General features: G+C 38.7%; 58 protein-coding genes and 1 tRNA gene (2 of these 59 only partly in view). 39 read left to right on the top strand and 20 right to left on the bottom strand.

Going from position 1 to position 57671, the window contains the following annotated elements; translation table 11 throughout:
• Nucleotides 1–407, bottom strand: the start of a protein-coding gene (locus FA047_RS13555; RefSeq protein WP_136836592.1) for an ABC-F family ATP-binding cassette domain-containing protein. 1225 nt of this gene lie to the left of the window's left edge; 407 of the gene's 1632 nt are visible here — the first part of the coding sequence; the start codon lies at nt 405–407; the stop codon falls past the left edge of the window.
• A 104-nt stretch (nt 408–511) separates the two neighbouring features.
• Here FA047_RS13555 and FA047_RS13550 point away from each other — a divergent pair, with 104 nt between their 5' ends.
• From FA047_RS13550 to FA047_RS13535, 4 genes are all read left to right on the top strand, one after another.
• The gene (locus tag FA047_RS13550) at nt 512–805 is read left to right on the top strand and encodes a hypothetical protein (RefSeq protein ID WP_136836591.1); all 294 of its coding nucleotides are present in this window, start codon (nt 512–514) and stop codon (nt 803–805) included.
• A 19-nt stretch (nt 806–824) separates the two neighbouring features.
• Nucleotides 825–1385 (top strand): hypothetical protein, encoded by a 561-nt coding sequence (locus tag FA047_RS13545; RefSeq protein ID WP_136836590.1) that lies wholly within the window; start codon nt 825–827, stop codon nt 1383–1385.
• A 97-nt stretch (nt 1386–1482) separates the two neighbouring features.
• Nucleotides 1483–2058 carry a nitroreductase family protein gene (locus FA047_RS13540; RefSeq protein ID WP_136836589.1) on the top strand — a complete coding sequence of 192 codons (576 nt, stop codon included), beginning with the start codon at nt 1483–1485 and terminating at the stop codon, nt 2056–2058.
• Between the two features lie 3 nt (nt 2059–2061).
• Nucleotides 2062–2517 (top strand): 3-oxoacyl-ACP synthase, encoded by a 456-nt coding sequence (locus FA047_RS13535; protein WP_136836588.1) that lies wholly within the window; start codon nt 2062–2064, stop codon nt 2515–2517.
• Nucleotides 2518–2530: 13 nt separating this feature from the next.
• On the opposite strand, the gene FA047_RS13530 is transcribed toward FA047_RS13535, so the two are convergent.
• Complete coding sequence (locus FA047_RS13530; protein WP_136836587.1) at nt 2531–3412, bottom strand: polysaccharide deacetylase family protein; 882 nt, start codon at nt 3410–3412, stop codon at nt 2531–2533.
• Nucleotides 3413–3541: 129 nt separating this feature from the next.
• On the opposite strand from FA047_RS13530, the gene FA047_RS13525 reads away from it, so the two are divergent.
• Nucleotides 3542–6046 carry a S9 family peptidase gene (locus tag FA047_RS13525; protein ID WP_136836586.1) on the top strand — a complete coding sequence of 835 codons (2505 nt, stop codon included), beginning with the start codon at nt 3542–3544 and terminating at the stop codon, nt 6044–6046.
• 105 nt (nt 6047–6151) lie between these two features.
• The gene (locus FA047_RS13520; protein WP_136836585.1) at nt 6152–7618 is read left to right on the top strand and encodes a glycoside hydrolase family 130 protein; all 1467 of its coding nucleotides are present in this window, start codon (nt 6152–6154) and stop codon (nt 7616–7618) included.
• Nucleotides 7619–7645: 27 nt separating this feature from the next.
• Here the strand turns inward: FA047_RS13520 and FA047_RS13515 are convergent, their stop codons facing one another.
• Together FA047_RS13515 and FA047_RS13510 are read right to left on the bottom strand one after the other, a co-directional pair.
• A complete protein-coding gene (locus tag FA047_RS13515) occupies nt 7646–8656 on the bottom strand; it encodes a glycosyltransferase family 4 protein (protein WP_136836584.1) in 1011 nt (336 codons plus the stop codon).
• 12 nt (nt 8657–8668) lie between these two features.
• Nucleotides 8669–10951: a glycosyltransferase family 4 protein gene (locus FA047_RS13510; protein ID WP_136836583.1), complete on the bottom strand. Its 2283-nt coding sequence runs from the start codon at nt 10949–10951 to the stop codon at nt 8669–8671.
• 196 nt (nt 10952–11147) lie between these two features.
• Here FA047_RS13510 and FA047_RS13505 point away from each other — a divergent pair, with 196 nt between their 5' ends.
• A complete protein-coding gene (locus tag FA047_RS13505) occupies nt 11148–12353 on the top strand; it encodes an MFS transporter (protein ID WP_136836582.1) in 1206 nt (401 codons plus the stop codon).
• 78 nt (nt 12354–12431) lie between these two features.
• Here the strand turns inward: FA047_RS13505 and clpB are convergent, their stop codons facing one another.
• Nucleotides 12432–15035, bottom strand: a complete 2604-nt coding sequence (gene clpB, locus FA047_RS13500; protein ID WP_136836581.1) for an ATP-dependent chaperone ClpB — start codon at nt 15033–15035, stop codon at nt 12432–12434.
• Nucleotides 15036–15515: 480 nt separating this feature from the next.
• On the opposite strand from clpB, the gene FA047_RS13495 reads away from it, so the two are divergent.
• From FA047_RS13495 to FA047_RS13485, 3 genes are all read left to right on the top strand, one after another.
• On the top strand, nt 15516–17141 hold the full coding sequence (locus tag FA047_RS13495; protein WP_136836580.1) for an ATP-binding protein: 1626 nt from the start codon (nt 15516–15518) through the stop codon (nt 17139–17141).
• 75 nt (nt 17142–17216) lie between these two features.
• A complete protein-coding gene (locus FA047_RS13490; protein WP_136836579.1) occupies nt 17217–18434 on the top strand; it encodes an MFS transporter in 1218 nt (405 codons plus the stop codon).
• Nucleotides 18435–19033: 599 nt separating this feature from the next.
• Nucleotides 19034–20701: a DUF3472 domain-containing protein gene (locus FA047_RS13485; RefSeq protein WP_136836578.1), complete on the top strand. Its 1668-nt coding sequence runs from the start codon at nt 19034–19036 to the stop codon at nt 20699–20701.
• A gap of 57 nt (nt 20702–20758) precedes the next feature.
• On the opposite strand, the gene FA047_RS13480 is transcribed toward FA047_RS13485, so the two are convergent.
• Together FA047_RS13480 and pyrE are read right to left on the bottom strand one after the other, a co-directional pair.
• Nucleotides 20759–21157: an SRPBCC family protein gene (locus FA047_RS13480; RefSeq protein WP_136836577.1), complete on the bottom strand. Its 399-nt coding sequence runs from the start codon at nt 21155–21157 to the stop codon at nt 20759–20761.
• A 7-nt stretch (nt 21158–21164) separates the two neighbouring features.
• A complete protein-coding gene (gene pyrE / locus FA047_RS13475; protein ID WP_136836576.1) occupies nt 21165–21824 on the bottom strand; it encodes an orotate phosphoribosyltransferase in 660 nt (219 codons plus the stop codon).
• A 274-nt stretch (nt 21825–22098) separates the two neighbouring features.
• Between pyrE and FA047_RS13470 the strand changes: the two genes are divergently transcribed.
• Complete coding sequence (locus FA047_RS13470) at nt 22099–22707, top strand: NUDIX hydrolase (protein ID WP_136836575.1); 609 nt, start codon at nt 22099–22101, stop codon at nt 22705–22707.
• Between the two features lie 21 nt (nt 22708–22728).
• Here the strand turns inward: FA047_RS13470 and coaD are convergent, their stop codons facing one another.
• The 3 genes from coaD to FA047_RS13455 are packed head-to-tail and all read right to left on the bottom strand — an operon-like array spanning nt 22729 to nt 24556.
• Nucleotides 22729–23196, bottom strand: a complete 468-nt coding sequence (gene coaD / locus FA047_RS13465; protein WP_136836574.1) for a pantetheine-phosphate adenylyltransferase — start codon at nt 23194–23196, stop codon at nt 22729–22731.
• Nucleotides 23197–23198: 2 nt separating this feature from the next.
• A complete protein-coding gene (locus FA047_RS13460; RefSeq protein ID WP_136836573.1) occupies nt 23199–23744 on the bottom strand; it encodes an RsmD family RNA methyltransferase in 546 nt (181 codons plus the stop codon).
• Entirely contained in the window at nt 23735–24556 is an 822-nt protein-coding gene (locus FA047_RS13455; RefSeq protein ID WP_136836572.1) for a DUF3822 family protein, read from the bottom strand. Before FA047_RS13455 ends, FA047_RS13460 begins: the two co-directional genes overlap by 10 nt.
• 52 nt (nt 24557–24608) lie before the next feature.
• On the opposite strand from FA047_RS13455, the gene FA047_RS13450 reads away from it, so the two are divergent.
• On the top strand, nt 24609–26054 hold the full coding sequence (locus tag FA047_RS13450; RefSeq protein ID WP_136836571.1) for an ATP-dependent DNA helicase: 1446 nt from the start codon (nt 24609–24611) through the stop codon (nt 26052–26054).
• 20 nt (nt 26055–26074) lie between these two features.
• Nucleotides 26075–26764 (top strand): MCP four helix bundle domain-containing protein, encoded by a 690-nt coding sequence (locus FA047_RS13445; protein ID WP_136836570.1) that lies wholly within the window; start codon nt 26075–26077, stop codon nt 26762–26764.
• On the opposite strand, the gene FA047_RS13440 is transcribed toward FA047_RS13445, so the two are convergent.
• Entirely contained in the window at nt 26761–27681 is a 921-nt protein-coding gene (locus tag FA047_RS13440; protein WP_169304405.1) for a sensor histidine kinase, read from the bottom strand. The two genes, FA047_RS13445 and FA047_RS13440, sit on opposite strands and share 4 nt — an antisense overlap.
• 481 nt (nt 27682–28162) lie before the next feature.
• Here FA047_RS13440 and FA047_RS13435 point away from each other — a divergent pair, with 481 nt between their 5' ends.
• The 10 genes from FA047_RS13435 (at nt 28163) to FA047_RS13390 (ending at nt 38707) form a co-directional block, all read left to right on the top strand.
• Complete coding sequence (locus tag FA047_RS13435) at nt 28163–28573, top strand: GtrA family protein (RefSeq protein WP_136836568.1); 411 nt, start codon at nt 28163–28165, stop codon at nt 28571–28573.
• A gap of 29 nt (nt 28574–28602) precedes the next feature.
• Entirely contained in the window at nt 28603–30309 is a 1707-nt protein-coding gene (locus tag FA047_RS13430) for an ArnT family glycosyltransferase (RefSeq protein ID WP_136836567.1), read from the top strand.
• A 110-nt stretch (nt 30310–30419) separates the two neighbouring features.
• Nucleotides 30420–31445 carry an AAA family ATPase gene (locus FA047_RS13425; RefSeq protein ID WP_225872732.1) on the top strand — a complete coding sequence of 342 codons (1026 nt, stop codon included), beginning with the start codon at nt 30420–30422 and terminating at the stop codon, nt 31443–31445.
• Between the two features lie 57 nt (nt 31446–31502).
• Nucleotides 31503–32378 (top strand): DUF58 domain-containing protein, encoded by an 876-nt coding sequence (locus FA047_RS13420; protein ID WP_136836566.1) that lies wholly within the window; start codon nt 31503–31505, stop codon nt 32376–32378.
• A gap of 2 nt (nt 32379–32380) precedes the next feature.
• On the top strand, nt 32381–33361 hold the full coding sequence (locus tag FA047_RS13415; protein WP_136836565.1) for a hypothetical protein: 981 nt from the start codon (nt 32381–32383) through the stop codon (nt 33359–33361).
• Entirely contained in the window at nt 33348–34352 is a 1005-nt protein-coding gene (locus FA047_RS13410) for a vWA domain-containing protein (RefSeq protein WP_225872731.1), read from the top strand. Before FA047_RS13415 ends, FA047_RS13410 begins: the two co-directional genes overlap by 14 nt.
• 4 nt (nt 34353–34356) lie before the next feature.
• Nucleotides 34357–35397 (top strand): vWA domain-containing protein, encoded by a 1041-nt coding sequence (locus FA047_RS13405; RefSeq protein ID WP_136836564.1) that lies wholly within the window; start codon nt 34357–34359, stop codon nt 35395–35397.
• Nucleotides 35394–36110, top strand: coding sequence for a tetratricopeptide repeat protein (locus FA047_RS13400; protein WP_136836563.1), 717 nt, complete (start codon nt 35394–35396; stop codon nt 36108–36110). The genes FA047_RS13405 and FA047_RS13400 overlap by 4 nt, the downstream gene beginning before the upstream one ends.
• Nucleotides 36111–36138: 28 nt before the next feature.
• Nucleotides 36139–37950 carry a BatD family protein gene (locus FA047_RS13395; protein WP_136836562.1) on the top strand — a complete coding sequence of 604 codons (1812 nt, stop codon included), beginning with the start codon at nt 36139–36141 and terminating at the stop codon, nt 37948–37950.
• Nucleotides 37928–38707 carry a tetratricopeptide repeat protein gene (locus FA047_RS13390; protein WP_225872730.1) on the top strand — a complete coding sequence of 260 codons (780 nt, stop codon included), beginning with the start codon at nt 37928–37930 and terminating at the stop codon, nt 38705–38707. The genes FA047_RS13395 and FA047_RS13390 overlap by 23 nt, the downstream gene beginning before the upstream one ends.
• Nucleotides 38708–38715: 8 nt before the next feature.
• Here the strand turns inward: FA047_RS13390 and FA047_RS13385 are convergent, their stop codons facing one another.
• Together FA047_RS13385 and FA047_RS13380 are read right to left on the bottom strand one after the other, a co-directional pair.
• Nucleotides 38716–39156 carry a c-type cytochrome gene (locus FA047_RS13385; RefSeq protein WP_225872729.1) on the bottom strand — a complete coding sequence of 147 codons (441 nt, stop codon included), beginning with the start codon at nt 39154–39156 and terminating at the stop codon, nt 38716–38718.
• A 103-nt stretch (nt 39157–39259) separates the two neighbouring features.
• Entirely contained in the window at nt 39260–39892 is a 633-nt protein-coding gene (locus FA047_RS13380; protein WP_136836560.1) for a DsbA family oxidoreductase, read from the bottom strand.
• Nucleotides 39893–40009: 117 nt separating this feature from the next.
• On the opposite strand from FA047_RS13380, the gene FA047_RS13375 reads away from it, so the two are divergent.
• Nucleotides 40010–40720 carry a YqjF family protein gene (locus FA047_RS13375; protein WP_136836559.1) on the top strand — a complete coding sequence of 237 codons (711 nt, stop codon included), beginning with the start codon at nt 40010–40012 and terminating at the stop codon, nt 40718–40720.
• A 16-nt stretch (nt 40721–40736) separates the two neighbouring features.
• Here FA047_RS13375 and FA047_RS13370 read toward each other — a convergent pair whose 3' ends face one another.
• Entirely contained in the window at nt 40737–41942 is a 1206-nt protein-coding gene (locus FA047_RS13370) for an MFS transporter (protein WP_136836558.1), read from the bottom strand.
• A 169-nt stretch (nt 41943–42111) separates the two neighbouring features.
• On the opposite strand from FA047_RS13370, the gene FA047_RS13365 reads away from it, so the two are divergent.
• Nucleotides 42112–42588 (top strand): RNA polymerase sigma factor, encoded by a 477-nt coding sequence (locus FA047_RS13365; RefSeq protein ID WP_136836557.1) that lies wholly within the window; start codon nt 42112–42114, stop codon nt 42586–42588.
• Between the two features lie 4 nt (nt 42589–42592).
• Nucleotides 42593–43144 carry a hypothetical protein gene (locus FA047_RS13360; RefSeq protein ID WP_136836556.1) on the top strand — a complete coding sequence of 184 codons (552 nt, stop codon included), beginning with the start codon at nt 42593–42595 and terminating at the stop codon, nt 43142–43144.
• A gap of 241 nt (nt 43145–43385) precedes the next feature.
• Here FA047_RS13360 and FA047_RS13355 read toward each other — a convergent pair whose 3' ends face one another.
• On the bottom strand, nt 43386–43583 hold the full coding sequence (locus tag FA047_RS13355; RefSeq protein WP_136836555.1) for a hypothetical protein: 198 nt from the start codon (nt 43581–43583) through the stop codon (nt 43386–43388).
• 141 nt (nt 43584–43724) lie between these two features.
• Here FA047_RS13355 and FA047_RS13350 point away from each other — a divergent pair, with 141 nt between their 5' ends.
• The 7 genes from FA047_RS13350 to FA047_RS13325 all read left to right on the top strand — a co-directional run bounded on the left by FA047_RS13350 (nt 43725) and on the right by FA047_RS13325 (nt 48040).
• The gene (locus FA047_RS13350) at nt 43725–44132 is read left to right on the top strand and encodes a hypothetical protein (protein ID WP_136836554.1); all 408 of its coding nucleotides are present in this window, start codon (nt 43725–43727) and stop codon (nt 44130–44132) included.
• 132 nt (nt 44133–44264) lie between these two features.
• Complete coding sequence (locus FA047_RS13345) at nt 44265–44540, top strand: hypothetical protein (protein WP_136836553.1); 276 nt, start codon at nt 44265–44267, stop codon at nt 44538–44540.
• A 139-nt stretch (nt 44541–44679) separates the two neighbouring features.
• Nucleotides 44680–45714, top strand: coding sequence for an Atu2307/SP_0267 family LLM class monooxygenase (locus tag FA047_RS13340; protein ID WP_136836552.1), 1035 nt, complete (start codon nt 44680–44682; stop codon nt 45712–45714).
• Between the two features lie 50 nt (nt 45715–45764).
• Nucleotides 45765–46448: a DUF92 domain-containing protein gene (locus tag FA047_RS13335; RefSeq protein ID WP_225872728.1), complete on the top strand. Its 684-nt coding sequence runs from the start codon at nt 45765–45767 to the stop codon at nt 46446–46448.
• A gap of 238 nt (nt 46449–46686) precedes the next feature.
• Nucleotides 46687–46851 (top strand): hypothetical protein, encoded by a 165-nt coding sequence (locus FA047_RS20530; protein ID WP_169304404.1) that lies wholly within the window; start codon nt 46687–46689, stop codon nt 46849–46851.
• 106 nt (nt 46852–46957) lie between these two features.
• Complete coding sequence (locus tag FA047_RS13330; protein WP_136836550.1) at nt 46958–47320, top strand: response regulator transcription factor; 363 nt, start codon at nt 46958–46960, stop codon at nt 47318–47320.
• A gap of 30 nt (nt 47321–47350) precedes the next feature.
• Nucleotides 47351–48040: a Dph6-related ATP pyrophosphatase gene (locus FA047_RS13325; RefSeq protein WP_136836549.1), complete on the top strand. Its 690-nt coding sequence runs from the start codon at nt 47351–47353 to the stop codon at nt 48038–48040.
• On the opposite strand, the gene FA047_RS20880 is transcribed toward FA047_RS13325, so the two are convergent.
• The 3 genes from FA047_RS20880 to FA047_RS21010 form a co-directional block, all read right to left on the bottom strand.
• Nucleotides 48037–48369: a hypothetical protein gene (locus tag FA047_RS20880; protein ID WP_225872727.1), complete on the bottom strand. Its 333-nt coding sequence runs from the start codon at nt 48367–48369 to the stop codon at nt 48037–48039. The two genes, FA047_RS13325 and FA047_RS20880, sit on opposite strands and share 4 nt — an antisense overlap.
• The gene (locus tag FA047_RS21015; RefSeq protein WP_262709994.1) at nt 48366–48854 is read right to left on the bottom strand and encodes an ATP-binding cassette domain-containing protein; all 489 of its coding nucleotides are present in this window, start codon (nt 48852–48854) and stop codon (nt 48366–48368) included. Before FA047_RS21015 ends, FA047_RS20880 begins: the two co-directional genes overlap by 4 nt.
• Before the next feature lie 62 nt (nt 48855–48916).
• On the bottom strand, nt 48917–49195 hold the full coding sequence (locus tag FA047_RS21010; protein WP_262709989.1) for an ATP-binding cassette domain-containing protein: 279 nt from the start codon (nt 49193–49195) through the stop codon (nt 48917–48919).
• 367 nt (nt 49196–49562) lie between these two features.
• Between FA047_RS21010 and FA047_RS13315 the strand changes: the two genes are divergently transcribed.
• The gene (locus FA047_RS13315) at nt 49563–50894 is read left to right on the top strand and encodes a S8 family peptidase (RefSeq protein WP_136836548.1); all 1332 of its coding nucleotides are present in this window, start codon (nt 49563–49565) and stop codon (nt 50892–50894) included.
• A gap of 158 nt (nt 50895–51052) precedes the next feature.
• On the opposite strand, the gene FA047_RS13310 is transcribed toward FA047_RS13315, so the two are convergent.
• Nucleotides 51053–52360, bottom strand: coding sequence for a Gfo/Idh/MocA family protein (locus tag FA047_RS13310; RefSeq protein ID WP_136836547.1), 1308 nt, complete (start codon nt 52358–52360; stop codon nt 51053–51055).
• Between the two features lie 145 nt (nt 52361–52505).
• On the opposite strand from FA047_RS13310, the gene FA047_RS13305 reads away from it, so the two are divergent.
• Genes FA047_RS13305 through gloA2 form a run of 3 tightly spaced genes read left to right on the top strand, consistent with a single transcriptional unit; the run spans nt 52506 to nt 54338 of the window.
• Entirely contained in the window at nt 52506–52937 is a 432-nt protein-coding gene (locus FA047_RS13305; protein ID WP_136836546.1) for a DUF2147 domain-containing protein, read from the top strand.
• Between the two features lie 29 nt (nt 52938–52966).
• A complete protein-coding gene (locus FA047_RS13300; RefSeq protein ID WP_225872726.1) occupies nt 52967–53965 on the top strand; it encodes a WD40/YVTN/BNR-like repeat-containing protein in 999 nt (332 codons plus the stop codon).
• On the top strand, nt 53955–54338 hold the full coding sequence (gloA2, locus tag FA047_RS13295; RefSeq protein ID WP_136836544.1) for an SMU1112c/YaeR family gloxylase I-like metalloprotein: 384 nt from the start codon (nt 53955–53957) through the stop codon (nt 54336–54338). Before FA047_RS13300 ends, gloA2 begins: the two co-directional genes overlap by 11 nt.
• Nucleotides 54339–54556: 218 nt before the next feature.
• On the opposite strand, the gene FA047_RS13290 is transcribed toward gloA2, so the two are convergent.
• Nucleotides 54557–54630, bottom strand: a tRNA-Cys gene (locus tag FA047_RS13290).
• A 299-nt stretch (nt 54631–54929) separates the two neighbouring features.
• On the opposite strand from FA047_RS13290, the gene FA047_RS13285 reads away from it, so the two are divergent.
• Together FA047_RS13285 and FA047_RS13280 are read left to right on the top strand one after the other, a co-directional pair.
• Nucleotides 54930–55490: a pyridoxamine 5'-phosphate oxidase family protein gene (locus tag FA047_RS13285; protein WP_136836543.1), complete on the top strand. Its 561-nt coding sequence runs from the start codon at nt 54930–54932 to the stop codon at nt 55488–55490.
• Nucleotides 55491–55594: 104 nt separating this feature from the next.
• On the top strand, nt 55595–57671 hold the 5' portion of the coding sequence (locus FA047_RS13280) for a glutaminase family protein (RefSeq protein ID WP_136836542.1). 377 nt of this gene lie beyond the right edge of the window; the window shows 2077 of its 2454 coding nt (coding positions 1–2077); it begins with the start codon at nt 55595–55597; its stop codon lies off the right edge, out of view.

Raw genomic sequence — 57671 nt, 5'->3', positions numbered from 1 at the left:
GCTGCATTACTCTCCATATTCCAGCCATCCATCTCGGCAAACCTGTTTTCCAGTTCACCTGCACGCTCGCCGTCTTTATCTGTAAAGTCTTCTTTCAGATAAATGGCATCTTTCTCTTTCATGATGTCATACAATTCCTTGTGCCCCATCATTACAGTTTCAATCACAGTGAATTCATCAAATTCATAGTGGTTTTGTTTTAAAACTGCCATACGCTCACCAGGAGTAAATGCTACCGATCCGGTAGTTTGGTTTACTTCGCCTGAAAGAATTTTTAGAAAGGTAGACTTACCCGCTCCGTTAGCACCAATTACACCGTAGCAATTGCCCTGAGTAAATTTTAAATTAACATCCTCGAATAAGGTACGCTTTCCGTAGCGGAGTGATAGATTAGAAACTGAAATCATATTGCTGAAAAATAAGCCGCAAAGGTAGTTATAATTTACAAAAATGGTCTGATTGCCTTTTAATTTAAATCCTTTATCTTTGATAACACCAAAATTTCAATCATATGTTGATCACTATAGGCATACCCAATAAAATATTCCTTTTCGCAGGGATCATTTCAGCAGTCTATTTTGGCATTTTGTTTAGCAATGTACTTCAACATGTTGATTTTGTGCTTATCGGTGTCCTGATTGAGTTGTGTACCATTCCGATGATTCTGATTCAGTTCTGCATGATTGGCTACATACTGTACCTCACATTCATTAAAAAGCTTAAGCCTTCCATAGAGGTAGTTATCGGATTTGTTATCGCATTGGCCATTGCAAGCTATGTCGTTTATTCTTTCATGGTTAGATAGTTTTTTGAATATACCTGCCTTGGAAAAGCAAGAATTAATCAACAGACTGGATGCACCAATGAAGTTTCAGATGGTAGCGAACTCAACCGCTATTGTTGAAAGCAATGACCTGAATATACCGGATTTGCTTGAAATCACATTTCATAAGAAAAAGGAAGTAGCGTTCAGAGCTGCCTGGATGCTGGAATACGTCATGACCAATAAGCCGTCAGCATTCATCAACTATATACCAGACCTGCTTGAATTATTGCCAAGGCAGAAGAACCACTCTGCTATGCGGCATTTCACTAAAATAGTAGCTTTACTCACCGATAAAAATGCAAATGCAGACTATAAGGAAGTCGTGAAAAACATAGATTTTGAGCCTGTAATTGAAGTGCTTTTTACCTGGTTGGTAGATCCTGAAATGCTTGTGGCGGCCAAAGTTCATTGTATGCAGTCGCTGGCCAATTTGTCGCCCCGCTACGACTGGATTAAAGAGGAGTTGTTAGAAACCATTGATTATCTCGTAGATATTGAAAGCATTGCGTTTTTTGCAAGAGCTAAAATGGTAAAGAAGCAATTGAAACGAAAGGGTTAAACTTTTTAGGATGGCGGGCAAACTATTACATCCGGCAAACATTTTGATACGTGCTAAATTCTATTTTTGTTGCCATCACTAGAAGTATAAATACAGTATGGATCAGGAAATAGAAATTTTAACCCGAATTATTAAGCGCAGGCGCAGCATTTTTCCGGCCAGTTATACGCAGGAGGAAATTCCGGTCGATGTTATAAAACAGATTTTAGAGAGTGCAAACTATGCACCTACTCATAAACTTACGCAGCCCTGGCGCTTCATTGTTTTTCGCAACGACGGAAAAACGAAACTGGGAGAGGAACTGGCAAGACTATACAAACAAACTACTCCTGAACATCAGTTTTTGCAAAAGAAATACGATAGCATTCTCGAGAAAGTAAACCAATCGAGTTGCGTCATTACGCTAAATCTTGAATTACATTCAGATAAAGTGCCCGAATGGGAAGAGCTTGCCGCTTTAGCCTGTGCTGTTCAGAATATGGCATTAACTGCTGAGACATTAAACGTGGGGGCTTACTGGAGCTCTCCTGGCATGATTGCAAATCTCAATGATTATCTTAACTTAGGGGAACAGGAAAAATGTTTTGGACTGTTTTATATGGGATACCATAACGAAGAGTCTAGAGTAGCTGTTCGCGGACCCATTGAAGATAAACTAAAATGGATAGACTAATTTATGCAGCACATTAAAGAAACCTTATATAAACTTTGCCTTGAATTTATTGAGCAAAGAATTCAAACTGCTGAAACGGCTTTGGAGCAAGCCAGAGAAGCGAGTAATGACGATACCAAGAGCAGCGCTGGTGATAAGTATGAAACCAGCAGAGAAATGATGCAGCAGGATATCGATAGAAATAAAAGATTGTTATTGGATGCCCAGGAAAATCTGAGGGTGCTAATGGCGGTAGAAATTAATACTGCAAATGCCGACAGGGTTAAGCATGGAAGTCTCGTTGATACCAACCAGGGGATGTTTTACATCAGTGTCAGCGCCGGTCAGCTAAATGTAGACGGTAAAGTGATATTTGCCATCTCACCTGCCTCTCCGATAGGTAAATTATTACTGGAAAAGAAAAAAGGTGAATCTTTTACCTTCAATGATAAAAAATTCACCGTAAATGCTTTTCAATAGTGAAGAACAGTTTTTAAAAACTGTTCTTCATGCTGTTGTGTAACGTTTTAGGACTCCAGTAGCCGCTCGCAATGATTCGGCGGATGGTAAATAAAGGATCATTCTGATCACGTTTATCGGCAAGAGAGAAGGCCATTCTAAATCCTCTTTTCTTCAATTGAGGGATGCCCTGAGCATTCCACAAGCCAAAAGGATAAGCAAATTCAGTCATTTTCTTACCTGTGATCTCTTCTAGTTTCTTTGTAGGTTTATCCAATTGCTCTTCCCAGTCTTTTCCTTCGTATTTTTTAAAGTTCTTGTGGTCATAAGTATGACTTCCAATCACATTTCCTGCATCAGATAACTGTTTGATTTGATCGCTGGTCATATAGTCAACAAACTTGCCTTTTTTTCCAATAGTAACCGTCATGATAAAATAAACTGCCTTAAACCCATACTTTTTTAGGGTAGGGGCTGCTACTGTGAACTGGTCCATGTCCGTATCATCAAAAGTGAACATGATGGGTTTGCTTGGCAGCGCTGCACCGGTATTTAAATAAGCATATAGCTGATCCGGAAGGATGGAATGATAACCACTATCTGCCAGCATTTTGATTTGATCTTTAAAATTTTGTACTTCAACAATGTAATCCTTGCCTACTTTCCCGTCGGTAGGTTTCCAGTTGCGTACCTGATGGTAACATAAGATTGGAACCTGCTTTCTTGCCAGGATGGTTTTGGCATCGGCTACCTTTATCTTACTGACATCAACTTTTTCCGCAGCTGTTTCTGCGGGGGTCGTTTGTTCAGTACTGTCTCTTTGAATGGAAGTATCGGTATTTGTTTGGGATTTAGACTGACATCCGGCTGCAAAAATAGCAACCGCAGTTAATAAGGGTAAAAAATGTTGTTTCATGTGCAAGTATTTGATACAAAACTATAAAAACACCTGATATATTGTTGCATTAGCTAACATATTTATTACAAATAAAACCAGCTCTCTTTGTTATTAATCAATAATTTAGTCGGCTTAATTAAAACACAAATGAATAGACTTTACATTTTATTTTTATTAATGCTCTTTGCATGTTTTAATGCAACTGCTCAAACTAAAACATTAACCATTACAGAAGCTATTGCACCTGCTCCAAAGGCAAACTATCAGCTGGCTTCTCGATTTTCGCCAAACAAATTGAGGAAGATCATTTATTCAACTGCCGTAGATCCTCATTGGCTAAAGTTGAGTAACCGCTTTTGGTACGTATATGAAACGCCAAACGGTAAAGAATGGTATATGGTAAACCCGGTTTCAAAGAGTAAAAGTAAAATATTTGATAACGCTAAATTGGCGGCAGATATCACTACTATTGTTCGTGATCCATTTGATGCACAGCATCTTCCATTGGAAAACCTGAAATTTTCTGCGGACGAGAAGAACATCACTTTTGAGGTGAGAAGTACTATTGATGAAGTGAAAAAAGATAGAAAAGATAAGAAGGCTGCGGATTCAATGCAGAAGAAAATCTTTTTCTTTAATTATGTAATCGCTACACAGAAGCTTACGGAGGTGCCAAATTATAGTAAACCAAAGGCCAAACCATCCTGGGGATCTGTAGCTCCTGATTCATCTGCTATTGTTTTCTCTAGAAATTATAACCTGTACTGGATGGATAAGGAAAACTATAAAAAAGCAGTTAAAAATGAAGACGATAGTACAATTGTGGAGCACCAGCTCACCAAAGACGGTGTAAAATTCTATGCGTATGGAGGTGGTGGCGATGACGATGGCGAAGAGGAGAATGAAAAGAATAAAAAGAAAAGACGTGGTGCCTGGGTCATGTGGTCTCCGGATTCTAAACATTTTGTATTAAACAGAACAGATTCACGCAAAGTAAAAGATCTTTGGGTAATTAACAGCGTGGCTTCGGGAAGACCAACATTGGAAACTTATAAATATCAGATGCCAGGGGAAAAAGAATCTCCGATTACCGAAATACTGCTGTTTAATTTTGCGTCAAAAACCTTTAAAAAGTTGAATATCTCTGCTTTTAAAGACCAGACTGTATCAGTTTGGGGAGCTCCCATGCTGAATAAAGACCGCGACAATGAATTCAGGCCTTCAATCTGGCTTGGTAACAATAATAAAATCTATTTTCAGCGCACCAGTCGTGATTTGAAACGTGTAGATGTTTGTACAGTAGAGATCAATACAAGTGCAGTAGCTCCTCTGATCGATGAGCGGTTCAACACATATGTTGAAATAAGCCGCCCCGGCATTGTAAATGACGGTAACGAAATCATTCACTGGTCTGAACGCGATGGATGGGCCCATTTTTACCTGTTCGATGGTAAGGGGAAATTGAAGAATCAGATTACCAAGGGTGAATTCCATTGTGAAAGCATTGTGAATATCGATCAAAAGAACCGTGTACTTTATTTTACTGCGAACGGAAGAGAAGCTAAAGAAGATCCTTACTACCTACATTTATACCGCATTAATTTTGATGGTTCGGGGATGAAGTTGTTGAATCCTGGTGATTTCGATCATGCTGTGAGCATGGATGATGACAATAAGTTTTTTGTAAATAACTTTTCGAGAGTGAATACGGTTCCAAAATCCCAGCTTATGGATAACAATGGTAGGGTAGTGATGAACCTGGAAACAGCAGATCTTTCTCTATTAATGACTACAGGATATAAGTTTCCTGAGCCCTTTAAAGTAAAAGCTGATGATGGAATTACGGATATCTATGGCGTAATGTATAAGCCATTTGATTTTGATCCCAATAAGAAATATCCAATTATAGAGTATGTATATCCTGGTCCTCAAACAGAGGCTGTAAATAAATCATTCAGCAGGAGCATGGACAGAACGGAAAGGCTGGCACAGTTTGGTTATATAGTTATTACTGTAGGTAACCGTGGAGGTAACCCTGCACGTTCTAAATGGTACCATACTTTCGGATATGGAAATTTACGTGACTATGGATTGGCAGATAAAAAAGCTGCAGTAGAGCAATTGGCAGATAGGTATTCATTCATTGATGCCAAAAGAGTAGGTATAACCGGTCACTCGGGAGGTGGATTTATGTCGACGGCAGCAATGTTGGTTTACCCTGATTTCTTCAAAGCAGCAGTTTCTAATGCTGGAAATCATGATAACAGCATTTACAACAGATGGTGGAGTGAAAAACATCATGGGATCAAAGAGGTGGTGACTGCAAAAGGGGATACCACTTTCACATACAGCATTGATAAAAATCCTGATTTGGCCAAGAATCTTAAAGGTCACCTGATGCTGATGCACGGCGATGTGGACAATAATGTGCATCCTGCAAATACGATAAGGGTTGCCAATGCTTTAATGAAAGCGGGTAAAAGATTTGAGCTGGTCATGGTTCCTGGGCAGCGTCATGCTTTCGGAGATCTAACAGAATACACCTTCTGGAAACTGGCTGACCACTTTAATAAATACCTGATCGGAGATTTCTCACAATCTGAAGAGGTGAGCATCCTGGAGATGGATAGAGAAGTCGAGCGAAAAAGATAATGAAAATAGAAAAGGCCCTGGTATCATCCAGGGCTTTTTTTGTAAATAGCCTAAAAAAAATTATATTCATAAAACCTTTATACCCCTCTAAAACGTTATTAGCATATGAGATTATCAATAGAACGAAAACCGGTTAAAGTTTATCCAGACCCAAAAAGAGTAATAGCGAGATTTTTTTTCAATGGAGAGGAGCGGGCAGTAGAGGTCGTAAAGCATGTAATGAACCTTTCAGATGAAGATGTATTTGGTCTGATTTCTCCCTTATTGCAGGAATACTCAAAGAGACACAGGAATATAACTAAGATATTGATCCGTCACAGCAAGAAGATCAGGAACTGTGTAGAGCGTGCAGGATTTGATTTCGATGACATCGATAAATATCGGAAGTTACTGCTAGGGTCTTATTTTACACATGAGTATTCTATTGAATCCGCTGCGTTTTTCAATCCTTCGGTAGTAGAAGATCCGGATCAATCAGACTTAGTAGAGGGCGAAAGAAGATTGATTCTCAGCTTCAGAGCTGTAGGTGAAGGACACATTTCCTCTGTAGTCTTCAGACGGGCACTAATTGATCGTCATAATGACATTACGGTTATCCCTGCTGGTAATTATATAGATGAGGCAGAAGTAATTAAAAATGCTGTATATAATAAGAAGTTGTTCCTTAAAAAAGCCGCAGACTCAAAAATAGATATAGAGGTATTGGATGAGGTGGGCACCAAGCTTCAGGATAAGTTTGACTATGCTACACTTCGGAAAGTTATTCTCGACGGTAAAAACCTTCAGGAAAACGACCTTAGCAAGCTTGAATATGATAAGATATTGTGGTTATCTGATACTTACCATGAGATCAGTTTTTCAAGAGACACAGACATTTCAGACCGTGTTATCTTTCCGATTTCAGAATTTGAACGTAAAGGAATAGAGGATGCAAGGTTTGTACGCTTTGTAAAGGACGATGGTTCTGTAATTTATTATGCAACTTATACCGCTTTCGATGGAGCGATGATTATGCCTAAGCTACTTCAAACGACGGATTTTTATGATTTTAAGATTAGTCCGCTTCATGGAATAGGAGCACAGAATAAAAACCTGGCATTATTTCCCCGAAAGATTGGCGGCAAATATGTGATGATGTCCAGGATCGACGGGTTTAATAATTACCTGATGTATTCTGATAAACTGACCGTGTGGGACAATCCGGTGATGCTGCAAGAACCAAAGTTCCCATGGGAATTTATACAAATTGGTAATTGTGGTTCGCCCATCGAGACGGCAGAAGGCTGGCTGATGATTACGCATGGCGTCGGTCCGATGCGCCGATATTGCCTTGGTGCAAGTCTCTTTGATCTTGATGACCCTTCTATTGAAATAGGTAGGTTAAGTGAACCTCTGGTTATTCCAAATACAGACGAAAGAGAGGGTTATGTGCCCAATGTACTTTACTCTTGCGGAGCTATCGTGCACAATGATTTACTGGTGATTCCTTATGGCTTGTCTGATTATTGCTCATCCTTTGCAACAGTAAACCTAGAGTTGTTATTGAATAAACTCAAAGGAGATAAAGCCTGACGCGGTTTATTCAGGATAATTTTCGATCTACTTATTTAAAATCTGATGGTAGAGGGCTAAATAGTCTTCTGCCATTTTTTTTGCTGAAAATTTAGCAATAGCATGTTCCCTACATTTCTTCCTGTTGATTCCGGGAAGCAGCATTTTTATAGCCTGAACTGCCTGTTCAATATCTTTTACCAGAAAACCCGTTTTCTTGTCAATGATCAGTTCAGGCATTGAACCTTTGTTGAAGGCGATTACAGGGGTTCCGCAAGTCATTGCCTCCGCTACACTGAGACCAAACGGTTCTTCAAAATTAATAGGGTGTAATAAAGCCGCTGCTTTTCCTAACAATTCATTGCGTTCTTCAGGGCCGGCCGCACCTAAAAATTCTACAGATTTTCCCAAAAAAGGCTCCACTCTTTCGAGGTAATAACGTTCGTCCTGGATGATACCGGCAATTAACAACCTTTTTCCGGTTTTTAACGCAATTTCAATCGCTTCGGCTGTGCCCTTATCGGGGTGAATCCTGCCAAAAAATAGTAAATAATCTTCCGGCTGCGCAACGAAGTCAAACTCTGCTGTAACTATTCCATTATATACCGTGGCAAGGTAATCCAGTTCGGAATGGCGATCTGAATTACTGATTGAAACATAATGGGTATTTCTGTTGTATTTTTTGTAAACAGGAACGATCTTTTCAGATGAAAACCCATGTATAGTTGTGATCATGGGTTTATCAACCAATTTAGAATAAGTAAGGGGGAGGAAATCAAAATGATTGTGGATCAGGTCGAACTCAGCCGCTTTTTCCATCAAGTTACTGATATGAAGGCATTCTGCCACTTTTGCGTCAACCGACTTGTCTTCTTCATATCCCTGCGCTATAACCGCATCCAGAGATCCGGCGGTCACCGAATCTCCGGTAGCAAATAAAGTCACTTCTATTCCTGCTTTTACCAGTTCCTCCGTTAAATTAGAGGCCATTTGTTCCCAGGGCCCATAATGTCGGGGAGGGGTTCTCCAGGCTATTGGTGCCAATACCGCGATTTTCATAGTAAACTGGCTTTAAAATTCCTGTTTCTGTGCTGCTGTCAAGTCGCTGCTTTGTATGAATTGATATTCTGATTCCAGGGCTTTTAAAACGATAAGATGGGAAATCCAATAGGCCAGTGTACTTTCAGCTCCCTGATTACGGTTGATGCCAAATTCCTGCAAACCATCACCACATCCCTTGGTTTCATAATCAAATAAGGGTAATCTCAAGCTGTTCTCACCTAAAAACCACTGGTAACTAAGGTACATTTGTTTGATGTAAACCAGGTCATGTGTGATTTCGTAGGCTTTAAAATACATCAGCACCATGGCCATGGTTTCAATGGCCTGCTGGTCATATATCGCCATTTCCCCACTATCTCTGTACAGCCACCCATCATTACCAACAGGGTTAAGGTACCCTTTGATTAGTGTTTTTTGAGTGAGGTACTCCATGCTTTCCAAAGCAATGTCCATAGACTCCTGATCTTTGGTGATTTCATAATGGCACAATAAAGCAAGTGGCAATATGGCATTGTCATAAGTCATCTTTTCTTCAAACCAATGCCAGTGACCTTCTTTGTTAGCTTTATAAGCATCTTTTAAAGGGGTTGCCAATTGATCAAACTGATTTCTTATATGTTCATCATAAGGATGTGCTTTCATGAAATTCGACAGCCCAATCATGGTGTTGGCAATTCCGCGTAAATGTTTCAGTTGTGCAAAGTGAGGAACCGACTTCAAGAACAGGTCTTTCGCAAATTCTCTGTAAGAATTATTGGGCGCATTCTTGATCAGATAACCCAATGACCATATCGTTCTGCCAAAAGAATCCTCTGAACCAACCTCGTCCAGATACTCACGTTTAAAACTCAGGAAATTTCTAAAATTTCCATCCTCCAGTTGCATATATTGAATGTAGCTCAGGTAAATCGGCAATAGTTCTAAAGCAACTTTGCTTTTATTTTGTTGATACGCCAGAATGGTCAGTATTAGTGCTCTGGAGTTGTCATCCAGGCAGTAACCCTCTTTCAGGTTGGGAATCCCATATTTAGCATGTTGTACGATGCCTGTATCGTCAGTAAGCCGCTGAATGTGTGCCAGACTAAAAGTAGGCATCATGTCTGGATCGATAATAGGTTTGCCACCTTGCTCATTTTCAGATAAGAACTTCGCAATGGCTTCGTCAAGTACATCCACGAATACCTCACCGGTAGTCGGCCACCGCAAATGCAGTCCGTATTCAAATGCATTCGATTTAAGTTGCTGGAGTTTATTTTTATCAGCAAATAATTCATTGACAATATTTGCGAGGCTTTCCGAATCTTTAAAATCAAATAACCGGCCTCTATTATCAGCCAGAAGTTCCTGTGCGTGCCAGTATGGAGTAGAGATGACTGCTGCACCAGCTCCGATGGCATATGATAAAGTCCCGCTGGTGATCTGTGCTTCGTTTAAGTATGGCGTGATGTACATATCGCACGCCGTCAGATAGTCATGAAGTTCCTCTTCGGATACAAACTTGTTGACAAACGTAATATTGTCTTCTACATTTAGTTTTCGCGCCAGCCTTTTCAGACTATCTCTATATTCCTCTCCGGAATTCCTGATTACCCCGGGGTGTGTCGTGCCTAAAATGACATACATCACATCAGGGTTTTGAGCAACGATCTTCGGTAGCGCTTCTATCACTGTCTCCAGTCCTTTATTACGGCTGATTAGACCAAACGTAAATAATACTTTTTTCCCTTTAAAAGCGAGTGATTGCCTAACCGGATTGTCTGTTTTGGGTTCCAGATCGGGAACTCCATGTTCAATCAATTGTATCTTTTCGAAGGGAATACCGTAGATACTGGTTAGAAAACCTACCGCACGGTGGCTCATCACTACAATTCTCGATGAATGCTTGGCAACTTCCCTAAGTACAGTAAGCTGCATGTAGTTGGGATCTTTTAATATCGTGTGAAAGATGGTGATTAACGGCTTTTGAAGACGAGCTATAAAAGGAAGGATATAAACCCCGTTTTCACCGCCAAAAATGCCATATTCGTGCTCCAGTATACAGGCATCTGCCAGACTGGTATTGATGTAGTCTGCCGCACGGATATAATCTTTTTGGTTTTCCTGTCTGATGATATATTTAACTTCTCTAGGATATTCATATTCATCCAAAGATTCGGTATCATTCATTGCTACCACAAAACTATCTTCAGATACAGCATTTTTATTATAACCAATCGCTTTTAATAGATTTTGATTAAACGTCGCAATACCACACTCACGTGGCGGGTAAGAAGAAATATAAGCAATTTTCATTTGATCTGTAAATTATAATAATTGAAACTATACAGAATAACAACCATAAGCCCATAATGTTCTCCTGGAATTGGTTTTATTCAGGTAATTTTGTCTTTTGTTAAACAAAATCCGGTATTTGAAACAGGTTTGTTTGAAATATCTTCAGAATGGATTAACTGAATACCTACCTTTGCGGTTTAATAACAATTGTCCAATGGATTCTACCTCTGCTACGCGAAACACAGTCGAAAAAACTGTATTTCCTATACTTTTCGCAATCAGTTTTTCTCATCTTTTAAACGATACTATCCAGTCGCTAATCCCGGCAATTTACCCGGTGGTCAAAGACTCCTATCACCTTACCTTTACACAGATCGGTCTAATCACGCTTACCTTTCAGATGGCTGCCTCTCTTTTTCAGCCTTTTGTGGGTTTATATACCGATAAAAATCCCCAACCTTATTCACTCGCTGTAGGTATGGGTTTTACATTACTCGGACTGGTCACTTTGTCACAATCCACGGGATTTTACATGATGCTGATCTCGGTTGCTCTCGTCGGTACGGGATCATCCATTTTTCATCCTGAAGCTTCAAGGATGGCACACGCTGCTTCTGGCGGCCGGCGAGGCCTTGCACAGTCTATTTTTCAACTTGGTGGAAATTTTGGGAGTTCACTAGGACCTCTATTGGCAGCCTGGATCATTGTACCTTATGGGCAAGGCAGCGTAATCTGGTTTTCGGTCATTGCCCTCATTGCAATTTTAATATTGAGCAGGGTGGGCAATTGGTACAAAGGCTATATGGTTACTAAAGCGCAGCAAAAAGGTAAAACACAAAGCGTTGTCAATACTTTCTCGAGAAAGAAAGTTGTATTTGCCGTGATCATCCTGCTGATCCTGATTTTCTCCAAGTATTTTTACATGGCCAGCCTTACGAGTTACTTTACGTTCTATGTAATTCATAAGTTCAATGTTTCTGTACAGGCTTCACAGATTTATCTGTTTGTCTTTCTGGTATCAGTTGCCGCAGGAACTCTGGTAGGTGGACCTGTGGGAGACAGGTTTGGGCGTAAATATGTCATTTGGTTCTCTATTTTAGGGACTGCACCTTTTGCGCTGTTATTGCCCTATGCGAATCTATTCTGGACGGGTGTATTGATTGTACCAATAGGGATGATTTTAGCTTCTGCATTTTCGGCGATCCTGGTGTATGCCCAGGAATTGATACCGGGAAAAGTAGGTTTAGTGGCGGGACTATTCTTTGGTTTTGCTTTTGGGATGGGAGGCATTGGCTCAGCTCTACTGGGCAAACTGGCCGATAGCACCAGTATCGAATATGTGTTTCATATCTGTTCATTCCTGCCTTTGATCGGGATGTTAACTGCGTTTCTACCGAACATAGAAACGAGAAAGAAATAACCTTTTAGGCATTAAATCCGTCATCTCGAGCATAGCGAGAGATGACGGTACTTATTAATCGTGTACGAACGGTGCTAATTATGCTTCTTCATTCGCATTCAAAAACACAAACTTATGATCAAACATGTCCAGCTTAATCTTGCTGTCCTTATTCACTTTTCCAGAAAGAATCTCTTTTGAAAGCTCATTCAGAATTCGCTTTTGTATCACACGCTTTAACGGTCTTGCTCCAAATTGCGGGTCATAACCCAATTCTGCCAGCCAATCCAATGCTTCTTCAGAAGCTTCAATTTCTATTCCCATATCTGCAAGTGTTTCCTGCACATGTCTGAATTGCAAGGTTACAATATCTCTAAGCTCATTACGGTTCAATGGCGTAAACATGATCAGCTCATCAATCCTGTTTAAAAATTCTGGTCTGATCGTCTGTTTCAGCAGTTCAAACAATTCATTTTTTGTCTTCGCAATCACTTCATCGCGATTTTCATCACTAAGTGCTTTAAAGTTATCCTGTATCAAGTGCGATCCGATATTCGAAGTCATAATGATGATCGTGTTTTTAAAGTTCACCACACGGCCTTTATTATCAGTCAACCTTCCATCGTCCAAAACTTGTAATAGAATGTTAAATACATCCGGATGTGCTTTCTCAATCTCGTCCAATAAGATCACAGAATAGGGCTTTCTACGTACCGCCTCCGTTAATTGTCCGCCTTCATCATAGCCCACATATCCCGGAGGAGCCCCGATCAGACGCGAAACAGCATGTCGTTCCTGGTACTCACTCATATCTATGCGAGTCATTGCGTTCTCATCATTAAAAAGAAACTCCGCTAGTGCTTTGGCTAATTCTGTTTTACCAACTCCGGTAGTCCCCAGGAAAATAAAAGATCCGATAGGTTTACGTTTGTCCTGCAAACCTGCTCTGGAACGGCGAATGGCATCAGAGATAGCTTCGATGGCTTCATCTTGTCCGGCAACACGTTTGTGTAATTCATTTTCCAGGTTCAATAATTTCTCGCGTTCACTTGAAACCAGTTTAGTCACCGGAATGCCGGTCCACCTGCCCACCACACCTGCAATATCATCTGCAGTAACTTCTTCTTTCAGCATACGGCTTTCGCTTTGCAGACCCTCCAGCTGAAGTTTTAGCTTCTCCACATTATCCTGCGCTTCCTTGATCTTGCCATAACGAATCTCAGCAACTTTTCCATAGTCTCCCGCACGTTCTGCCTGATCGGCTTCCAGTTTGTAGTTTTCTACCTGTTCCAGTTCATTATTTATATTATCTACCAGGTCTTTTTCTCCCTGCCATTTGGCTTTGATCTCATCGCGCTCTGCCGACATATTCGCAATTTCTTCGCCCAATGATTTTACCTTTTGAGTGTCATTCTCCCGTTTGATTGCTTCACGTTCAATTTCGAGCTGCATGATCTTACGGTTCAACTCATCCACTTTCTCCGGCACGCTATCCATTTCAAGACGCAGCTTTGAAGCTGCCTCATCCATGAGATCTATGGCCTTATCCGGTAAGAAACGATCGGCAATGTATCGCTGCGACATTTCTACTGCTGCAATAATTGCTTCATCTTTGATACGCACTTTATGATGGGTTTCGTAACGCTCTTTTAATCCCCGCAGGATAGAAATGGCATCCTGAGTATCTGGTTCATCTACCATTACTTTCTGAAAGCGGCGTTCCAAAGCCTTATCTTTTTCAAGGTATTTTTGATATTCATCCAGCGTTGTGGCTCCGATTGCTCTCAGCTCGCCTCTGGCCAGGGCTGGCTTCAGTATGTTTGCTGCATCCATAGCACCTTCCCCACCACCAGCGCCGACTAGGGTGTGGATCTCATCAATAAAGAGAATAATATCCCCATCACTTTGAGTAACTTCTTTGACCACTGCTTTCAGACGTTCTTCAAATTCTCCTTTGTATTTAGCTCCTGCAATTAGTGCACCCATATCCAGAGAATAAACAGTTTTTGTTTTAAGGTTGGTAGGAATATCGCCTTTGATGATTCGGAAAGCAATACCTTCCGCAATAGCAGTTTTACCAACACCGGGTTCACCGATTAATATCGGGTTATTTTTGGTACGCCTTGACAAGATCTGAATCACTCTCCTGATTTCATCATCACGACCAATTACAGGATCCAGCTTGCCGGATTCTGCATATTCGTTTAAGTTTCTTGCGTATTTATTTAGTGCATTGTATGTTGCTTCCGCATTTTGATCGGTAACATGGTTGTCACCTCTTAAAGCAACGATCGCTTTTTTAAGGTCTTTTTCATTTACACCCTGATCTTTTAGCAGCTTTGAGGTATTGTCATTAACGGACAGGAGACCGAGCAACAGATGTTCTACGGAAACAAATTCATCTTTAAATTCTTTGAGATATGATTGCGCTTTTTGCAGAGCGGAATTGCTTCCGGAAGTCAAATAAGGACTACTGCCGCTTACTTTAGGGAATTTTGATATCTGTGTATCCAAATGCTGGTTTAAAACATTCAGATTCACATTTAATTTTTTGAGGACATAAGACACTACATTTTCATCAACAGTTAGCAAACCTTTTAACAGGTGTGCGGTCTCAATAGCCTGCTGCTGATTGCCCTGGGCTATTTCGGAAGCCTGTTGAATTGCTTCCTGGGCTTTTATAGTAAAATTGTTGAAGTTCATGGCAAGCATTAAACAAAGCAGATGCCATCTTAGTTTTATGTACAAAATCGGAAATTTTGTCTGTAGAGATCGTTTTTTTATGACTAAATTACTGGTAAATAGTGGTTTATGCTGAAAAAATGGCTCATTATCAAAAGTTCAGTTTAATTCAGGTTATTTTTACTGGAATTTACTGAGATTTTCCTTTTAGTGATGGTAAGTTTATCTATATTTTAAAAAGTTGGAGCCTATTGATAAGTTATTGGGCAAAAATAGCAGCTAAAAATCGGGGTAAAACCTTTACGGTTTGGGGTTTTGCCGGGATAATCACGTTTTGTGCTTTCAAATACTATTTTGCAGCAAACCGCGTATAAACCATTGTTTCAAAGTTTTTTTAGCTAAAAAAAGTAGAATTGTGGTAATCTGACTTTTGGCAACTGATTTGATAATAACTATCCACGTCAAAGATTGAATGAAGTATAATAATGTATTGTTTATCATATGAATGAAGCATGCGCTCGTGAGCTCGGTAAGGAAAAGCTCGAGGAATTAACAGCCCATTTGCAATCCCTCATTACTTCACTAGAAGATATCGTATTTGAAATCGATGGTAATCAAACCTTTAGACATGTATGGACATCTGATGAGCGCATGCTTTTTATGCCGAAAGAGGCATTTCTCGGTAAAACAATAATGGAAGTACTAGGCCCCCTTTCCGTTACCTTCAGCAACCCGGTAAATGAGGCTATTAAAACAGGTATGGTGCAGGACGTAGAATATCCGCATTTAAATCCTGAAATTAACGAATGGTTTAAAGCCAGAATAAAGCCAGTGGTAATTGCAGAAAAGCTGGAGGATTACCTGCTGGTATTGAGTATAGAAAACATCACGGAGCGCAAACTAGCCGATCTCGCCTTAGTAAAGGCAACAGAACAACTGGAAATTAGCAATGCCGCGCTGACTGAGGCTAAAAATATTGCCGAGAAGGCGTCAAAAACCAAATCGGAATTCTTGTCTGTCATGAGCCATGAAATCCGGACGCCGTTGAATGGAATCATTGGAATCGCCAACCTATTGAAATTGAACCATACGGCAGATCAAAAGGAATACATTGGCAACCTCATTTTTTCCGCAGATCATTTGATGCAACTCATCAATGATATCCTGGATTTAACGAAAATGGAGAGCGAGAAACTGGATCTGATTCATACAGAGGTTGATTTGTTAAAATTGGTGAAAAATATTAAAAATCAATTTAAATCTTTCGCCAAATCTAAAGATATTCAACTCAAGTGTGTCATTGATAGCCGCATTCCCCGTAAACTCATTGTTGACCCCATCCGTTTGAGCCAGATGCTGAATAATTTAATCAGCAATGCAATAAAATTTACGGATCATGGAAAGGTAACTCTTATATTGAAGCTGCTTTCTACGCAATCCAATCATGCACTAATACACTTTGCAGTAAAAGACACGGGCATGGGTATACCGGATGAATTACAAGAGCATGTATTTGAAAGTTTCAAACAAGTTCAGCAATCAACAAGGCGTGAACATTCAGGTACTGGTCTTGGTTTGGCCATTACACAAAAGCTAGCCGGACTCCACAACAGCAGGGTGTATTTAAAAAGTAAAGTAGAAAGGGGCTCTGAATTCCATTTTGACCTGGATTTGGAGATAGCTGCTAACCAAAGTATTGACGAATCCACAGAAGCGCCAGCCTGCTTTGTTTTTAAAGATCAGCTCGTCGGACTAAAAGTACTGCTCGTAGAGGATAACTCAATAAATTTAATGGTGGCACGGAAGCAAATGGAATATTTTGGTATTCAGGCTGATTGTGCGCATGACGGTAGAGAGGCGCTAAAGCTCATAGAAAAAAATCACTATCACGTTGCAATGTCTGATTTGCACATGCCAGGTATGGATGGTTATGAACTCGCTGAGATTATTCGCAACAAATATCAGGATATACACCCAATCATTTTTACCGCAGATATCATGGCTGCAGTGAAGCAAAAATTTGCCGCAATACAGGTATATGATATTCTTAATAAACCATTTGCACCGGAAAAAATGTTTGAAGTTTTGCTGAAGGTGGCTAAGTCGAGAGGGATTTCTCTTAACTAAGAACACATTTTGATTAGATAAAAGATATCGCCTGGCGATAGATTCTATTTAAATTTTCCGAACTTTGAGGGCTAAATGAGAGAGTTTATACGTCTGTATCTGGATGCCTATCGCGGGTTATCTACACCTGCATGGATGCTTGCATTGGTGATGCTCATCAACAGGAGCGGAGCTATGGTAATCCCCTTTTTAGGGGTTTATATGATCAATCATCTTCAGTTTACATTAGAAGACACTGGTACTATATTAAGTTGTTTTGGCATTGGAGCTGTTGCCGGATCTTTTCTTGGAGGATGGCTTACCGACAAAATAGGCCATTTTAAAGTGCAACTGACAAGTCTGATTCTCACTGTACCGATGTTTTTTCTGCTGCCTGAACTGGATAAGGTAGTTACTATGGCAATAGGTGTATTTATGCTGAGCATTATTTCTGAGACTTTCAGACCTGCAAATTCTGTTTCCATAGCTTATTACTCCAAGCCAGACAATGTGATCAGATCTTTTTCATTAAATAGAATGGCATTAAATCTGGGATTTTCTATTGGTCCGGCTTTAGGAGGGTTTTTAGCTGCGGTTTCTTATACTTTCTTGTTTTACGGAAATGCAATAGCTGCGTTTTTCTCCGCGGTATTGTTTTATATTTATTTCCGTAATCGCAAGGGGAATGAGAAAACCATAAAGGAAGAAGCGAAAGAGGAAGAGGGCGAACATGTGGATAGGTCCCCTTACAAAGATAGGCTGTTTATGCTGTTTAGCCTGCTTTGCTGTGTTTTTGCAATTTGTTTTTTTCAACTGCTAAGCACGCTCCCATTGTACTACCGAACAGTTTACCTGTTGTCTGAAGCGGAGATAGGTATCATCCTGGCCTTTAGTGGCCTGGTTGTATTTTCATTAGAAATGCTCCTTGTCCATATCGCTGAAAAGCGTTTTACATCACTGGCAATAATTGTTTGGGGAGCAATATTATGTGCAATTTCCTTCATGATTCTTAACCTTGCTCACGGGATTTGGGTGCTGTATATTGCTATGTTTGTGTTTTGTATTTCAGAAATTCTTGCTATGCCATTCATGGCAACAATCACTTTGCAAAGGTCTTCTGTTAAAAAGCGGGGCGCATATATGGGGATTAATTCGCTTTCTTTTTCTGCTGCCCATATATTTTCACCTTTTGTGGGAACAAGAATAGCGGCGGCTTATGGCTTTGATACGCTTTGGTGGGGTACTGTCGCCGCACTCATTCTTACAGCCATAGGATTTTATTTTGTCATGAAGAAAATGAGGCTTTCCAATTAAATCGCATTTTGATTTTGGCGCTTTCAACGCTCTTGTAATTGCAAGATCTGCTCAGCATGAACTGGTATTGTGCAGTAGTTTTCTTTTGCTATCCTTTTGCTATTCTTTTGCTTCTCTTTTGCTATTGTTTTGCTTTAGCAAAAAAGAAGCAATATAAAACTAATATAAAAGTAACTCCAATATACAGCACAGCTACTGTTCAAACTGACTGGTCACTTGTGCCGGAGTGCTGGAAACCACTGTCGACATTATATTACTCAAACGTTTGCATTGTAAAAAATGAAAAAACGGGCTTTTTTGATCTTAAAGATGATGAAATACTCTGTAAATCAGATAAATGTAGCGGATTAATATCTTTATAAGAAAAAATAATCATTCAAAAAATAGCTTTCCTGCGGTTTTCAGTTTGTGCGCAATCGTTTGTGTAGTGTTTTAAGAGGTGATTGATAAATCAATAGTTAATTTAGATTATCGTCTTTAAATAACACACTTAAAGATAGGGACAAAAGCCCTGGGTTATTTTATGGGTAGGCTTTTGCAGTGCGTTGATTCATAACTGTTGCGAATTCTTAATTATCCTAATATAACCTAAAACAAAAATGAAAAAACCAACCATTAAACAACTGATTACAAAAATGTTAGCATTTACGGTTTTAATTACTCTATTTTCATGTGCGAAAATACCAGTGGCAGACACAGTTAAGCAAGAAAAGCTAGCTGTTGGAACACAACAATCTGGCAGTGTGGCTTTAGTTGCAGGAGAGAATGCGGCGCCTTCACAGCATATCTTTTTTTCATTTCCTTCTGATGCTATAGCCAAAATTCACAAGATTAAAATCACGCAGTCTGCCAATACTGAATATTTTTCCGTCCATAATTACAGTGGAGGCTATGCAGGTTTACAGCAGACTCCAGATCAATCCTTCGGTACACCGAATATTCTGATTTCGTCGTTATGGGATCCTAATACCGCTGGAGGCGTTTATTCGAGGGTAGCTTATTCTGCTTCAAATACTGTAACCAGCAGATTCGGAGGAGAAGGTGACGGATGGAAGACGATCAATCCTTATCAATGGTCCTTAAATACATGGTATAACATCGCGTTACGTGCATGGAAGAGAAATGGAGAATTATTCATAGGTACATTCATCCAAAATATATCTACCGGTACCTGGTTTCATACTTCTACATTGGCAATGGTAGAAAGAACTACATTTCTCGGTTCAGGTAATGATTCCTTCCTGGAAAATTGGGTGGGTACTAATCCGAATTATGACGGAAGTTTCATTCGAAAAGCATATTTTAAAGACTGCTGGAATTTAAATACCAGTAATACCTGGCAAAAGCACTCCAGTAGGACATTCAGTGCCAATGCAAATGATGCAGGGCGAAATGGTATTTATGACCGGGCATTTAATTCAGGTTATGATGCTACAGAAGATGCATACTTTATGGAGCACGGTGGTAATGTACAGCCAAGTGCAGCTTTTGGAACCGGACGTACGCTGAGTTTACCTGTGCAAACAAATCAGGGGTCGGCACCAACACTTACTGTAGGTACTGTTAGTTCGGTTTCTGCAAGCTATACTTCGGGAACGATAAACGTTAGCTGGACTACCAATGCCACAAAAACGCCACAACTATCCTCTAAAGTAGAAATATTGAATGGATCTGGTACTGTAGTGCAGACAGTTGAAGAGGTGCTGCCACAAAAAAGAACTGCTGCAATTTCTACAACTCTTGCTGCAGGTAACTATACAGCTAGAGTAACGATTACAGATATCTTTAATCAAGTTTCGGCCGCAGTTACCGCTGCATTTACAGCTTCTGGTTCTTCTACCTGGTATAAGATTAAAAACTTCTCTAGTGGGCTATACCTTGCGATAGAAAACAACAGCACAGCAAATAACGCTTATGTAGTGCAAAGCACAAGTAGTACTAACTATGGACAGCAATGGCAGTTGAGCAGTCAGGGCGGAGCTACAGTACTGGTCAACAGAAATAGCAATAAAGCAATAGATGTAGCAGGTAGTATTCAGACTTCTGGTGTAAATTTAATTCAGTACCAGGTTACGAACAATTTAAATCAGCAATGGAACCTTGTTTCTGTTGGAAGCGGTAAATATTATATTCAAAGCAATCTATCTAATCATTATGTATTGGATAATCCCGGAAGTAGTACAACCAGTGGTACAAAGATGATATTGTATGCACTGAGCGGAGCGAGTGGAGGAAATAACCAGCAGTGGGTACTGGAGCCTCAATAACAGTCATAAAAAAAGCTGATCCTAAAAGATCAGCTTTTTTCTTATTTTAAAGGAGGGCTATTTTAAGACTTCAGTTAGCTTTTGTGTTTGATGATCAGCAAGTTTCTGCAGTGGCCCTGAGGCGAGCATTTTCATCATCATATTCAAATCAGCTGAAATGATATGTTTAGCTATGGTACCACCTTTTCCGTTATCAGCTACAGTCCATTTCAATTCCACATCAAATGGTGGTTTTTCAGTAGGGATTGCCGTAAGTTCCTGATTCTCCTTACGCTCAGAGATTCTGATCGCAAGTTTAGCCATATTTTGAATTGTGAAACTAGCTTCGTCTTCTGTTGACGACCAGTTATAAATATTCTCGGGCATTAATTGCTGATGATTATTTAAGTCGGCCAAAAAAACGTAAACTGTTTCTACGGGCAGGTTCAATTCAGTACTGCTTTCGATAACTGTCATATTATTCTTAAGTTAGTTGTTCTAATTGTTTTCCCCATTCGGAAGGGTTTCTACGCCACTGCGTTAAAAGATCTACATCTTTCTGTGCAATGAAACTATGTTCCGCTGCATATTCGATTAGCGTATTGTAATTAGATAACGTAGCGTAACGGCATTTAGCTGCAGCAAAGTTCTCGTCGGCCTGATCAAAGCCGTAGGTGAAGATGGCTACAAGACCAGCTACTGACAGTCCTGCATTTCTAAGTGCATCAACAGCCTGTAAGCTACTTTTTCCTGTCGAGATGAGGTCTTCTATTACTACTACACGCTGCCCTTCTACAATTTCTCCTTCAATCAGACTTCCTGTACCATGTTCTTTTGCTTTTGATCTTACATAAGCAAATGGCAGTCCCAGTTCCTGAGCTACTAAAGCGCCCTGAGGGATGCCGGCTGTTGCAACACCAGCAATTAAGTCTACTGAGCCAAATTCTTCCTGAATCAGTTGACTAAGTTTCTGTCTGATATAGGTTCTAACCGAAGGATGGGAAAGGGTGATCCTATTGTCACAGTAAATAGGAGATTTCCAACCAGAAGCCCATGTAAATGGATTATTAGGTTGTAACTTTATTGCTTTTATTTGTAATAAAAATTCAGCTACCTTTAATTCAATATCACTTTTATTATACATGGCCTAAAATTACGTATTAATGATTCATAAAACAGAAGCCCCAAATATCGCTAAATAATAGCACTCTAAAAAGTATAATTTGAAATGGAAGAGATTATTTAGCCACATCGATTGATTTTCAGTGTGATAGCGGGAGCGTGTAATCAAATAATGTATGTTGCGATGAATATTGTCATTTTTTTATATTTTTATCGACTGCATATTTGATTGATTGGCGGCAGATGCTTGATGATCATGATAATTTCATCACAAATGAAAAACGCAATTTAACCAAATGAAAAACTACAGAATTTATATAAATAATAACACGCTGTTTATTGCGGATGAGCTCCCTAAGCAGGTTAATAAAATTCAACAGCTAGATGTAAAGGATTTTGATTTTATAACTTTTTATAAGAATTTATCTAAAGTTTCTGAAAAGCAATATATTCTGTTAGATCCAGATCCTAAAGAGATTTTTAAAAGGCTGAAAAGGAGCTGTGATTTAATTAAAGCTGCAGGCGGATTGGTGAAAAGCGACAAAGGGAATTACCTGTTTATTTTTAGAAATAAAAAGTGGGATTTACCAAAAGGCAAAGTGGAAAAAGGGGAGAAGATGAAAGAAGCGGGTCTTCGTGAGGTAGAAGAGGAGTGTGGTGTTAAAATACATACCAATGATGAAAAAATATGCAAAACTTACCACGTATATACCCTGGGTGCTAAGCTAGTGCTCAAAAAAACGAATTGGTACAGCATGACTGTCAAGGGTGAACCTAAATTGATCCCGCAAAAAGAAGAAGGAATCACCAAGGCAACCTGGTTAAATAAAACAGAATTAAAACCCGTTATTAAGAATACCTACCCTTCAATTATACAGGTATTAGAGGAAGGAAAGCTTCTTTAGGCTAAATAACCACCAACAAGCTTAAGCTTTTAGAAAAGGAATGGCCTGTTTAGGTAAGAATTGGCTTACATCTCCGTTATTACGTAGTATATCCCTGACGATCGTTGAACTGATCGCAGAATATTCAGGTTTGCTCAGGATGATTATAGTCTCTGCTTCCGGCATCATGGTCTGATTGATCTGAGCAATTGCTTTTTCATATTCAAAATCAGCAACAGAACGGACTCCCCGCACCATGTATTGAGCATTTATCTTTTTACAGAAATCTACTGTCAGGCCTTCATATAACTGAACTTCTACATTGTCATAATCTGAAAAGACTGTTTTTACAATTTCTTCACGTTTTTCCGCCGATAGAAAACTCTGTTTTGAGCTATTTAGCCCTATGCCTACTACAATTTTGTCAAATAGCGGTAGTGCGCGGGTTAATATGTCAACATGAGCTATGGTGATCGGGTCAAATGAACCTGGAAATAATGCTATTTTCATACCTAAAGGTTGCTGGATTTTTCAAAAAAGCTAAAAGATGAATTTCCGTATCTCCTGGTTTCTTTAAAGCCGGGAAGGTTATTCATTTTTAATAATGAAGGATGCTCTACGATGAGCAGTCCATTGTCGGTCAGAAGGTTATTTTTTATAACCAGTTCCGGTATTAATGGGATAGTGGGCAAATTATAAGGGGGATCAGCAAAAATTATCTGATAAGTTTTACTATGCTGCTCTAAAAATTTAAATGCGTCTGCTTTTTGAACATGAATTTCATTTAGCTGATGTTTTTCAATGACAGATTTTACCCAATATATACAGCCGGAATGTTTATCAACAGCCGTTACCTTTTTTATTCCTCTGGATGCAAATTCAAAACTAATGTTCCCTGTTCCGCAAAATAAATCGAGTACTTCGCATTCTTCAAAATCATAAGTGTTGTATAAAATATTGAAAAGTGCTTCCTTGGCCATATCTGTGGTAGGCCTTACAGGTAAACTTTCAGGAGCATTGAACCTGATGCCTTTTAGTCGTCCTCCGATTATTCGCATAGGTCGAGGGCTAATAAGCTGCTGTAGTAGTGTGCAGGCATGTCTTCTAAAATTTTATCGTTTTTAGCATCAGCAGCGCAGAAGCTTATGGTTTTAAAGTATTTTGCCAGACAAGTATGGTTTGCATCATTTTCATGAATGATACCAATGAGGTGAATTTCTGTTTCCGTAGCGTTTATCTTTAATTGATTGATGATAAAAAGTATATAATAATTGAGCTCTTCACTGTTTTCGATCTGGTAATAGTTTTGGAATATCAGTTTTTCATCTTTAATGTAAAGAACATTAAAGGATGTTGCACTAAAATCCAGTAGCAGAGCGGTGTTTTTTTCTTTAGCCAGTGCGTGTAATGGAGCTGTATGGTCAAACAATTTCCCATGTGCCAGGGAAGATGTTAATGTCTGGTCAACAAATTTACTCAAGGTAAAAATAGAGGTAAATCCAAAGCTACTTGCAGGTTGTATATAGAGATTCAATCCCTGATCATCGTCAAAATAATTGGTATATTTGTTTAAGTTATCAGTGTCAAAGAGTTCATTGGGAACAGCAATCGAATTTTCTGTGTATACTGAAATCTTGATTTCCTTAAAAGGAAGCATTAAATAGCTATCGGATTTAATTTTATTTGCAAGTGTCTGTATGGTATTGGAACATTCTTGTTGATCATATACTGCTTTTATCTCATTCGATCTTTTATCTATTATTGCGTAAGAGAGGCTGTCGGCAGTAATTTTAATTAAAAGGTTACAGTTGTCTGCAGTATTTGGCTCAAAATCAGGATCAACCAATAATATGCTATTTTTGCTGTTCATGTTAACAAAATTAATCCTTTTTTCTATAACATCACCATTGCATATTTGTTAAATGGATAAAGCTTCAATAATTGCGGGATGCTACCAGTTTACGCCAACAGCAGAACAGCTTGATTTTTGCCGGAAGATGGCAGCTTTTTTATCGAAGGAGCTGGATGGACAATGCTTTATTTTAAAAGGATATGCCGGAACGGGTAAAACTACTTCAGTTGGGGCCCTTGTAAAAGCATTGCCGAAATTTGCTTTGCGTGCTGTTTTGCTTGCTCCAACAGGTAGGGCAGCAAAAGTGATGAGTAACTATACCGGCAGGAAGGCGCTTACCATACACAAAAAGATCTACAGGAAAAGATCTGCAGTAGGCACAGATATGTCTTTTCAACTCGCACCCAATTTAGCTGAGCATACCTTGTTTATCGTGGATGAGGCATCAATGATCGCAGACGAATGGAATACCCAAAGTGGATCATCACTATTAAGAGACCTGATGGAGTTTGTTTATAACAGGAAGAATTGCGCTGTGGTGTTTGTGGGAGATACCGCACAGCTTCCTCCTGTAGGCAGTATTGACAGTCCGGCGTTAAATAAAGAGTATATGGCGCAGCACTTTTCAGTTAGCTTGCGTGCGGTTGAGTTGAAAGAGGTGGTACGTCAGGAAAAAAAATCAGGTGTATTGGCCAATGCGACAATGTTAAGAAAGCTGATTAACGATGGAGAGGAAAAGGATGAAGGAGAGCAGATCGCACTTCCGAAATTTATAACTAAGAACTTTAAAGATATTTTCAGGATGACAGGTGTAAAGCTCGTCGAGGGTTTGGAATACGCCTATAATAAGTTCGGAATAGAAAATTCTCTGGTGGTATGCCGGTCTAATAAATCTGCAAATGTATATAACCAGCAAATCAGGGCCAGGTTGCTGTACCGTGAAGAAGAGTTGACCGGCGGGGATCAGATCATGGTAGTCAGGAATAATTATTTTTGGCTTCCTGATAACGAGTCAGCGGCATTTATTGCAAATGGAGATATGGCACGTGTAGTAAGGGTTCGGCGGATTGAGGAGCGGCACGGATTCCGTTTTTGTGAGGTAAATCTCGAATTTCTGGATTTTCCTGATGCGGGTGTAATTACATGTAAAGTTATGCTGGATACGCTGACGGCTGAAACTCCTAATCTTTCATTTGAACAGAGTAACAAACTTTTTGAAAGCTTAAATGAAGATTACTCGCATATATCCAATAAGAAGGAAAGGTTTGCAGCAATTAAAGAAGATCCCTATTATAATGCGCTTCAAATCAAATTTGCATATGCCGTGACTTGCCATAAGGCGCAGGGGGGACAATGGGATGCAGTTTTTGTAGACCAGGGATATTTAACAGACGAAATGATAGACCTGGACTTTCTCAGGTGGTTGTATACTGGCGTGACACGGGCAAAAAGAGAATTATTTTTAGTAAATTTTGCGACTAACTTATTTTCTTCTCCTGCTGAAGAGCAATTTTAAAATATTAAAAAACTGTAATTATGAGATTCGCATACTCTGTTAAGCAAAAAATGAAAATCGCTGTTCTACTATTTTGCATCATGGCATGTTCAATATTGATTAGATTTTTGGAGGATAAGAGTGTGAAAAGCATGAATGAGTCATTTATTTCTTTATACAATGACCGGCTAATACCTGCTACTGATCTTTTTTATGTTGCTGAATACGTAGATCAAAAACGTAGTTTGCTGGAAGATATGCTTTATTCATCCTCTGAGACCTCCTTTAATTTTGAAGGTTTAGGAAGAAACTTAAACAAGGTCAACACGTCGATAGATTCTCTGATCCTGGCTTATGAAAAAACTTACCTGGTAAAGCAGGAGAAGGAAAACATCGCGCGACTGAAAGCAAATTTAAATGCCGTTAAAAATATTGAAACACAAACAGTAAGCATTGTTAAAAGCCAGGGGCTGGAAAAAGCAAGAAATGTGCATGAGCTGATGGGGAGAAAAGCATCGGGTGATATTATAAAAGGCTTGTCTGAACTCATGCGCATACAACGTATGGTTGGTGCTGAACTTACAAAGGATACTGAATTCATGGTTTCCGGTAATAAACTCTACTCAGCCTTTCAAACTGTGCTGGCCATCGTCATAGGGATTTTGATTGTAGGTATAGTCTTTACCTCTAATGTGGTTAACATCAGAAATGATAAGTTCAATTTGAATTAGGTGCTGGCTAACGGAATTGAAATTATAAAAGTTGTTCCTTTATTTTCCTGACTCTCGACAGTTAAGGTGCCGTGGTGCTGTTCTATAATGTCTTTTGAAATGTGGAGTCCAAGACCCATTGATTTTTCTCCATTGAGGCCTACTCTCCCAGCTTTTGAAAACTGATCAAATAATAAGTGCTTTAAAGTATCCGGAATGCCTATCCCAAAATCAGAAATGCGGATTTGGACTTTTTCTGGCTTTGTACATACTTCAATGTTTATAGGGGTATTTGGAGGAGAAAACTTGATTCCATTGCCAATTAAATTGTCTATTACCCTTGTGAATTTTGAAGGATTGATGTTTGCTGAGACGGTGTTTTGGTCAGTATTAAAAATGATTATTCTTGTTCTGTCTGTATTTGTCAGCCATGTATTTTGAATACCCCTCAGAAAACCGATCAATTCAACTTCCTGAACTTTTAGTGCCGTCTTTTTCTCCTGAACTACTTCAATAAGGTCGTTGATAATATGTTTTGCATGCTGAGCGGAATTCAATATGAGCTGTACTTCCGTTGCATCAGGATGATTTTCTTCGGTAAGAATAAGCGCGCTGAGCGCTTCAATATTGTTGAGCGGATTTCTAAGATCATGTGCAACAAAACCAAGTATTTCGCCTTTTTGATGATTCAGGTTCTGTATTTCTTCATTTCTTTCTTCAAGCTCTTTTAATTGTAAGAAATGCTGTGATTTAAAATAGTAACCATATCGGGAGCAGGTGAACAATACAAAAGCAAGTATTCCGGACGTGGAAATATTTAAAAATATTTGCTGGGTATTCTCAGTTGTAAAACTGAGTGTTACCACAAATAAAAATATTATAAATAAGGCTGTAATGGTGATATAGGCCAGTTCCAAAGCGAAAAATATACTTATCATTACGATTCCGATCAATACAACCGATAGGTTGTTTTTGGTATTATGTGTAGAAAAAATATAACTGACACTATAACACACACCTAACAAAAACAAGGTAAAAAGAAGGGTGAACATATTCCTTTTCAAGGCACTTAGCTTCCGGTTTTTTAACGCGGCGCTGGATAAGATTAAAAACAAAAAAGAGCCACATATCTGAACAATGTTACTCAGACTGTATTCTTCATATCTGGGTATTGTAATGATATCCTCGTAAAAAAAGAAAGAAGCGAATCTTATAACTGAAGAGATACATAATAAAACCGTGCTTAAAATCTTAATGTGCCTGATATTTATGAAGCTGTAAGTTTCTTTAAAGTCAACAGAATACTTTTCTGGTGTTTTGTATTTATAAAGGTGGAACAATTTGCGTTTTTAAACGTAAAATTAAAGAAAGGAAATGAACTTCTATATTAATATCTTATTTTTGTTGAAAGTACAATCTATGACCGCAATTCTAGCCTTCAAGTTTAATGACGCTTTTTTATTTAAGTTTTTAAAATTTGGTGTGGTTGGTTTTTCAGGGCTTATAGTAGATTTTAGCATAACCTGGATTTGCAAGGAGAAACTTAAAATTCACAAATACATTTCGAGCTCATTGGGCTTTGTGGTTGCAACGGGTACAAATTATACCCTCAACCGCTACTGGACTTTTAATAATCATAACCCAGCGACAATTATTCAGTTTGGGAAATTTTTTGTGATTTCACTCGTAGGGCTTGCTTTGAGTAATATTTTAATTTATTTGTTAAACGACAAATTGAAATGGAACTTCTATGTAGCAAAAGCCTGCGCTATTGTAATTGTATCCTTATGGAACTTCTTTGCTAACTACTTGTATACTTTCACAGGATAATCCTATTTTTAACGCATAAACTCAATTTCATGTTGCAAACAAAGAGAAGTTCGGAACAACTGCTATTATTTTTTTTAGTGCTCTGGACGGTAATTAATATTGTACAAGCCGCTTTTGTTGAACTACATGCTGATGAGGCTTATTATTGGATGTATTCCCGTTTTATGGACTGGGGATATTTTGATCATCCTCCAATGGTGGCTGTATTTATCAAATTAGGAGATGCTTTATTCCGCAATTCCTTAGGCCTTAGGTTAATAACTGTTGTTTCGAGTGCGCTTTCGGTTTATTTATTATGGAAAATCGTCAGTAGGTACACACAAAATTTTCAGCTTTTTGCTTTATTATTTAGTGGCGTGGTATTGTTTCATGTGTATGGGTTTATCACCACACCTGATTCACCACTGTTCTTTTTCAGTATTTTGTTTTTTTATGTCTATCAGCGTTATGCTGAAGAAGATAAAGCCAAATGGGCATTGTTACTGGCTTTGATAATAGCTTGTCTGCTGTACAGTAAATATCACGGCATATTGGTGCTCTTTTTCACTATTATTTCTAATTTTAAATTGCTGAGAAGGCCTTCCTTCTGGATGATTGTTGTAGTTTCAATTTGTGCATTTTTGCCGCATATTATGTGGCAGATTAACAATCATTACCCTTCTTTTTATTATCATGTGATAGACCGGAATGCCGATTTTTATAAATTTAAATTTACGTCTGAATACGTGCTGGCGCAACTTGCACTTGCAGGCCCGCTGGTAGGTTGGTTTCTTTATAAATCTGCTGTACAGCTTAAATCTTCTGATGCCTTTATCAGGGCTGTTAAGTTTAATTTTTACGGAGTATTTGTTTTTTTTCTATTCAGCACCTTTAAAGGAAGGGTGGAAGCGCATTGGACTTTGCCTGCTATGCTTTGCTTGTTTATTCTTGCTTATATAGAGATAGGGCGTAAACCTGTTCCGAAATGGCTTAATTATCTGAGCTTAGCGAATATTGCCCTGATCATTTTAGTAAGGCTTATACTGATCTTTCCTATAGATGCATTGATGAAAGTAAAAGTTATTGCCTATTATTTTGGTACAAAGAAATGGGCTGCCCAGATTAAAGACAAAGCAGGAAACTATCCTGTTATATTTACCGATTCATTTCAGATTCCCTCCCGATATAATTATTATACTTACAGTACTAGGGGATTTGGGTATGACAGTAGGTACTACAGAAAAAATCAGTATGATATTTGGCCTTTAGAAGACAGCATAAGAAATAGAAAAGCATATTATGTATTGTCTCAGAGTCATGGAGAAAATGTTAAGCAAGATACGATTGCTACTGATAAAGGATTATTTTATGGCCTCTGGATTAATAAGGTGAGGATGTATCAAAAAGTTACGGTGAGGCTTTCTGAGGTTCCTGAAGAGTGGCAAAGAGGGGAAACAAAGAAAGTGACCTTGGAAATTACTAATCCATATCAGGAACCGGTCTCTCTTGGTAATGCTGGCGAAGAATGGAAATGCATTCTGGAATATGGCTTTAAAATGGATGGAAACTTTGTCTATTTTAAGACATTTACAGCAGATGTTTCTCAGCTTGTTATTAAGCCTCATACTACAGTGCGGGTACCCGGGATGCTGGAAGTGCCAAAAGAAACAGGAAAGTATAAACTGATTTTTTCGGTTAGAACTGAACCTTTTTCAGGCGGGCGGAACAGCGGTATGATTACTGCAGATGTAAAATAGCTCTTGCTGACAAAATTAATTTAACATATTTTAAAACTAAACAAGCCACTGGCATTTGCGAGAAAATTAACGTTTGTCTAATTTTCGCAAATAAAAATTAGGTCCTAAAAATGGAAGAAACAAACATGACTGAGCGTTCATCGTACGGAACTGATATCCGTGCTTTGAATGAAATGATACAGAAGGAGAGTGCGTTTATAGATCTCCTTTTTATTGAAATGGATAAAGTGATTGTAGGCCAGCGCTATATGGTAGAGCGACTGCTGATAGGCTTGCTGGCAGACGGGCATATTCTGCTTGAAGGTGTACCTGGACTTGCAAAAACACTTGCCATCAACACGCTTGCAAAAACAATAGACGCAGGATTTAGCCGGATTCAGTTTACACCTGACTTACTGCCTGCTGATTTATTGGGGACGATGATCTACAATCAGAAAAAAGAGGAATTTGTAGTCAGAAAGGGTCCTTTATTCTCTAATTTTATTCTTGCAGATGAGATTAACCGTGCACCTGCAAAAGTACAAAGTGCTTTGCTGGAGGCCATGCAGGAACGTCAGGTGACAATAGGGGACAATACGTTTCCGCTTCCCAAGCCCTTCCTGGTATTGGCAACACAAAATCCGATAGAACAAGAAGGGACTTATCCGCTTCCTGAGGCTCAGGTAGACCGTTTTATGCTGAAGGTAGTCCTTGGATACCCAAAAAAGGAAGAAGAAAAAAGAATTATGCGGGCGAATATAGCGCCAGAGGGAATGGCTAAACCAAATGCAATACTTCATCCGGATGATATCATCAGAGCCAGGAAAATAGTGAGAGAGGTTTACATGGATGAAAAAATTGAGCAGTATATTATTGATATCGTTTTTGCGACACGTTTTCCTGATCAATATAGACTAGCCGATTATAAAAATCTGATCAGTTTTGGTGCATCTCCAAGAGCAAGTATCAATATTGCCCTGGCTTCAAAAGCTTATGCTTTTATCAAGAGAAGAGGTTATGTAATTCCAGAGGATGTAAGGGCGGTTTGCCACGACGTGTTGCGCCATAGAATAGGTCTGACCTATGAAGCGGAAGCCGAAGATATCACGACTGAAACCATCATTACCGGTATATTAAATGCTGTTGAAGTACCTTAATATAGATTCTTTTTAGAATTTCTATATGGGCAGTATAATTTCATTCAGATATTAAATATGGATACTAAAGATCTCTTAAAAAAAGTAAGAAAGATTGAAATCAAGACCCGTGGGTTGAGTAATCAAATTTTCTCCGGAGAATATCATTCTGCTTTTAAAGGCAGGGGGATGGCTTTTAGTGAGGTTCGTGAATACCAAATGGGCGACGAGATCCGTACGATTGACTGGAATGTAACAGCGCGCTTCAATCATCCTTACGTAAAGGTGTTCGATGAAGAAAGGGAGATGACTGTGATGTTGTTGGTTGACGTAAGCGGATCAAAAAGCTTTGGAACACAAACCCAGCAAAAGCAAGACCTGGTGACAGAACTATGCGCAGTTTTGGCTTTCTCAGCTATACAAAATAATGATAAAGTCGGCGTTTTGTTTTTTAGCGATCAGGTAGAGAAGTTTATACCCCCAAAAAAGGGCAGAGGACATATCCTGATGATCATTAGGGAACTGATCAATTTTAAACCAGAACATAAAGGTACTAATATAGCTCAGGCACTACAGTACTTCAATAGTGCCATAAAAAAGAGATCCACAGCTTTTTTAATCTCTGATTTCATGAGTGATACCTTCGAAAATGAGCTTAAAATAGCCAATAGGAAGCATGATTTGGTGGCACTGAGGATATTTGATATTCATGAAGAAGAGTTCCCTAATCTGGGATTGATCCCTGTGCAGGATGAGGAAACAGGTCAGCTGGAATGGATCAATACTTCTGATGAGAAAATACGGCATGCTTTTAAAACAGCTGCTTTAGAAAGAAATGGAAGGCTGGATATTCTTTTCAAAAAATCAGGAGTGGATTATACAAAAATCGGGACACATCAATCGTATGTGAAGCCGCTGATGACATTATTTAAAAAACGGGAAGCCAGAAGGTAGACATGAAACTATATTTTAATTTTTGCTGGTGCTTACTTTTATGCTTTACCTGCTTTATCGGCAAGGGATATGCGCAGCAGGTTGCGGTAGAAGCCAAACTTGATAAAAGCACCATTGCTTTGGGCGATCAGACCATATTGCGTTTAATAGCAAGATTACCAACTGCTCAGCAGATTAGCTTTCCAACACTGACAGATACCATCTCTTCAAAAATACAGATTGTTGAGATCGGGAAAACAGATACACTTAAAGATACATCTAATCCTGCTGTTCATACCTTAAGCAGGTCTTATGTAATTACTTCATTTGATGCAGGCATCCAGGTAATACCCTCATTTGTATTTCAAACTAAAGGTGCAAGTTTCAGCACAGTTTCAATGCCGCTGGAAGTGAAATCTGTGAAGGTTGACACGACCAAAGCGATCTTTGACATTAAGCAACCTATAGCTGTATCGTACACATTGATGGATTGGTTGAGGGACAATTGGCATTGGGTGGTATTTGCTGTAGTTTGTTTGCTGATGCTTGGAGGAGCCTTGTACTATTATATGAAAGTGCGAAAGGTAAAGCCCGTGCAGGTAATACAGGAGAAACCGGCTGTTCCGCCACATCTTATTGCTATGGAGAAATTGAAGGAACTTAGAAATAAGAAATTATGGCAACAGGATGCCATCAAGCAGTATCATAGCGAACTTAGTGATGTTATACGTGAGTATCTGGAAAAAAGATATGGCATCAGTGCGCTTGAGCAGACTTCCGATGAGATCCTTTCCGGTTTGAAATCTAGGGAAATAAATGAAGAGGACAGGAATATACTTAGACAAGTATTGCAGCTTGCTGACCTGGTGAAATTTGCAAAGGCTACGCCATTAAATACAGAGAACGAACTGAGTATGAATAATGCAATTAGCTTTGTGACGCGTACAAGAGTATTGAGTCCGGTAGTTGAAAATAAAACTGATCAACGAAATGAAAGTGTTTAGCGGAATTGAATTTGCCAATCCAGGATTCTTTTGGTTGTTGATCATTGTTCCCCTAATGGTTGGATGGTATGTTTGGCGCAGTAAAAAATTGCAGGGATCTCTTAAGATGTCCTCTGTGCAAGGATTTTTGAAGGTTAAGAGGAGTAAATTAAGCCATCTAAGACATTATAGCCTTGTGTTCAGGTCACTTGCGTTAATTGCCCTGATTTTTGCGCTGGCGAGACCGCAGTCTGCCTTAAGCTGGCAAAATTCGACGACAGAGGGGATTGACATTGTCATTGCTACGGATATTTCAGGAAGTATGCTTGCGGAAGATCTGAAGCCAAATCGTTTAGAAGCAGGTAAAAATATTGCTATAGATTTTATAAAGGACAGGCCAAATGACCGTATTGGTCTTGTAGTTTTCAGCGGAGAGAGCTTTACCCAATGTCCCCTTACTATAGACCACGATGTACTTATTAATTTGTTTAAAGACATTAATAATGGAATGATAGAAGACGGTACGGCGATAGGGATGGGATTAGCCACTGCTGTAAACCGTTTAAAGGACAGCGAAGCCAAAAGCAAAGTCATTATATTGCTTACTGACGGTTCAAATACAACAGGTTCTATACCTCCAGTTACGGCTGCTGAAATAGCAAAACAAATGAATGTGAGGGTGTATACAGTGGGTGTCGGGACAAGGGGATATGCCCCTTATCCTGTAAAGACGCCTTTTGGTATCCAGTACCAGAAAGTCCCGGTTACTATCGACGAAGGTGTGCTGAGTAATATTGCAAAGATCACGGGAGGAAAATATTTCAGGGCCACAAATAACGAAAAATTAAAGGCGATTTACCAGCAGATAGACCAGTTGGAAAAAGCAAAAATTGCGGTGACTCAGTATCATAAAAAAACAGAACGATTCCTGCCATTTGCAGTGTTGGCACTTGTGTTTTTATTGTTAGAGTTTACATTAAGAAATACATTGTTTAAAGGAGCATTAACTTAATCATATGTTACGTTTTGCATATATGGAATTTTTATGGGGCCTTGCAGGAGTTCCTTTGCTGCTGATCTTTTTTTTGGTGATCAGGAGATGGAAGAAAAAGGCGTTGGATTCTTTGGGTGACAGAGATACGGTGAGGAAAATGATTCCGGAGGTTTCTTTCGGTAGGCCAGTTTTAAAGTTTACGCTATTTTTAATTGCATATAGCACACTGATTATTGGGCTTGCTGATCCACAGATCGGGACAAAAATAGAAGAGGGTAAAAAAAGCGGGTCTGATCTGATGATCCTGCTGGATGTATCAAATAGTATGATGGCTGGTGATCTGGCTCCGAGCCGATTGGAAAATGCGAAACGGGCCATATCGCAATTGATTGACAACTTGCATAACGACCGTATTGGTATCATTATTTTCGCCGGAGAGGCCTATGTACAATTGCCAATTACAACAGATTATTCTGCAGCCAAACTATTCCTTAATAATATCAATACCAGCATAGTTCCTACACAGGGTACGGCTATAGGAGCTGCAATAGATATGGGAATGAAGTCATTTGATTTTGTAAATGGTACAAGTAAAGCGATGATCCTGATGACTGACGGTGAAAATCATGAGGATGATGCTTTGGCCGCTACAAAAAATGCAACTGCTAAAGATGTTTCGGTGCATGTAATAGGTCTTGGATTGCCAGAGGGAGCACCCATTCCGATTTATAAAAATGGTAGTCCTGTTGGATTTCATACTGATGAAAATGGGAAGACTGTATTGAGTAAACTGAATGAAGAAATGTGTAAGGAAATTGCGAACGCAGGAAATGGAGTTTATGTGAGAGCTACCAATGCAAATAGCGGACTTAACATTGTCAGGGATCAAATAGATAAAATGCAGAAGAAAACATATGATAGTAAGGTATTTAAGAACTATGAAGATAGGTTTCAATTTTTTATCGGCCTTACATTTTTATTGTTAGTGCTGGAATTCTTTATTTCCAGTAGAAGAAATCTGAAGTTGAGTGAAGTGAACTTGTTTGAAGTGAAGAAATCATGAAGCAATTAATAATTATCATTTGCATTATGTTGCAGGGTTTTGTGCTTTTTGCACAAAAGGAGAAAAAGTATGTTCATAATGGCAATAAGTTATATGAACAGCAAAAATTTGCTGAAGCAGAAAAAAGTTACAGACAATCTGTAGAACATTCAAAGCAATCTGTTGAAGGTAATTTCAACTTAGGAGACGCATTGTATAAACAAAAGAAGTTTGATCCCGCTATTCAAAAGTTTACAGAAATTGCCAGTTCTTCAAATGATAGAGCTGTGAAAGCACAAGCATATCATAATTTAGGAAATTCTCTTTTAGAATCTAAGAAGCTTGAAGAAAGTATTGATGCGTATAAAAAATCGCTGATCAATAATCCTAAAGATGATCAAACCAGGTATAACCTGGCTTATGCACAGGAAAAACTGAAACAGCAGCAGGATCAGCAAAAAAAGAACGATAAGAATAAAGACAAGAATAAAAAAGATCAGGATAAGGATAAGCAGGATAAAGATAAAAACGACCAGGATCAGAAGGATAAGGATCAAAAGGATAAAAATAAAGATGATCAGCAAAATGGCCAGAAACCACAACCTGATAAACTATCTAAGGATGATGCAGAACGTATGCTTGAGGCTCTGAATAATGAAGAAAAAAATACACAGGACAAGCTTAAAAATAAGAAAGCTAAAGGTGTAAAAGGTCGGATTGTTAAAGATTGGTAAGTAAAAAGTATTTGTTATTTTGGACAAAATGAAACATTATATATTAACGTTTTTATTGCTATGGAGCAGTCTTTTGCTGGCCAATGATCCTATTAAAATTACAGCAACAGTCAGTAAAAATCCAGTAGGTACAGGTGAACAATTTGAGGTTAGTTTCACGGTAAATGGTAACATAGAAAAATTTAGTCCACCTGATTTTCGGGGCTTCCAAGTTTTGGGTGGACCAAACCAATCATCGAGTGTAACTTCTATTAACGGGAATACTTCTATGAGTATGTCATTGAGCTATGTACTTGTTGCAGAAAGAACAGGAGACTATACTATAGGGCCTGCAATAATTCAGGCGAATGGTAAACAGTTAAGATCTAACTCAATTAGGATGAAGGTTGTGAAGGGGTCTTCTGTCCCCCAACAACGTCAATCAGGAGCATCCGGACAACCAGATCCTCAGGTTTCTCAAGCCGCGCCCAATGTAGATATATCCAAGAGATTGTTTATCAGGGCCGTGACCAATAAGTCGAATGTTTATCAGGGCGAGCAGCTTGCAGTAACGTATAAACTGTATACAAATATTGAACTGGTAGATAATGCATTAGATAAGCTTCCGGATTTTAATGGTTTTTGGAGTCAGGAGATAAAAAATAACAACCCAAACGTCCAATGGGAAACGGAAATCCTTAATGGTACTAAATATAGTGTCGCCACGCTGAAACAAATCATTTTATTTCCTGAGCGATCAGGAAAACTTACGCTGGATCCTTTAGGGATGACTTTTCTGGTACGTGTACCTGTTCCTTCGAATGATCCATTTGAAATGATGTTTGGTGGATCTTACAAAGATTTAAAACGCAAAATAAAAAGTCAGCCTGTAACCATTAATGTAAAGCCTTTACCAGAAACAGGAAAGCCAGAGGGCTTTGAGGGAGCGGTGGGTAATTACTCAATGGAGGCTGCTATAGACCGGTCGGAACTTAAGGCTAATGAATCGCTGAACTACACGATCAAAATTTCAGGATCAGGAAATCTTAAATTATTGAAAGCCCCTGAACTCACTCTTGCAGCTGATATTGAAAAATATGATCCAAAAGTAAATGATAAAATTACAGAAACCATTAGCGGTGTTTCCGGCAATAGAGATTTCACCTATTTATTGATCCCGAGACATGAGGGAAACTATGCGATAGCGCCATTCAAATTTTCTTATTTTAATCCTTCGACACAACGATACGTTGTCCTGAATTCCAAGGGATTTGATCTTAAGGTGGCAAAAGGTGCACCCGGGTCAAATGTTACTGCTTATTCAGCTGGACAACAGGATGTGAAGCTTCTGGCTAAAGATATTCGATACGTAAAGACTGATAACCTCAAACTGAGCAGATCTGGTGAGGGATTTAGTGGCTCTCCTTTATATTATGTGTTACTGGGTACTGGTCCGGTTTTATTTTTATTTGCACTTGGATATCGTAAATGGTATCGTGAAAATAACGCCGACTATATTGCCGTAAAAAGTAGGAATGCAAATAAAATAGCTAATAAACATTTAGCGATGGCTAATAAGCAATTACAGTCGGGAGATAAAAAGTTATTTTATGAGGCTATTTATAAAGGTCTGTATGGTTACTTAAGCGATAAACTAAATATAGCAGCGGCGGATTTGAATCAGGAAAATATTGCATTTCAGTTGAAAGTCCGGGGAGTGAAAGATGAACTCATAAATCAGTTGTCTGAAACCATTGATTTGTGTGAAATGGCAAGGTATGCCCCTGTTTCTGGTATTTCGGAAAAAGAAGTGTTTGATAAAGCTAAAACTATTATTAATGAGATCGAAACAAATGCATAAACATAACATCTGTTTACTACTGTTAGTACTGATATTCCCTTTGTTTTCAATGGGAAATAATAAAGCTGAAGACATATTTTTAAAAGGCAATAAGGAATATGCAAACGCTGAATACGAAGAAGCGCTAAAAACTTATCAGCAACTGCTCGATGAGGGCTATGAATCTGCGGATGTCTATTTTAATATAGGCAATTCAAATTATAAGCTGGGTAACATGTCCTCAGCAATATTGAATTATGAAAAGGCACGTAAACTAAATCCAGGAGATGAGGATATTGAGCTTAATCTACAGTTGGCAAACCTAAAGATTACAGATAAAATTGAGCCAGTTCCTGAATTTTTCCTTGCGACCTGGTGGAGGAATATTGTGCTGTTTTTCTCAGTGTCTGCGTGGTCTGTACTTGGCGTTGCAGGTGTCACGCTGGGGTTTCTGTTGCTGATTGTTTATTTATTTGCTCTAGTGCTCCCCATAAAGAAATCTGCATTCTACATAGGAGTTTGTCTGATTCTTATTGGAGTATTCAGTATCATCATGTCTGAAATGCAACAAGGTTATTTCAGCCGTCATCAGGAAGCTATTGTTTTTGCAGGAACAGTGAATGTCAAAAGTGGTCCGGATGCATCTCAAAAGACCTTATTCGTCATTCATGAAGGAACTAAAGTCAGTATTAAAAGTAAGAATCAAAATTGGATTGAAGTAGAGCTGCCGAATGGAAATATTGGATGGATCAATTTAACTGATGTAAAAGAAATTTAGCGAACTTTTCAGTTCGCTTTAGGTTCCGATTTTCCATTGTGACAAGTGACGCATGAAACTGCTAAGAGCGCTTTTCCTTCTTTTGTTTTTTCATCGTGGAAGTACTTCTTATTAATTTTGGCCGTCATCCGCATCATGTCTCTGGCAATTTCTTTTTCCTTTTTTTCGTCGCTGGCAAAGTCCATTTTCTTTGGATCATCTTTTTGAGGTGAATGGCAAAAATTACATCTTACCCCAAGAGCGGAATTAAAGCCCCGCATTAATTTTTCAAGGTCTTGGTGGCTGATGTTTTTTGGCAAAACCTTCAGGTTTTTCGCCTTTTGTTCCTGTTGCTTTGGCATAAATGCACTCAGCATTCCGACAGTTATCATCAGGCATGATAAGGTGAGTGTTTTTTTATACTGCATGGGTCGTGTGTTTGATAAAACAAGATAAAAAATCGTAATCATAAAAAGCTATGTTTACTGTATTAAAATTGTTTTATAACACATAAAATACCCAAGATAATTGTGCCGTATGGCCCCGTCCCTTATTTCTTTGCCACTTTTATTTTTAAACTTCCCAGGCCTGTTTCATTACCCCTAAAAAAGTTTCGGGAGATTGCGCGCCGGATACCGCAAGTTTCTGATCAAAAACAAAGAATGGAACACCTCTTACACCTATGTTTTGAGCAGTTTGCTCATCATTGCGGACCTCGTCAGTAAAATCAGTGCTTTTTAACATGGTGTCAATGATAAATTTGTCAAGTCCGATGGAAGTGCCAATTTCCATAAGGGTGGTGTGATCGCTGATGTCTTTTCCTTTGGTAAAATAGGCGTCAAATAAACATTCTTCTATCTGATCACCCAAGCCTTCAGTCTTAGCGAGTTGGATAAGCCTATGGGCATCGAAGGAATTGGCAACAACGGAAATATCCAGATGGAAATCCAACCCGACTTCTGCGGCTGTCTCGGTTACATTCTGATGCATTTCTTCTGCCCATTCTCTGGATCTTCCATACCTGTTGGCCAGGTAATCCACTGCATTGGCCCCAACGATTGTTTCAGCATTTGGATCCAATTCAAAGCTATGCCATTCTATTTCAACCTGATCTTTATGTTCAAATTGTTGTAAAGCAGCTTCAAATTTTCTTTTTCCTATATAACAAAACGGACAGCGTACGTCCGACCAGATATCTACTTTCATGGTGGCAAATGTAGATGCTTATGTTTTATAAGCACAGGTATTTATATGATTATGATTTTGAGGTGATGTTTTGACTCTTTAAGGTTAATTAATGTTTATTTTTTCCTATTTTACATCATGAGTTTTTTGACGGCCGAATGGAGAAAACTGGCTATAGCCAATTATGTTATCGATAAGGACTTGCTGATACCTTATTTGCCTGTGGGGACTGAACTGGACTTATGGAATGATACCTGTTATGTTAGCTTGATCGGTTTCTTATTCAAGAACACCAAACTGCTTGGTTTTAGCATTCCTTTCCATGCAAATTTTGAAGAGGTAAACCTCAGGTTTTATGTTAAATATAATGACAATGGAATTTGGAAAAGAGGAGTCGTTTTTATAAAAGAGATTGTTCCAAAATTTGCATTGTCTGTGGTAGCCAATACCATTTATAATGAAAATTACGAAGCAATGCCGATGTCCCACAGCTTAACAGAGGTGGATGAAGGGCGTGAAGTAATATACAAATGGAGGTATAAGAACCAATGGCAGGGTTTTGCTGTGAAAGCACACAGGGCTTTATCAGAAATCCTTCCTGGTAGTGAGGCGGAATTTATAACCGAACATTATTGGGGATATGCAAGGTATAGTGATCTCAAAACAAATGAGTATGAAGTGAAACATCCAAAGTGGGCACAATACAATGTAACTAGCTTTGAGATTAATGTCGATTTTGAGTTGGTTTACGGCACTTCATTTGCATTTTTAAACGAACAGCAGCCATCTTCAGTAATGCTTGCGGAAGGCTCAGAAGTTTCAGTTGAAAAAAAGAGAACCATCATTTAGAGCGTACAAAAAAGATTTAACTGATCTTTTTACCAGTCATCTTAAAAATGATGAACATTACAATAGCTGAAAGGGCAATCAGGATCAGATAGCTGTAGTTTAGGTTATATTGATCTTTGGCCGGTATGAAAAGTATAATGCAATAACTTAAAAAAGAAACAATTACGTAATTAATGCCCCCTGTAAGTCCGCTTGCAATTCCTGCATTTTTCGGAAATCTGCTCAAACAAAAAGTAAAAAAACTATTGAAAGTATAGCCTGAGCAGGCGTGGATCATAAATGCGAAGAAAATCATAGAATATAAGCTGGCTGCGAAGCCTGTATATATAAACATGAATATGCCAAAGAGCAACTGTATACTCAAGTTGACAATCAGCTTTTTATTGAAGGGTTTGTTTATAGTTGACTTGCCAATGAAACCACCAAGCATTACTGCTGCGCCTAATATCAGCGAGCTATATCCAGCCACTATCGGACTAAGGCCCAATCGGTGTTCTATGATAAACGGGCCTGTCATATTGTAAATCATTACCATGGAGTAGGATAGACCCAGCATCACAATTCCTAGTGTGAAGCTCGCAGTACTAATCATTTCCTGATAGACGGTGCTGATAATTTTTATGTTAAAAGGCATCCGTTGTTTTATGGTTTCTCCGCTAAATATCAATTCCAATATAAATATGATGACTGCAAAACCTGCCAGGAAATAGAAATTAGCCTGCCATCCAAAATAATTCTGGAGGTAACCTCCCACAAAAGGTGCGATGATTGGTGCAGTTGCCCATATAATTGAAAACATACTGAGGTAATGTTTTAATTTATCTCCGGAAAATACATCTACAAAAAAGGCCCTCTTGGATACAACAATAGCGCCTACGGTGATGCCATGGATAATTCGCATGGCATATATAAGATATATGCTTGAGGTATTCGCAATAATAATACTGGCTAAAGCAAAGACGAGGAGACTGATCAGATTAATCTTGTATCTGCCAAAGCTATCTAGTAAACTTCCAACAAATAACTGTGCTACACCATAGCTAATCAGGAATAAACTGAGGGTCATTTGTACCTGTATATCGCTTACTCCCAGAGCAGCAGCCATACTCGGAAGCGAGGGGATATAAATATCTGTTGCGAAACCTGAGAGCGGAATTAGTGTAAAAGCCAATACTGTGGAAATGCCTTGGTGCTGTTGTTTCAACGTTTTTTTACGATTCAAGTTAAGGTAGTTTTGAGCATTCAAAGTTAGTTTTTAGAGATCCTATTGTCGGAATCTTTTAAGACATGAGATTGTAATAAAATAAATGGCGCTTTACGTAAGTATTTTGCGCTTATTGTTACTTATAGAATAAAGTAACGTTATATGTATATTTCAATAAAAAAGAATTATGGATGAACATGAGTTCTTAATGCTGTTGCAGGTGCACCAGGGAATTATCCATAAGGTCTGCAGGCTTTATCGCGAGGGTAGAGAAGATCAAGAAGACCTCTTCCAGGAAATTACATACCAGCTTTGGAAAGCCTGGCCAACTTTCAGAGGGGCAGCAAAGATCACTACCTGGATGTATAGAGTTGCGTTGAATACTGCGATAGCCTCCTTTCGCAAAAAGAAACCAGCAGTAGAATACCAACCTGTATTGCCCGACCTTCCTCAGGAAGACCAAAATGAAGAGCAGATGGAACGACAAGAAAAACTATTCAGGGTACTTAAGCAGTTGGACGATAGTGAAAAAGCGATAATAACATTATATTTTGAAGAACTCAGTTATAAGCAGATTGCTGAAGTAACGGGTATCAGTGAAAATAATGTAGGGGTAAGGCTGAACAGAATCAAAAATAAAATTCAAAAACTTTTAATCAGATAAAAAGATGGAACTGGATGAACTAAAGTCAGATTGGAAAAACATTCCTATTCCTGATAAAACAAAAGAACAATTCAGCGTAATGCTGAAAGAAAATAATCACCCTGTTCTAAAAGGGATCAGGAAGCAGCTGGTTATAGAAATTGCCGGATGGACAGCATTTCTGATTTGTTATTATAGCATGTTTGATGGTGATCAAAAGCCTTTGATCATTAATCTCATATTGATCGTATCTATTTTGATCTCAATGATTCATAACGTTTCGGGGTATAATTTTGCAAGATATCTTGTTGATGGTGAAAGCATGTTGAGCTCATTAGAAAATTATTTTTCTAAAGTAAAGTGGTTTGCAATATTGTCAGTGACGTTCAGGATTATGTTTGCCATTGGCTTGCTCAGCTTTTTTAGTTACAACATCAGATTTGGACCCGAAAAATATCTTTTGGTAGCTATTGTGATCTTTATGTTTCTGATACAAATATTTATTCATAGACGTATATGGTTAAGGAGGTTGAGGCTACTTCGACAAACTATCGAGGATTTCGGAGATGAAAAATAACGTAAAATATAAGTAGCTTATTTACAAGGTGGTAAATGATAAAAGAAGAGACAGGAAGATTTAGTTTAAAAAAATGAAAATAAATCTTCCTGTTCGGATAGAATTAATCGTTACCTAAATAATTAAATCCCTAGATGTGAAAAATATTAGTCAATGCTCTCTTACATTGGCCGGGTCAGATGGTCAGTAGATACAATTAAATTAATTGTTTTTACTGACGCTGATCCTTGCTGTTTCAACACTAACTTTCTTTTTGTAATCTTATTATTTTTTGATTCAATATTTCAATACTATCCATTATCTCTTTATTCTGGTGTTTAATACTATCCAATTGCAATTGAAGTTTTTCATCTCTGATCTGACTTCTCCCATCGGGAGATGATTCACGGTTGCAAGAAATCATTGCTGATAAAAGCAGAATGCCAATAAGTAGTTTCATAATACATTTTATCGTATTAGTTGCAGATGTGTTTAAAAACTTACGGCAGTAGATATTTATCTTTTAACAAATCTTAACATTTCTGTGTTTAAACCTTTTTTTAAATCCTGACTCTATTCTACAAAACACAAAAGGAATGATATGAGAAAATTAATCTTAAGCGCTATTTTATTCATAGGAATGGGTACAATGGCATTTGCACAGCAAAATGATCAGAAAAGAGAAAGAAAAACTCCGGAAGAAAAGGCACAGCGTCTTACTGATGTATTAGGTAAAAAATTATCATTGACGGCAGATCAAAAAACAAAGATTTATGCGATAAACCTGGAGGGAATAAAAGAACAAAAAGGTAGGCATGTAAAAGGGCAAAAGCCTGACAGATCATTGTTGAAAGCAGAATTTAGCAAAAGAGATGGACAGATTAATGCTGTTTTGAATGATAATCAGCGTAAGGTATATCAGGACTGGAAAACTGAAAAAATGAATTCTATGAAAGATGGCAAAAAAGACGGGAGAAAGTTAGAAAGGAAAAAAGTGGATAAAGTATAGGGGATGTTGAAGGGGGATGGTTGAAAAGCAGCTATAATGGCTGCTTTTCTGCGTTATGGTGGTTACATAATATTTTTCAAACTCAAAGCCTGGTTAATTGTTCTCCATAAACATTTACCTAAATTTTGAGTTATGGAAGCCAACGACAAAAACAACAAACCTTTGAACAATCCAGTACAGTTAAACGATGATGCTAAATTCGAGAACCCTGATGTAGATCCAGGTTTTTTGGGGCATCAGGATGAACATGTTTTGAAAGGCAAAGAAGATAAACGTGAGCATAACATTGATGCCAATATGAGTATTAAAGAAATGAGGGAGGGGAAAGAAGGAGAAGACCAGGAGAATGACGCATTGAATTATAAAAATGACAGGGAGAATGGCGCATTCAATCCTAAAAATATCTAAAGGCGCTTAAATATTTTGGCGTTTTTGTACTTAACTTTCAAAACCAATATTGAAATTATAGAGACCTTTCTTATCTTACATCAATGTGACCTAATGATGTAATGGGTAATTTTGTTATATCAAAAAAGAAAGTACTATTATGGAATTAGGTATAGGTATGTTTGGAGATTTGTCTTTTGATGAGAAGACAGGAAAGCCACGTGATGCTAAGGTTAAGTTACAAGAGATACTGGAGCAGATCAAACTGGCTGATGAAGTTGGGTTGGATGTCTTTGGATTAGGTGAGCATCATCGTCCGGATTACGCCGTTTCATCTCCCGAGATTGTTTTGGCTGCCGCCGCAAGTATTACGAAAAATATAAAATTAACCAGTACGGTGACGGTTTTGAGCTCAGCAGAGCCTGTGAAGGTATACCAGGATTTTGCAACCATTGATCTGATTTCTAATGGCCGTGCAGAAATAGGCGTTGGAAGAGGCAGCTTCATTGAGTCTTTTCCCTTGTTTGGGTACAATTTGAGCGACTACGATCAGTTATTTGAAGAGAAGCTGGATCTGTTATTGAATATCAATAATAATGACGTGGTGAACTGGAGGGGTAAACTTCGTGCACCTCTTGTGAATCAAATGGTGCTGCCGCGCGCTACTAATGAAGGTAGATTGCCGATATGGATAGCTGTGGGAGGGACACCTGAATCGGTGCTACGTGCCGCAAAGCTTGGATTGCCATTAATTGTGGCGATTATTGGGGGAATACCAAAGCAATTTCAGCCTCTGATTAATTTTTATAAACAAGAATACGTTAAGCATGGCCATGACGTAAGTCAAATGCAGATTGGTATTCATTCGCATTCCTTTTTGAGTGATAATGAAGCAAGTACTGACCGATATTATTATAACTATGCTGCTCAAATGGACAGAATTGGAGCAACGAGAGGCTGGTCGCCATATACCAAAATGCAATATGACGGTGGCAGGGCGAAAGACGGAGCTTTGTTCATTGGCGATGCAAATGAGGTAGCCGACAAAATTTTGTACATGCATGAACTATTTGGTATTACCCGTTTTATCGGTCATATGGATGTTGGAGATCCTTCACATGCCGGTATGATGAAATCCATAGAGATTTTTGGGACTAAAGTAGCACCGATAGTCAAAAAAGCTTTGAAAAATTAATACCCATGTCCCAGTTTTATCATTCGCTTTCAAGTCCTTATGTTTTGATTGTGGCATTATTACTTATTGCTGCGATGGTTTTAAGCGTAAGGACCAGAAAACTGACCCTCATGGGGTCTGTAGCAGCTGTCATTATTGGCGGGTTGGTGTTTCTGGCTGCAGGAATGAAAGGCGTTTTGATGCTGATGATCTTTTTTCTGCTTGGTGTAGCCGCAACTGCACATAAAAAAGAATTTAAGGCAAAATTAGGTGATCAGGGTATGCAGGCAGGAGGTAGAACTGCGGGACAGGTATTGGCAAATGGTGGGGTAGCAGGATTAATGGCGGTCATGGCGCTATTATACAACAGCCATTCCGCTGTCTTTCTCTTGATGATGGCGGCAAGTCTGGCTGCCGCGCTTTCTGACACCTTGTCGTCTGAATTGGGCACAATATATGGTAAGAGGTTCTATAATATCCTGGGTTTTAAAAAAGATGAGAATGGACTGGATGGAGTAATAAGCCTGGAAGGTACTTTAATAGGCGTTTTAGGGGCGTTTATTGTTGGGTTGATCTATGCCGGAATAAGTAAAACCAGCTTATTGATTACAATTGCCGGTATTTTAGGAAATCTGATGGATTCATTACTTGGAGCAGTCTTAGAACGTAAAGGATATATAGGAAATAATCTGGTGAATTTTTTGAATACACTATTTGCTGCATTAGCGGGTATGATTTTTTATATGATCCTATAGCAATCCATATAGATAATTCATTTGAATTATGAATGCTAATTTGAAACGGAACCGTTCATGGTAAAGATTTGTGGAGCATAAGATATAACCTTGCCATAATATAAAATTAACAGCACTGGCCTAGCTTTGCGGCATAAATATTTGGTTAGTATTTATACGTTTAGGTTTAGTTGATAAAAGAAGCCATGATGGATGTCAGGGCTTTTTTTTATCTTCACCGCTGTTTAAATGAAGTGTTATGACTGAAACGGAATATTTGCAATTCTGCAAAGAACAAATCAACGGACCATTAAAAGAAGAAGACCTGATCACCATGCTGACTGCCTGGGGTGCGATTAATTATTCGTTGGGCTACAATAAAGCTTTGACAGACAATAATATAGAAGTTAAGAAGGAGCAGTAGCATTGCATGCTATGATCAGTTAGGTGGATAACTATCAAAAAGTGGATAAATAAGCTAAACTTCTAAAAATCAGAGATGTTATTTAGATACATTAAGATCATGAGCTATGAAAAAATGTATTTATGTCGTAGAAGACAATGCCGCAATAAGAGAAGTCATTGAATTTATGCTTACTGAGGAGCTTTATGATGTAGTAGTTTCGCCTACAGCCACTGAATTCTGGAAGCAGATGCAAAACCATACGCCTGACATGATTGTGCTTGATGTGATGCTTCCTGACGGTAATGGGTTGGACATCTGCAACCAATTGAAATGTAATATCAAAACACATAACATTCCTGTAATGGTGATGTCGGCCAACAATAACATTAACAAGGTTAAATCAAAATGTACGGCAGATGATTTTATCAATAAACCATTTGATCTGGATGATTTTGCAAACCGGATAGAATATTACATTCCAAACTGATGAATTAAGAGAAATCTTTATCTTCATCGGATGAAAAAAAACAGCCTGTTCAATTGGAGTGGAGGAAAAGATAGTACACTGGCACTTCATTATGTGCTGCAGGATAAAAGCTTTGATGTTCAGTATTTGCTGACCACGGTTAATGAAGCATACAATCGTGTTAGTATGCATGGTGTAAGGGAAAGTCTTTTAATCGAACAGGTAAAAAGTTTGGATATTCCACTTTACCAGATAAGATTGCCCGAGTCGCCTGATATGGCAGCGTACGAGGCGCATATGCACAAGCATTTGTCATTTCTAAAGGCAGAAGGCATCACACACTCTATATTTGGTGATCTGTTTTTAGAAGATTTGAAAACCTATAGAGAAAAGAAGTTAAGGGAACTAGGCATTGAAGCCGTTTTCCCGATATGGAAGAGAGATACTACGGAAGTTTTAAAAACCTTTATTTCTTTGGGATACAAGACAGTCGTTGTATGTGCCGAAGCAGGCCTGGAAGAATTTGTCGGTAGAATAATTGATGAAAGTTTTATTGAAGATCTGCCTTCAGATGTTGATCCATGTGGTGAAAATGGCGAATTTCATACCTTTGTTTTTGACGGCCCAATCTTCAAAAAACCAATAAACTTTGCCCTTGGGGAGAAGGTGTTTAAAACATATCCTTCTCCCAATGGGCAGATAGATGAGACCACCGGATACTGGTATATAGACCTGGTTTAGTTATTTTGAATCAGACAAATACTTTGTTCTGTGCCGATCTGCTGAAGGAAATATTCATCGTGAGAAATGCGCTCGCCACTTTTGATTTGAACATTCAGGGGCTCTTTCCAGAGCAATTGCTCTTCGTATCCATAATTAACATCCTTCGCATTAATCAACGTCTTTCCATTATGAAGTTCGGAGTTGCTGAAGCTCATCTTCATTTGGTCTATATCTGCTACAGAAGCACGCAATTGATGTAATTCTCTTGAAATGGTGTCTACTTTTCCGGCATGAATGTCTTTGATCTGAGACGTGCTTTTTTCTGCGTTATTTTTGAGTGTATTCATCGAAATTGTAGGAAGCCCTGCTTTTTCTTTCCTTTAGCATCTAGCTTTTCCTGACGTTCTATAGATTCCCTTTCTACTTCTTTGGCTTTACGAAGCGCTTTTTCTTTGCTTTTCAAATTCTGGTTCAACGCATTGTTTTCAATGCTTTTTTGTTGTGCATAAAAATCATAATTGCCGCCATATACATTAATACCATGCTTATTGAGCTCGTAAACTTTAGTGAGGGAATTCAACAACATTCTGTCGTGGCTTACGACCACTAATGTATTTGTAGTATGATTTATATAATCATAAAGAATATTTCTGCTAGAGAGATCTAAATGATTACTCGGCTCATCCAGCAATACAATTTCAGGTTTATGGATATTAATTCCGGCGAGGAATACTTTGGTTTTCTGGCCCCCACTGAGTGTCCCCATTTTTTGCGATAAATCTAAATTATCTAACTTCCAATGGGCAAGCGCTTGATTACAGCGATCTTCAATTGTCCAATCGTCATTGAGTAGGTCCAGATTTGCATCAGTTGTATTTCCATCAAGGATTTCTCTTAAAGCCTGGAGTTTATATCCGATACGTAGGCTTGGGCAATGCTATAATCATTAAACTGCCCAAAAAGCTGTGGTACATAATAAGGTTTAGAACTCACGGATGCAAGGCCTTTTGCAGGATTCAGGTGTCCGGCTAGAATTTTTAAAAGCGTAGACTTGCCCGAACCATTGTTACCAATTAATGCGATTTTGTCTTTTTTATTAATGATGAGGTTTATATCATTAAATAATATGCCTCCATCGGAATGTATATGAGTGATGTTTTGAAGAATAAGCATAATTTCTTTCTTTAAAAAGTGAATAATTAAAAGAGAAAAGAAATTATATCTTACATCGATTTTTTGTTTGTTAGTGCACCCAAAAGTAGTGAATTCTAAAATAGAATCAAATTCACTTAGGTTAACTTTGCAAGTCAATCATCATAAAGCTTTGGTATTGAAGGCATAACATTGCCAGTGGCATTAGAAAAAGTTCCTTAAAAGGAAAAACGGGAATAAATCCTAAGATCTATCCCCGTTTTAAATTAACGCTCTCGGAAGCAAATATAATAAAAATTTTGATGTTTGGTAACTATTTTATTATCCACCGCTAATTTTTAGTATAAATTAGCTATAATGCGGTCAAAATAAAAACAACTTATTAGCAATGAAAAAACAAATTGGATCAAAAGCAGCATTGATTTTCGGTATGCTATGTTTGCCGATGGCAATGTATGCGCAAAAGCAGGATTGGCACTTACAATCTAAAGATATAGAAAAGGTTTATGGGACGGGAGTTACCAGGGCTTATAACGAGCTTCTAAAAGGCAAGACACCTAAAACAGTTATTGTAGCGGTATTGGATGGTGGTATAGATACATTACACGAAGATTTAAGAGCTAATCTGTGGAGGAACGAAAAAGAGAAGGCAGGAAATCAGGATGTAGATGGAAACGGATATAAAGGTGATGTACTGGGTTGGAATTTCCTTGGCGGTAATGGCCAGGTAACTGCTGAAAGCTCAGAATATCAGCGTGTTTACTTTAAATATAAATCCCAGTTCGAAAATGTTCAGAATGAAAAGGATGTTAAAAAGAAAGATAGACAGCATTATCACTCATGGGTACTTAGTAAAAGCTTATTGAAAAAAGCGGATACTGTTGCACCAATAGATTTTAGGGGCAAGGAAGTAAAGGATGATTATTTTAATATTAAGGACCGTTTCTATGGAAATGCAAATTTAATGGGAGATCCATATTTTCATGGAACACACGTGGCTGGAATTATAGGTGCTGAACGTGGAAATGGAGCTGGTATGGATGGCATTGCAGCTGCGGTAAAGCTAATGGGCGTGAGGGTAGTGCCAAACGGTGATGAGTATGATAAAGATGTGGCACTTGGAATTCGTTATGCTGTAGATAACGGTGCTCAGATTATCAATATGAGTTTTGGTAAAAGAGTATCTCCAGAACGTAAAATGGTTGAAGATGCTATCCGCTATGCGGAGAAAAAAGGGGTATTGATTGTCAATGCTGCAGGAAATGAAGGTACAGATATTGACAGTATCCCTCATTATCCATCACCTTTTCATATGAAAGGAAATACGCGTGCATCAAATATGATCACAGTTGGTGCCAGCGGATCTTCAGAAACGGCTTTGGTTGCAGCTTTCAGCAATTATGGAGATCAGACAGTTGACGTGTTTGCACCAGGTGTTGGTATTTATTCGACTTTGCCAGATAATAAATATAGTCCACTATCAGGTACTAGTATGGCTACCCCGGTTGTTGCAGGTGTAGCTGCTTTAATAAAGAGCTATTACCCTCATTTAACAGCAAAGCAGGTAAAGCAGATCATTGAGCAGAGCGTTACCAAGATTGATTTTCCTGTGGTCAAACCCAAATCAGGAGGTAAAAAAGTTAAAATGACGGAACTTTGCAGAACCGGAGGCGTTGTAAATGCTTATGAAGCATTAAAGATGGCTGAAAACATGAAATAAATACAAATTCTCTCTTATACCTGATCGGAACAGGCTCTAGTCTGGTATATACTGAGAGCATAGTAAGAGTGTAATCAATCCACGGTGAGTGCACCTTTTTCCAGAAAAAAGGTGCACTCACTACTAAGCAGGTTGCTTCAGGCCTTATCGAAAACCAATTAAATTACTTTAGTAATACCAGGCAATGCGACCGGTTGGTCTTCCCACTTCAAGTCCCAGTTATATTTTTCTATCGCAGGTCCAAGCGTCTGATTGGAATTGAGTGCCTGATCCCAAGTAAGGGTCTGTCCGCTATAAGCGACCATTCTGCCCCATATAGCCAACATGGTACTGTTTGCCATTTCTACCCCTTGATTTATTGGTTTGCCATTTCTGATGCCTTCAAATAGTTCGTTATGCTGGGTTTGGTACATGTTATTTTTTTCACCACTATAAACCCACTTATTTTTGCCGGTGATTTCCTGTTTTGTCATTACATTGATCATTGCACTACCGTCAGTACCCAATACATCCATAGTGTTGCGATGCGAAGTACCCTCCTGTTGTCTGCAGAAATGATATCCTTTGGCGCCGTTTGCATATTCAAATTCAATGGCAAAATGGTCGTAAATATTGCCGAATATTTCATCTGTCCTAACCTGTCTTCCGCCGGTTCCTGTTGCGCGGACAGGTAACTGATCGCCCATTGCCCATGACATCAGGTCCAGACTATGCACAGCTTGTTCTACAATGAAATCGCCCGAAAGCCAATTGTGGTAGTGCCAGTTTCGTAGCTTATAAGTAAGGTCCGTCCAGTCCGGCTGCCGTGGATTTGACCAGTTGCCCGCACCATTTCTAAAAGTAGAAATGCTCCTGATTTCTCCTATATCTCCGTTGAGCACTTTTGCCATTGTTGCTCTGCTGGGCAGATCGTAACGGAAGCAGAAGCCAGAGACCAGGGATAGATTTTTCTCCTTTGCCAGTTTTGCCGCTTCCAGTACTTTTCTTATTCCCGGAGCATCTACAGCCACAGGCTTTTCACAAAATACATGCTTTCCTGCATGAATCGCAGCAGTAAGGTGGTCTGGTCTGAAGGAAGGAGGGGTAGTGAGCAATACTACATCAACTCCTGAGTCTATAAGTCTTTGGAAGGCATCAAAGCCTATAAATTTATTCTTTTGATCTACTTTTACCTGTTTGGCTCCTATTTCTTTGAGCGCGGTGTAGGCAGACTCAAGCCTGTCTTCGAATATATCTGCCAAAGCTGTAATTACCACATCAGGATCAGCTTTGAGTGCTTGTGAAGCAGCACCCGTACCTCTTCCGCCGCATCCAACCAATCCTACTTTAAGTTTGGGTTTAGCTGATGGGAATAAAGGGGAGGCATATCCCGTATGATACGCTAGGGTACTTCCCATCGCAATCAATCCTGTTTTTTTTAAAAACGACCTTCGATCTGTTGAATTTAAGTTTGATTTTCTGCTCATAATCTATGAAAATAGAGTTATTTGGTGATAAAAGAAAAATCGTAATGATTTTGTTATTTAAACGTTGTTAATATTGTTAAATAAGTTGCTTCTTTTGTTAATTATGCGCATTTTGTAGCAACTGAGACTACTAAAATTTATACTTATGAAATACCTGTTTTTTTTGATGCTGGTTACCACAATTTCCCCATCCGTATTTAGTCAAAACAAAGATGCTATCCTGGGCAAATGGATCAATTCATCCGGAGAAGCACACATTGAGATCACTAAACGGAGTGACAAATACTTTGGGAAAATTGTTTGGCTGAAAGAGCCAAAAGATGCAAAAGGAAATGTGAAGACTGATGTGAACAATCCAAATGCAGCGCTTCGTTCAAAACAGATTTTAGGATTAGAGATACTCAAGGATTTTGAATTTTCTGGTGATAAGTGGACTGATGGAAAAATCTACGATCCTAAATCCGGAAAAACGTATAGTTGCAATATGAGCTTAAAAAGTAATGGCGATCTTAACATGAGAGGGTATGTCGGGATTTCATTAATTGGAAGATCTGAAACCTGGAAAAAAGTAAAATAATGATCAGATATCTTATAAGTTTATTTGTTATGCTGCCCTTTTTAGGGATTGGTCAGATTTACAAGTTGGAGCCGCTGAACCAAATGGGTAATGCGAGTTTCAGAGGAATGTCTATCGTTTCTGATCAGGTTGCCTGGGTAAGTGGGAGTAATGGGACTATAGGTCGTACGGTGGATGGGGGCAAGACCTGGCAACGCATACAGCCGAAGGGCTACGAGAAATTAGATTTCAGGGATATTGAGGCTTTTGACAAAGACAGGGCGGTTACTGTCAATGCTGGTTCCCCTGCTTATGTACTGGTGACTTCAGATGGCGGGGCAACATGGAAAGAAGTTTATAAAAATGTAGATTCAGCAATATTTTTAGATGGAATGGATTTTTGGGACGATAAAAACGGAATTATTTTCGGTGATCCCATCAATAATAAAATGCAGCTGTTAAAAACAAGGGACGGTGGACTAAACTGGCAAGATGTGTCAGGGAATTTGAAATCTGATCTGAGTATGGGGGAAGCTGGATTTGCAGCCAGCGGTACTACTATCAGAACTGCAGGCAAAGGCAGGGTATGGATCGCTACTGGCGGCAGTGTGTCAAATATCTATTATTCGGATAATTATGGGTACAGCTGGAAAGTATTCAAATGTCCCATTTGGCAAGGTGAAAATAGTACCGGACCATTTTCTATCGATTTTTATAACCCAAAAACTGGTGTAGCAGTAGGAGGAAACTACCTGAAGGATAAGGAAAATCCAAATAACATATTACTTACAATGGATGGAGGTAAGACCTGGCAGAAACCTCAAAGACCTGTTGAAGGTTTTCGGTCAGGCGTTCTTTATGTGAATAAAAAAACATTGTTAGCTACAGGAACTTCAGGAACTGACGTATCTAATGATGGAGGAAAGAACTGGCACAAGATTTCAGATCTTAGTTTCAATGTTATTCAGAAAGCAAAGAAAGGGAATTTGATACTGATAGCAGGGAATAAGGGACAAATATATCAACTGAAGATTAGTGATGATAAATAAAGTTCATCATATTGCTGTTATTTGCCAGGACTATGAAGCGTCTAAAAAATTTTATATAGATGTGTTGGGACTGAAGGTAATCAGGGAAGTTTATAGAGAAAAACGAAAATCTTATAAATTAGATCTTGCCCTCAATGGTGAGTATATCATTGAGCTGTTTTCTTTTCCTGATCCTGTTGTAAGGCCATCCAGACCAGAGGCGGTAGGATTGCGGCACCTGGCGTTTGAGGTGGATGACATTGGAGAAGTTGTCATTAGACTGAATAATCTGGGTGTGATTGCAGAGCCAGTCAGAATAGATGAATTTACTGGTAAGCGCTTTACTTTTATCACCGATCCCGACCTGCTACCCATAGAATTTTATGAAAAATAATTTTTTTACAGGGTGATACAATAAATGTAATATTTGATCGTCTATATATATGAGAGCGTTAATTTAGATAGCGGGGATACGGTGGATTGCTGTATCCCCGTTTCTTTTGCAAAGATTTTTAAATAAGAAAAGCCAGGTCATCCAACCTGGCTTTCTTTTTAAACAAAACTTAGATCTAACCAAACATCTAAAGATTCAGACAATTATGAGAACTGTACTGGACGTCAAGGGCGGATTCGAACCGCCGTCAAAGGTTTTGCAGACCCTTACCTAACCACTCGGCCACATGACTATATTTTAATTCAAAAGCAGCTCCCTGCGTTTGATGATACAAATATATATAAAGTCTATTAAATTACTAGACTTTTTTTAAAATATTTTTTAATGCTTAAAATCTAAGAAAGGTTATGTCTGATGGTCACTGATGTTGTCTTGAAAATGCAAATAAAACAGAAAAGCCAGATTGGCGGTGTGGCTTATGCTGTATATAGGAAATGGAAGGGTTTAAAATAGTCTGAACGTGTAGTTAGGTGTGAAAAACAATTAATTGTCCGGAGGTGTTCTATATCTACATCACCTAACAATTAAAACATGGAAAATAAAGAAAAATCGCGCGATAGTTCCAACAACACACAGGCAACTGATGAACATATTGTGACACTTGAGGGAGAAGAGGCATTAAAAAAACTGAAGCATATAGCAACAAGTGCTGAAAACTGCTTTTTCTGCACCAACATCAAGACCGGATTGCCATTATCTGTAAGACCAATGTCTGTACTTCAGGTTGATGATGAAGGAAATCTATGGTTCATGAGTATGAATGACAGCACTAAAAATAAAGAACTTGAATCAGATCCTTTTACACACCTATTTTTTCAGGAAAACAAAAATTCGGGATTTCTGAATATAAATGGAATTACCGAAGTAAGTACCGATCAGAAAAAAATTGATGAGCTTTGGAATCCGTTGCTAAAAGTATGGTTTCAGGATGGTAAAGAGGATGAACATATTAGTCTTCTAAAGGTAATTCCAACAAATGTTTATTACTGGGATACCAAACATGGGGAGATGATCGCCTTTGTTAAAATGGCTGCTTCGATAATAACGGGAAAGACTATGGACGATTCTGTAGAAGGCAAATTAGAAATCTAAGTAAATCGGAATTTTTAAGGTCGCTAATAAATAGCGCTGATTATATAGATAATAAAATAAAGTTTTCTTATTTTGGCTAACACTTTATCGTTTTAGCAAGTAATATGAAAAGAATTTTATTATCTATTTTACTGAGTTACTCTGCAGTTTATGCTCAGCAGCGAAAAGCTCCGGCTTATCCACTAGTAGCTCATGATCCTTATTTTAGTATCTGGTCTTCTTCAGATACTTTAAATGCAGGAACCACAAAACATTGGACAGGCGCTAATCATTCTCTTACAGGTATGATTAGTGTTGACGGCAAAATATATAGTTTCCTTGGGAAATTTGAAAAGGTATATCAATCAGTAGTGCCAGCTGCAGATGAGAGGCCTCAAGTAATGGCGTACAATGAATCCAAACCCTCATCTGATTGGGCAAATATTAATTTTAATGACGGAAATTGGAAAACAGCTTTAGGCCCTGCAGGAAGTGAGCCCTCACAGGCTAAAACTCCATGGAAAAAAGATGAGATATGGGTACGGAGGGTATTCAATCTTAATCAGATCAGCAGGAATAAACTCTTTCTTCAGATCAGACATGACGATAAGGCTACTGTTTTTTTAAATGGAAAGGAAATATACAGCAGACAAAAGCTGGAAGGTAAGTTTATTTACATTCCGTTGGATGATGAAGCAAAAAAGATGCTTAAAAAAGGAAAAAATGTCCTGGCTGTTTATGCGGTGAATACCGGAGGCCCATCATTTTTAGATGTCGGTTTGGTAGAGGAACCTTCTGGTGAGGATGCGGTGCGGGTCGTTGATGCCCAACAAAAAAGTATGCAGATTAACGCAACCCAAACCATTTATCAATTTACAGCCGGAAAGGTAGATTTGACACTTACATTCACTTCTCCGCAGTTAATGGACGATCTTAATTTACTTTCGAGACCTGTGACTTATATCTCGGCACAAATGAAATCAAACGATGAAGTACAGCATGATGTGAAACTATATTTTGGTGCATCGACTGCTATCGCCACGCACACCACATTTCAGCCTGTAGTTGCTAAGAAGTATAGCTCAAACAACTTGTCTATATTGAAAGCAGGCACAGTTGAGCAACCTATGTTAAAAAGGGCGGGAGATGATGTAAGAATTGATTGGGGGTACATGTACGTGGCTGTGCCTTCTGATTATAAAAGCATGCAAAGTATTTCCACAACGGCTGATGCACCTAAATCTTTGTTGGCCAAAGGGGATAAAGACGCAAAAGAACTGACTGGAGAAAAATTGGTATTGAATACGGTTGTTCCAGTTGGTAAAGTTGGAACTATAGTCAAAGAAAGTAATATAATGCTCGGTTATGACGATCTGTATTCGGTTCAATACTTTAAAGCCAACCTAAGACCGTGGTGGAACAATAATGGGCAGCAAACGATCGAAGGGCAATTGGCCCTGGCATTTAAAGATTCGAAAGCCATATTGCAAAAGTGTGCGGCTTTTGATAAAAAGTTATATAATGACGCGGTTAAAAGTGGAGGTGAAGCTTATGCGCAATTGTGTATACTTGCTTACAGGCAGGCGATTACTGCTCATAAACTCGTTAAAAGTCCGGATGGTGAGATCTTGTTTTTGTCGAAGGAAAACTATAGTAATGGTTCCATAGGGACAGTAGACATCACTTATCCATCAGCGCCATTGTTTTTAATTTACAATCCTGAACTGTTGAAGGGGATGCTGAATGGCATTTTCTATTTTAGTGAAAGTGGTAAATGGAACAAGCCTTATGCTGCTCATGATCTCGGTACTTATCCGCTGGCGAATGGGCAAACTTACGGAGAGGATATGCCTGTTGAGGAATCCGGGAATATGCTCATTCTTGCTGCGGCAATATCTAAAACGGAAGGCAATGCCTTTTATGCTAAAAAGCACTGGAAAACTTTGAGCATTTGGGCTGAGTATCTGAGTGAAAAGGGCTTGGATCCGGAAAACCAACTTTCTACTGACGATTTTGCTGGGCATCTTGCCAGAAACGCCAATTTATCGGTGAAAGCAATTGTTGCATTAGGAGGGTATGGAATGATGGCTAATATGCTTGGAGAGAAAGCGACCGGAGAAAAATATACTGCAATGGCTAAGGATATGGCGAGAAAGTGGATGCAGCTGGCGGATGCCGGAGACCATTATGCACTAACTTTTA

This window comes from Pedobacter frigoris, from assembly GCF_005116445.1.
GTDB classification, from domain to species: domain Bacteria; phylum Bacteroidota; class Bacteroidia; order Sphingobacteriales; family Sphingobacteriaceae; genus Pedobacter; species Pedobacter frigoris.
Note: the sequence above shows the minus strand (reverse complement) of the source record. Positions and strands in the feature narration are given on the sequence as shown.

Bases quoted from the DNA above. Each gene is read 5' to 3' on its own strand.
- FA047_RS13550 (WP_136836591.1), top strand. From the start codon at position 512: ATGTTGATCACTATAGGCATACCCAATAAAATATTCCTTTTCGCAGGG.
- FA047_RS13540 (WP_136836589.1), top strand. From the start codon at position 1,483: ATGGATCAGGAAATAGAAATTTTAACCCGAATTATTAAGCGCAGGCGC.
- FA047_RS13535 (WP_136836588.1), top strand. From the start codon at position 2,062: ATGCAGCACATTAAAGAAACCTTATATAAACTTTGCCTTGAATTTATT.
- FA047_RS13530 (WP_136836587.1), bottom strand. From the start codon at position 3,412: ATGAAACAACATTTTTTACCCTTATTAACTGCGGTTGCTATTTTTGCA.
- FA047_RS13525 (WP_136836586.1), top strand. From the start codon at position 3,542: ATGAATAGACTTTACATTTTATTTTTATTAATGCTCTTTGCATGTTTT.
- FA047_RS13520 (WP_136836585.1), top strand. From the start codon at position 6,152: ATGAGATTATCAATAGAACGAAAACCGGTTAAAGTTTATCCAGACCCA.
- FA047_RS13515 (WP_136836584.1), bottom strand. From the start codon at position 8,656: ATGAAAATCGCGGTATTGGCACCAATAGCCTGGAGAACCCCTCCCCGA.
- FA047_RS13510 (WP_136836583.1), bottom strand. From the start codon at position 10,951: ATGAAAATTGCTTATATTTCTTCTTACCCGCCACGTGAGTGTGGTATT.
- FA047_RS13505 (WP_136836582.1), top strand. From the start codon at position 11,148: ATGGATTCTACCTCTGCTACGCGAAACACAGTCGAAAAAACTGTATTT.
- clpB (WP_136836581.1), bottom strand. From the start codon at position 15,035: ATGAACTTCAACAATTTTACTATAAAAGCCCAGGAAGCAATTCAACAG.
- FA047_RS13495 (WP_136836580.1), top strand. From the start codon at position 15,516: ATGAATGAAGCATGCGCTCGTGAGCTCGGTAAGGAAAAGCTCGAGGAA.
- FA047_RS13490 (WP_136836579.1), top strand. From the start codon at position 17,217: ATGAGAGAGTTTATACGTCTGTATCTGGATGCCTATCGCGGGTTATCT.
- FA047_RS13485 (WP_136836578.1), top strand. From the start codon at position 19,034: ATGAAAAAACCAACCATTAAACAACTGATTACAAAAATGTTAGCATTT.
- FA047_RS13480 (WP_136836577.1), bottom strand. From the start codon at position 21,157: ATGACAGTTATCGAAAGCAGTACTGAATTGAACCTGCCCGTAGAAACA.
- pyrE (WP_136836576.1), bottom strand. From the start codon at position 21,824: ATGTATAATAAAAGTGATATTGAATTAAAGGTAGCTGAATTTTTATTA.
- FA047_RS13470 (WP_136836575.1), top strand. From the start codon at position 22,099: ATGAAAAACTACAGAATTTATATAAATAATAACACGCTGTTTATTGCG.
- coaD (WP_136836574.1), bottom strand. From the start codon at position 23,196: ATGAAAATAGCATTATTTCCAGGTTCATTTGACCCGATCACCATAGCT.
- FA047_RS13460 (WP_136836573.1), bottom strand. From the start codon at position 23,744: ATGCGAATAATCGGAGGACGACTAAAAGGCATCAGGTTCAATGCTCCT.
- FA047_RS13455 (WP_136836572.1), bottom strand. From the start codon at position 24,556: ATGAACAGCAAAAATAGCATATTATTGGTTGATCCTGATTTTGAGCCA.
- FA047_RS13450 (WP_136836571.1), top strand. From the start codon at position 24,609: ATGGATAAAGCTTCAATAATTGCGGGATGCTACCAGTTTACGCCAACA.
- FA047_RS13445 (WP_136836570.1), top strand. From the start codon at position 26,075: ATGAGATTCGCATACTCTGTTAAGCAAAAAATGAAAATCGCTGTTCTA.
- FA047_RS13440 (WP_169304405.1), bottom strand. From the start codon at position 27,681: ATGATAAGTATATTTTTCGCTTTGGAACTGGCCTATATCACCATTACA.
- FA047_RS13435 (WP_136836568.1), top strand. From the start codon at position 28,163: ATGACCGCAATTCTAGCCTTCAAGTTTAATGACGCTTTTTTATTTAAG.
- FA047_RS13430 (WP_136836567.1), top strand. From the start codon at position 28,603: ATGTTGCAAACAAAGAGAAGTTCGGAACAACTGCTATTATTTTTTTTA.
- FA047_RS13425 (WP_225872732.1), top strand. From the start codon at position 30,420: ATGGAAGAAACAAACATGACTGAGCGTTCATCGTACGGAACTGATATC.
- FA047_RS13420 (WP_136836566.1), top strand. From the start codon at position 31,503: ATGGATACTAAAGATCTCTTAAAAAAAGTAAGAAAGATTGAAATCAAG.
- FA047_RS13415 (WP_136836565.1), top strand. From the start codon at position 32,381: ATGAAACTATATTTTAATTTTTGCTGGTGCTTACTTTTATGCTTTACC.
- FA047_RS13410 (WP_225872731.1), top strand. From the start codon at position 33,348: ATGAAAGTGTTTAGCGGAATTGAATTTGCCAATCCAGGATTCTTTTGG.
- FA047_RS13405 (WP_136836564.1), top strand. From the start codon at position 34,357: ATGTTACGTTTTGCATATATGGAATTTTTATGGGGCCTTGCAGGAGTT.
- FA047_RS13400 (WP_136836563.1), top strand. From the start codon at position 35,394: ATGAAGCAATTAATAATTATCATTTGCATTATGTTGCAGGGTTTTGTG.
- FA047_RS13395 (WP_136836562.1), top strand. From the start codon at position 36,139: ATGAAACATTATATATTAACGTTTTTATTGCTATGGAGCAGTCTTTTG.
- FA047_RS13390 (WP_225872730.1), top strand. From the start codon at position 37,928: ATGAGATCGAAACAAATGCATAAACATAACATCTGTTTACTACTGTTA.
- FA047_RS13385 (WP_225872729.1), bottom strand. From the start codon at position 39,156: ATGATTACGATTTTTTATCTTGTTTTATCAAACACACGACCCATGCAG.
- FA047_RS13380 (WP_136836560.1), bottom strand. From the start codon at position 39,892: ATGAAAGTAGATATCTGGTCGGACGTACGCTGTCCGTTTTGTTATATA.
- FA047_RS13375 (WP_136836559.1), top strand. From the start codon at position 40,010: ATGAGTTTTTTGACGGCCGAATGGAGAAAACTGGCTATAGCCAATTAT.
- FA047_RS13365 (WP_136836557.1), top strand. From the start codon at position 42,112: ATGGATGAACATGAGTTCTTAATGCTGTTGCAGGTGCACCAGGGAATT.
- FA047_RS13360 (WP_136836556.1), top strand. From the start codon at position 42,593: ATGGAACTGGATGAACTAAAGTCAGATTGGAAAAACATTCCTATTCCT.
- FA047_RS13355 (WP_136836555.1), bottom strand. From the start codon at position 43,583: ATGAAACTACTTATTGGCATTCTGCTTTTATCAGCAATGATTTCTTGC.
- FA047_RS13350 (WP_136836554.1), top strand. From the start codon at position 43,725: ATGAGAAAATTAATCTTAAGCGCTATTTTATTCATAGGAATGGGTACA.
- FA047_RS13345 (WP_136836553.1), top strand. From the start codon at position 44,265: ATGGAAGCCAACGACAAAAACAACAAACCTTTGAACAATCCAGTACAG.
- FA047_RS13340 (WP_136836552.1), top strand. From the start codon at position 44,680: ATGGAATTAGGTATAGGTATGTTTGGAGATTTGTCTTTTGATGAGAAG.
- FA047_RS20530 (WP_169304404.1), top strand. From the start codon at position 46,687: ATGACTGAAACGGAATATTTGCAATTCTGCAAAGAACAAATCAACGGA.
- FA047_RS13330 (WP_136836550.1), top strand. From the start codon at position 46,958: ATGAAAAAATGTATTTATGTCGTAGAAGACAATGCCGCAATAAGAGAA.
- FA047_RS13325 (WP_136836549.1), top strand. From the start codon at position 47,351: ATGAAAAAAAACAGCCTGTTCAATTGGAGTGGAGGAAAAGATAGTACA.
- FA047_RS20880 (WP_225872727.1), bottom strand. From the start codon at position 48,369: ATGAATACACTCAAAAATAACGCAGAAAAAAGCACGTCTCAGATCAAA.
- FA047_RS21010 (WP_262709989.1), bottom strand. From the start codon at position 49,195: ATGCTTATTCTTCAAAACATCACTCATATACATTCCGATGGAGGCATA.
- FA047_RS13315 (WP_136836548.1), top strand. From the start codon at position 49,563: ATGAAAAAACAAATTGGATCAAAAGCAGCATTGATTTTCGGTATGCTA.
- FA047_RS13310 (WP_136836547.1), bottom strand. From the start codon at position 52,360: ATGAGCAGAAAATCAAACTTAAATTCAACAGATCGAAGGTCGTTTTTA.
- FA047_RS13305 (WP_136836546.1), top strand. From the start codon at position 52,506: ATGAAATACCTGTTTTTTTTGATGCTGGTTACCACAATTTCCCCATCC.
- FA047_RS13300 (WP_225872726.1), top strand. From the start codon at position 52,967: ATGCTGCCCTTTTTAGGGATTGGTCAGATTTACAAGTTGGAGCCGCTG.
- gloA2 (WP_136836544.1), top strand. From the start codon at position 53,955: ATGATAAATAAAGTTCATCATATTGCTGTTATTTGCCAGGACTATGAA.
- FA047_RS13285 (WP_136836543.1), top strand. From the start codon at position 54,930: ATGGAAAATAAAGAAAAATCGCGCGATAGTTCCAACAACACACAGGCA.